The 49,903-nt window shown below is 37.5% G+C and carries 53 protein-coding genes and 1 riboswitch; of the genes, 25 read left to right on the top strand and 28 right to left on the bottom strand.

The genetic code is table 11. The annotated features are described in order from the left end of the window. Positions 1-714: 714 nt before the first annotated feature. Both rplU and rpmA read left to right on the top strand, forming a co-directional pair. Complete coding sequence (rplU, locus tag ACIR131C_RS0102510) at positions 715-1,122, top strand: 50S ribosomal protein L21 (protein ID WP_028088940.1); 408 nt, start codon at positions 715-717, stop codon at positions 1,120-1,122. A gap of 110 nt (positions 1,123-1,232) precedes the next feature. Then, on the top strand, positions 1,233-1,517 hold the full coding sequence (gene rpmA, locus ACIR131C_RS0102505) for a 50S ribosomal protein L27 (protein ID WP_028088939.1): 285 nt from the start codon (positions 1,233-1,235) through the stop codon (positions 1,515-1,517). An 85-nt stretch (positions 1,518-1,602) separates the two neighbouring features. On the opposite strand, the gene ACIR131C_RS0102500 is transcribed toward rpmA, so the two are convergent. Continuing rightward, complete coding sequence (locus tag ACIR131C_RS0102500; RefSeq protein ID WP_322745904.1) at positions 1,603-1,956, bottom strand: hypothetical protein; 354 nt, start codon at positions 1,954-1,956, stop codon at positions 1,603-1,605. Positions 1,957-2,307: 351 nt separating this feature from the next. Here ACIR131C_RS0102500 and cruF point away from each other — a divergent pair, with 351 nt between their 5' ends. Next, positions 2,308-3,216: a gamma-carotene 1'-hydroxylase CruF gene (cruF, locus tag ACIR131C_RS0102495; RefSeq protein ID WP_028088937.1), complete on the top strand. Its 909-nt coding sequence runs from the start codon at positions 2,308-2,310 to the stop codon at positions 3,214-3,216. 371 nt (positions 3,217-3,587) lie between these two features. Beyond that, positions 3,588-4,757 (top strand): 2'-O-glycosyltransferase CruG, encoded by a 1,170-nt coding sequence (cruG, locus tag ACIR131C_RS0102490; protein WP_028088936.1) that lies wholly within the window; start codon positions 3,588-3,590, stop codon positions 4,755-4,757. Between the two features lie 374 nt (positions 4,758-5,131). On the opposite strand, the gene ACIR131C_RS0102485 is transcribed toward cruG, so the two are convergent. Both ACIR131C_RS0102485 and ACIR131C_RS0102480 read right to left on the bottom strand, forming a co-directional pair. Next, positions 5,132-7,903 (bottom strand): bifunctional acetate--CoA ligase family protein/GNAT family N-acetyltransferase, encoded by a 2,772-nt coding sequence (locus ACIR131C_RS0102485; RefSeq protein ID WP_028088935.1) that lies wholly within the window; start codon positions 7,901-7,903, stop codon positions 5,132-5,134. Between the two features lie 77 nt (positions 7,904-7,980). Continuing rightward, complete coding sequence (locus tag ACIR131C_RS0102480; protein WP_028088934.1) at positions 7,981-8,448, bottom strand: hydrogenase maturation protease; 468 nt, start codon at positions 8,446-8,448, stop codon at positions 7,981-7,983. 125 nt (positions 8,449-8,573) lie between these two features. On the opposite strand from ACIR131C_RS0102480, the gene ACIR131C_RS0102475 reads away from it, so the two are divergent. Beyond that, a complete protein-coding gene (locus tag ACIR131C_RS0102475) occupies positions 8,574-8,969 on the top strand; it encodes an Alr5209 family pentapeptide repeat protein (RefSeq protein ID WP_028088933.1) in 396 nt (131 codons plus the stop codon). Positions 8,970-9,113: 144 nt separating this feature from the next. Here ACIR131C_RS0102475 and ACIR131C_RS0102470 read toward each other — a convergent pair whose 3' ends face one another. The 11 genes from ACIR131C_RS0102470 to ACIR131C_RS0102420 all read right to left on the bottom strand — a co-directional run bounded on the left by ACIR131C_RS0102470 (position 9,114) and on the right by ACIR131C_RS0102420 (position 19,282). Next, positions 9,114-9,695: a Uma2 family endonuclease gene (locus ACIR131C_RS0102470; protein WP_028088932.1), complete on the bottom strand. Its 582-nt coding sequence runs from the start codon at positions 9,693-9,695 to the stop codon at positions 9,114-9,116. A 138-nt stretch (positions 9,696-9,833) separates the two neighbouring features. Continuing rightward, positions 9,834-11,282 carry a Ni/Fe hydrogenase subunit alpha gene (locus tag ACIR131C_RS0102465; protein ID WP_028088931.1) on the bottom strand — a complete coding sequence of 483 codons (1,449 nt, stop codon included), beginning with the start codon at positions 11,280-11,282 and terminating at the stop codon, positions 9,834-9,836. A gap of 166 nt (positions 11,283-11,448) precedes the next feature. Then, positions 11,449-12,063 carry a CP12 domain-containing protein gene (locus tag ACIR131C_RS0102460; protein ID WP_028088930.1) on the bottom strand — a complete coding sequence of 205 codons (615 nt, stop codon included), beginning with the start codon at positions 12,061-12,063 and terminating at the stop codon, positions 11,449-11,451. A 51-nt stretch (positions 12,064-12,114) separates the two neighbouring features. Then, on the bottom strand, positions 12,115-12,660 hold the full coding sequence (locus ACIR131C_RS0102455; RefSeq protein WP_028088929.1) for an NADH-quinone oxidoreductase subunit B family protein: 546 nt from the start codon (positions 12,658-12,660) through the stop codon (positions 12,115-12,117). A 12-nt stretch (positions 12,661-12,672) separates the two neighbouring features. Beyond that, complete coding sequence (locus ACIR131C_RS0102450; protein ID WP_028088928.1) at positions 12,673-13,200, bottom strand: DUF3122 domain-containing protein; 528 nt, start codon at positions 13,198-13,200, stop codon at positions 12,673-12,675. A gap of 35 nt (positions 13,201-13,235) precedes the next feature. After that, positions 13,236-13,952: a bidirectional hydrogenase complex protein HoxU gene (gene hoxU, locus ACIR131C_RS0102445; RefSeq protein ID WP_028088927.1), complete on the bottom strand. Its 717-nt coding sequence runs from the start codon at positions 13,950-13,952 to the stop codon at positions 13,236-13,238. A gap of 135 nt (positions 13,953-14,087) precedes the next feature. Then, positions 14,088-15,695: a NuoF family protein gene (locus ACIR131C_RS0102440; protein WP_028088926.1), complete on the bottom strand. Its 1,608-nt coding sequence runs from the start codon at positions 15,693-15,695 to the stop codon at positions 14,088-14,090. Continuing rightward, complete coding sequence (gene hoxE, locus ACIR131C_RS0102435; protein ID WP_028088925.1) at positions 15,682-16,182, bottom strand: bidirectional hydrogenase complex protein HoxE; 501 nt, start codon at positions 16,180-16,182, stop codon at positions 15,682-15,684. The genes ACIR131C_RS0102440 and hoxE overlap by 14 nt, the downstream gene beginning before the upstream one ends. Before the next feature lie 89 nt (positions 16,183-16,271). Then, on the bottom strand, positions 16,272-17,285 hold the full coding sequence (locus ACIR131C_RS0102430) for an NAD(P)-dependent alcohol dehydrogenase (protein ID WP_035371403.1): 1,014 nt from the start codon (positions 17,283-17,285) through the stop codon (positions 16,272-16,274). Between the two features lie 34 nt (positions 17,286-17,319). Further along, a complete protein-coding gene (locus tag ACIR131C_RS0102425) occupies positions 17,320-17,841 on the bottom strand; it encodes a universal stress protein (RefSeq protein ID WP_028088923.1) in 522 nt (173 codons plus the stop codon). Positions 17,842-18,160: 319 nt separating this feature from the next. Continuing rightward, a complete protein-coding gene (locus tag ACIR131C_RS0102420; RefSeq protein WP_028088922.1) occupies positions 18,161-19,282 on the bottom strand; it encodes a sensor protein KdpD in 1,122 nt (373 codons plus the stop codon). 259 nt (positions 19,283-19,541) lie between these two features. On the opposite strand from ACIR131C_RS0102420, the gene ACIR131C_RS0102415 reads away from it, so the two are divergent. The 6 genes from ACIR131C_RS0102415 to ACIR131C_RS0102390 all read left to right on the top strand — a co-directional run bounded on the left by ACIR131C_RS0102415 (position 19,542) and on the right by ACIR131C_RS0102390 (position 25,030). Then, entirely contained in the window at positions 19,542-19,751 is a 210-nt protein-coding gene (locus ACIR131C_RS0102415; protein WP_028088921.1) for a DUF2997 domain-containing protein, read from the top strand. Positions 19,752-19,790: 39 nt separating this feature from the next. Further along, complete coding sequence (locus tag ACIR131C_RS0102410) at positions 19,791-20,177, top strand: DUF1257 domain-containing protein (protein ID WP_028085003.1); 387 nt, start codon at positions 19,791-19,793, stop codon at positions 20,175-20,177. Beyond that, on the top strand, positions 20,177-20,632 hold the full coding sequence (locus ACIR131C_RS0102405; RefSeq protein WP_028088920.1) for a ferredoxin: 456 nt from the start codon (positions 20,177-20,179) through the stop codon (positions 20,630-20,632). Before ACIR131C_RS0102410 ends, ACIR131C_RS0102405 begins: the two co-directional genes overlap by 1 nt. A gap of 1,020 nt (positions 20,633-21,652) precedes the next feature. Further along, a complete protein-coding gene (locus ACIR131C_RS0102400) occupies positions 21,653-23,467 on the top strand; it encodes a WD40 repeat domain-containing protein (RefSeq protein ID WP_231395374.1) in 1,815 nt (604 codons plus the stop codon). Between the two features lie 196 nt (positions 23,468-23,663). After that, on the top strand, positions 23,664-23,945 hold the full coding sequence (locus tag ACIR131C_RS0102395; RefSeq protein ID WP_028085000.1) for a YiaA/YiaB family inner membrane protein: 282 nt from the start codon (positions 23,664-23,666) through the stop codon (positions 23,943-23,945). 524 nt (positions 23,946-24,469) lie between these two features. After that, positions 24,470-25,030: a Uma2 family endonuclease gene (locus ACIR131C_RS0102390; RefSeq protein ID WP_028088918.1), complete on the top strand. Its 561-nt coding sequence runs from the start codon at positions 24,470-24,472 to the stop codon at positions 25,028-25,030. A 56-nt stretch (positions 25,031-25,086) separates the two neighbouring features. Here ACIR131C_RS0102390 and pheS read toward each other — a convergent pair whose 3' ends face one another. Beyond that, positions 25,087-26,079, bottom strand: a complete 993-nt coding sequence (pheS, locus tag ACIR131C_RS0102385; RefSeq protein ID WP_028084998.1) for a phenylalanine--tRNA ligase subunit alpha — start codon at positions 26,077-26,079, stop codon at positions 25,087-25,089. A 135-nt stretch (positions 26,080-26,214) separates the two neighbouring features. Here pheS and surE point away from each other — a divergent pair, with 135 nt between their 5' ends. Next, positions 26,215-27,009 carry a 5'/3'-nucleotidase SurE gene (gene surE / locus ACIR131C_RS0102380; RefSeq protein ID WP_028088917.1) on the top strand — a complete coding sequence of 265 codons (795 nt, stop codon included), beginning with the start codon at positions 26,215-26,217 and terminating at the stop codon, positions 27,007-27,009. Positions 27,010-27,166: 157 nt separating this feature from the next. Here surE and ACIR131C_RS0102375 read toward each other — a convergent pair whose 3' ends face one another. Then, a complete protein-coding gene (locus tag ACIR131C_RS0102375; protein WP_028084996.1) occupies positions 27,167-27,742 on the bottom strand; it encodes a Uma2 family endonuclease in 576 nt (191 codons plus the stop codon). A 100-nt stretch (positions 27,743-27,842) separates the two neighbouring features. Beyond that, on the bottom strand, positions 27,843-29,264 hold the full coding sequence (locus ACIR131C_RS0102370) for an NADP-dependent isocitrate dehydrogenase (protein WP_028088916.1): 1,422 nt from the start codon (positions 29,262-29,264) through the stop codon (positions 27,843-27,845). A 277-nt stretch (positions 29,265-29,541) separates the two neighbouring features. Here ACIR131C_RS0102370 and ACIR131C_RS0102365 point away from each other — a divergent pair, with 277 nt between their 5' ends. Both ACIR131C_RS0102365 and ACIR131C_RS25900 read left to right on the top strand, forming a co-directional pair. Continuing rightward, a complete protein-coding gene (locus tag ACIR131C_RS0102365) occupies positions 29,542-30,258 on the top strand; it encodes a GUN4 domain-containing protein (RefSeq protein WP_028088915.1) in 717 nt (238 codons plus the stop codon). Between the two features lie 177 nt (positions 30,259-30,435). Next, positions 30,436-30,591: a hypothetical protein gene (locus ACIR131C_RS25900; RefSeq protein ID WP_196811710.1), complete on the top strand. Its 156-nt coding sequence runs from the start codon at positions 30,436-30,438 to the stop codon at positions 30,589-30,591. A gap of 19 nt (positions 30,592-30,610) precedes the next feature. Here ACIR131C_RS25900 and ACIR131C_RS23820 read toward each other — a convergent pair whose 3' ends face one another. Then, a complete protein-coding gene (locus tag ACIR131C_RS23820; RefSeq protein WP_028088914.1) occupies positions 30,611-31,213 on the bottom strand; it encodes a PIN domain-containing protein in 603 nt (200 codons plus the stop codon). Beyond that, a complete protein-coding gene (locus tag ACIR131C_RS21695; protein ID WP_028088913.1) occupies positions 31,210-31,653 on the bottom strand; it encodes a hypothetical protein in 444 nt (147 codons plus the stop codon). Before ACIR131C_RS21695 ends, ACIR131C_RS23820 begins: the two co-directional genes overlap by 4 nt. A 295-nt stretch (positions 31,654-31,948) precedes the next feature. Then, a riboswitch (cyclic di-AMP (ydaO/yuaA leader) is annotated at positions 31,949-32,144 on the top strand. Positions 32,145-32,271: 127 nt separating this feature from the next. Here ACIR131C_RS21695 and ntrB point away from each other — a divergent pair. From ntrB to ACIR131C_RS0102335, 3 genes are all read left to right on the top strand, one after another. After that, entirely contained in the window at positions 32,272-33,117 is an 846-nt protein-coding gene (gene ntrB / locus ACIR131C_RS0102345) for a nitrate ABC transporter permease (RefSeq protein WP_028088912.1), read from the top strand. Positions 33,118-33,184: 67 nt separating this feature from the next. After that, complete coding sequence (locus tag ACIR131C_RS0102340; RefSeq protein WP_028088911.1) at positions 33,185-34,627, top strand: ABC transporter substrate-binding protein; 1,443 nt, start codon at positions 33,185-33,187, stop codon at positions 34,625-34,627. 31 nt (positions 34,628-34,658) lie between these two features. Beyond that, positions 34,659-35,492 (top strand): ABC transporter ATP-binding protein, encoded by an 834-nt coding sequence (locus ACIR131C_RS0102335; RefSeq protein ID WP_028084987.1) that lies wholly within the window; start codon positions 34,659-34,661, stop codon positions 35,490-35,492. 116 nt (positions 35,493-35,608) lie between these two features. Here ACIR131C_RS0102335 and ACIR131C_RS0102330 read toward each other — a convergent pair whose 3' ends face one another. Next, positions 35,609-36,439: a hypothetical protein gene (locus ACIR131C_RS0102330; RefSeq protein ID WP_028088910.1), complete on the bottom strand. Its 831-nt coding sequence runs from the start codon at positions 36,437-36,439 to the stop codon at positions 35,609-35,611. A 138-nt stretch (positions 36,440-36,577) separates the two neighbouring features. Between ACIR131C_RS0102330 and ACIR131C_RS0102325 the strand changes: the two genes are divergently transcribed. From ACIR131C_RS0102325 to ACIR131C_RS0102315, 3 genes are all read left to right on the top strand, one after another. After that, entirely contained in the window at positions 36,578-37,225 is a 648-nt protein-coding gene (locus ACIR131C_RS0102325; RefSeq protein ID WP_028084985.1) for a class I SAM-dependent methyltransferase, read from the top strand. Positions 37,226-37,362: 137 nt separating this feature from the next. After that, positions 37,363-37,872, top strand: a complete 510-nt coding sequence (locus ACIR131C_RS0102320; RefSeq protein ID WP_028088909.1) for a hypothetical protein — start codon at positions 37,363-37,365, stop codon at positions 37,870-37,872. A gap of 134 nt (positions 37,873-38,006) precedes the next feature. After that, positions 38,007-38,894 (top strand): hypothetical protein, encoded by an 888-nt coding sequence (locus ACIR131C_RS0102315; protein ID WP_028088908.1) that lies wholly within the window; start codon positions 38,007-38,009, stop codon positions 38,892-38,894. Between the two features lie 85 nt (positions 38,895-38,979). Here the strand turns inward: ACIR131C_RS0102315 and rpsU are convergent, their stop codons facing one another. The 3 genes from rpsU to ACIR131C_RS0102300 form a co-directional block, all read right to left on the bottom strand. Next, a complete protein-coding gene (gene rpsU, locus ACIR131C_RS0102310) occupies positions 38,980-39,177 on the bottom strand; it encodes a 30S ribosomal protein S21 (protein ID WP_015078697.1) in 198 nt (65 codons plus the stop codon). A 249-nt stretch (positions 39,178-39,426) separates the two neighbouring features. Further along, complete coding sequence (locus ACIR131C_RS0102305; protein ID WP_028088907.1) at positions 39,427-39,765, bottom strand: RNA recognition motif domain-containing protein; 339 nt, start codon at positions 39,763-39,765, stop codon at positions 39,427-39,429. A 189-nt stretch (positions 39,766-39,954) separates the two neighbouring features. Further along, a complete protein-coding gene (locus ACIR131C_RS0102300; RefSeq protein ID WP_028088906.1) occupies positions 39,955-40,809 on the bottom strand; it encodes a 3'(2'),5'-bisphosphate nucleotidase CysQ family protein in 855 nt (284 codons plus the stop codon). 379 nt (positions 40,810-41,188) lie between these two features. Here ACIR131C_RS0102300 and ACIR131C_RS0102295 point away from each other — a divergent pair, with 379 nt between their 5' ends. Together ACIR131C_RS0102295 and ACIR131C_RS0102290 are read left to right on the top strand one after the other, a co-directional pair. Next, the gene (locus tag ACIR131C_RS0102295; protein ID WP_196811709.1) at positions 41,189-41,500 is read left to right on the top strand and encodes a type II toxin-antitoxin system RelE/ParE family toxin; all 312 of its coding nucleotides are present in this window, start codon (positions 41,189-41,191) and stop codon (positions 41,498-41,500) included. Between the two features lie 26 nt (positions 41,501-41,526). Next, a complete protein-coding gene (locus tag ACIR131C_RS0102290; RefSeq protein WP_028088904.1) occupies positions 41,527-41,838 on the top strand; it encodes a HigA family addiction module antitoxin in 312 nt (103 codons plus the stop codon). Between the two features lie 252 nt (positions 41,839-42,090). Here the strand turns inward: ACIR131C_RS0102290 and ACIR131C_RS0102280 are convergent, their stop codons facing one another. Further along, positions 42,091-42,975 carry a sugar kinase gene (locus tag ACIR131C_RS0102280; protein WP_028088902.1) on the bottom strand — a complete coding sequence of 295 codons (885 nt, stop codon included), beginning with the start codon at positions 42,973-42,975 and terminating at the stop codon, positions 42,091-42,093. A 50-nt stretch (positions 42,976-43,025) separates the two neighbouring features. Between ACIR131C_RS0102280 and ACIR131C_RS0102275 the strand changes: the two genes are divergently transcribed. Both ACIR131C_RS0102275 and rsmI read left to right on the top strand, forming a co-directional pair. Then, entirely contained in the window at positions 43,026-43,469 is a 444-nt protein-coding gene (locus ACIR131C_RS0102275; RefSeq protein ID WP_028088901.1) for a DUF29 domain-containing protein, read from the top strand. A 163-nt stretch (positions 43,470-43,632) separates the two neighbouring features. Beyond that, positions 43,633-44,484: a 16S rRNA (cytidine(1402)-2'-O)-methyltransferase gene (gene rsmI / locus ACIR131C_RS0102270; protein ID WP_028088900.1), complete on the top strand. Its 852-nt coding sequence runs from the start codon at positions 43,633-43,635 to the stop codon at positions 44,482-44,484. Positions 44,485-44,505: 21 nt separating this feature from the next. Here the strand turns inward: rsmI and ACIR131C_RS0102265 are convergent, their stop codons facing one another. Beyond that, positions 44,506-45,120 carry a TIGR02466 family protein gene (locus ACIR131C_RS0102265; RefSeq protein ID WP_028088899.1) on the bottom strand — a complete coding sequence of 205 codons (615 nt, stop codon included), beginning with the start codon at positions 45,118-45,120 and terminating at the stop codon, positions 44,506-44,508. Positions 45,121-45,482: 362 nt separating this feature from the next. Beyond that, the gene (locus tag ACIR131C_RS0102260) at positions 45,483-47,510 is read right to left on the bottom strand and encodes an NAD(P)/FAD-dependent oxidoreductase (RefSeq protein ID WP_028088898.1); all 2,028 of its coding nucleotides are present in this window, start codon (positions 47,508-47,510) and stop codon (positions 45,483-45,485) included. 161 nt (positions 47,511-47,671) lie between these two features. Here ACIR131C_RS0102260 and ACIR131C_RS0102255 point away from each other — a divergent pair, with 161 nt between their 5' ends. After that, on the top strand, positions 47,672-47,905 hold the full coding sequence (locus ACIR131C_RS0102255; RefSeq protein WP_028084975.1) for a hypothetical protein: 234 nt from the start codon (positions 47,672-47,674) through the stop codon (positions 47,903-47,905). An 87-nt stretch (positions 47,906-47,992) separates the two neighbouring features. Here the strand turns inward: ACIR131C_RS0102255 and ACIR131C_RS0102250 are convergent, their stop codons facing one another. Both ACIR131C_RS0102250 and ACIR131C_RS21690 read right to left on the bottom strand, forming a co-directional pair. After that, positions 47,993-49,342, bottom strand: a complete 1,350-nt coding sequence (locus ACIR131C_RS0102250) for a TldD/PmbA family protein (RefSeq protein ID WP_028088897.1) — start codon at positions 49,340-49,342, stop codon at positions 47,993-47,995. A 3-nt stretch (positions 49,343-49,345) separates the two neighbouring features. Beyond that, a partial coding sequence (locus tag ACIR131C_RS21690) for a Uma2 family endonuclease (RefSeq protein ID WP_035371372.1) occupies positions 49,346-49,903 on the bottom strand: 558 nt, incomplete at its 5' end.

Here is a 49,903-nt window from a genome sequence, read left to right as displayed (position 1 = left end):
GCATTGGTTGATACGCCTTGGTTGAGAGACAATCTCAACTTATGTATTTGTTAGCATTAGTTAGCGAAAAAGTATCGGAATACATTTGCCGTAATTGAGAACAAACCACCGGGCTTTGCGGTTGCCTCAGATGTTGTCTTAGTCTAGATTTCTAATCTCAAGACTGATTGTGGGAAACTCAATGAAATAATATGCAATCCTAGAAAACTTGTAGAGACGTTCCATGAAACATCTCTACATTCTTTTCCACTAGATTGTTGATAACAAATATTACCAACATAAGTAAGTTGGCATCAAAAAACCAAACTCTGTAAAGAAATGTAATATCGCTAAAAACCGTTCGGCTGACGCTCACGGCGAAGCCTCTTCCCTGTCACCTGTAACCTGTCACCTGTCACCTGTAACCTAGTTAGTGAATATGTAAGAAAACCTGAGCAACCGTACAAGCCGCTCAGATTGATTGGTTTTTATTCCGTCTGTGTCAGGATTAACTACAAACCCAAAAATTACCTTTTCGGAAATCCGCTGAAAATAAATTTTTTTTCATAAAGGCTTGACTAATTAATCATCAATCAGGTATTATATTAGATTGTCTGTCTAATTCTGGCTCGGATCAGGTAGACATACTGCAAAAGCTGGCAAAAGCTGTGAATAATAGCGTCTCTATAGAAGATTAGAGCCAGCTACCTGTACGGCAACCTCAAGGACGATTTAATGACCTACGCAATTATTGAAACTGGCGGAAAACAAATTAAAGTAGAAGCAGGTCGTTTTTACGACATTGAACTACTCAACGCCGAACCAGATGAAAAAGTTACCATTAACGCTGTATTGCTGGTAAACCACGACGGCGCACTTTCCATTGGACAACCTTTAGTAGAAGGTGCAACAGTCGAAGGGACAATTATGCGACACCTGAGAGGTCGCAAAGTCCTGGTGTATAAGATGAAACCTAAAAAGAAAACCCGCAAAAAACGGGGACACCGCCAGGAAATCACCAGATTTTTGATTAATTCTATCAATCTCAACGGCGCAGTTTTAGCTTACGAAGCAGCCCCCACTGGTGCTGAAAGTCCAATTGTTGATGCTGAATTTGTAGGAGAAACCGCAGAGGAATCATAAAAATTGTCAATTGATAATTACCAATTACCAATTACCAATTAAATTTTTCTTAGCCTAAACTAGACAATTAGCAGTCCGGGCTTCATAAAGTAAATAAAAAAGAGGAAATCATGGCTCATAAGAAGGGAACAGGTAGTACGCGTAACGGTCGTGACTCAAATGCTCAACGACTAGGTGTAAAGCGTTACGGTGGACAAACTGTACGCGCAGGTAATATTTTGGTTCGTCAACGTGGTACTAAGGTTCACCCTGGTAACAATGTCGGTATTGGCAGTGATGATACCTTGTTTGCTTTAGTTGACGGTGTAGTTACCTTTGAAAGAAAGGGTAAAAGCCGGAAGAAAGTTAGCGTTTATCCAGTGGTAGTAGCAGAGGTAGAAGCGTTAGCAAGCTAGTTAGTGATTAATCATCTGGCTAAAAATTGTAGAGATGTTCCATAGAGCGTCTCTACAAGATTTAAAGTAATTAAGATGGGGTAATTCATATATAAAGCTTGATAAATGCGCCCAGTGCTAAACCTACGACTGCAAAAAAGGATATACAGCCAAAAGCGAGCGCTGGTTTTAAAGCAAGTGTTTGGAAATCTATTCTCGCTAAAATAGTCGCGCACAAAATGAGTAAAATGTCAAGAAATACCCGAAACCAGGCAACCATGAGAAAAAATAGGAAAGCTGCTAAGATAGCTACACCAAAAGCCCTAGCACTGGACTTGAACAAGGTACTGACATACTCGTTTATTTTTAACCAAGGATTGGTAAAACAGATTAGGGACAGCAGGATAGTTACCACAGTTAGCAGCCATATATACCAAGGGGCTTTTTCTTCAAATATCATCCAGCCCAATGTACTGTAACTCAGTAATACGAGTGTCAGGGAGAACCAAGGGATCTTTTTCAAGATTGACATATAGCAGCAGTCAAGAATAAAACAGAGTGAATAAATGTGAAAGTAATGTGAAAGTTCTGTACCTTACTCAGTTACAAATCGTAATATACTGGTATTTTGAATATCGGTTTCATTCATTATTTCACAGATTTACCTAACCCATCAGGTTTCTTGATGGTAAATTCCACCCCTAATTCCATTTTGAGAGAATAAAAATCAACATTTGGTTAAATATGTTGATAAATATTTGTAAACTGTTAGCAGTTGAGTAGCCAACTGGCATATCATTAAGGATTGATCATGAGACAACTTGTTATCGTCGAGCGTATAAGCCTAATTGGTCATATCGTTTCTATGGTATTTGGACTGCTGGGGATATTAATTGTGATTCCCAATGCTGAATTGCTTGTCAGCTTATCCGCAGCAGGTGAGACCGTCATGCAGTGGAGTATGGCAGGTGGTGGTGTGGTATATATGATTTTCGGGGCGTTGGGAGTGTTCCTCTATGCTTACCGAACTTTGGGTTTGGCACGCACTTTAGGATTTTTAATACCATCCTTATCAATTTCCCTAACTAGTGAATTATTAGGAACTAGTACAGGCTTTCCCTTTGGAGGCTATAGCTATTTGAGTGGCTTAGGTTATAAAATTTCTGGTTTAGTACCTTTTACAATTCCCCTTTCATGGTTTTATGTAGGATGTGTATCTTATGTATTAGCCCGTGCGGGTTTACAAGTAGATAAAAAACCTAGCTTGTTTCGTCAAATTGGTGCAATTGTTTTAGGTGCTTTACTACTCACCTCCTGGGATTTTGTCCTTGACCCAGCCATGAGTCAAACTTCCTTGCCTTTCTGGTATTGGCACGAACCAGGCGCTTTCTTTGGTATGCCTTACCAAAACTTTGTCGGTTGGATGGGTACTGGTGCTTTATTCATGACTGTAGCGGCTTTATTATGGAGTCAAAACCCGATTAAATTAGACTCTTACCAATTGAATGTACCTTTATTAGTTTATTTAGGTAACTTTGGTTTTGCCACAGTCATGAGTTTAGCCGCTGGGTTTCCTATTCCTGTATTACTAGGTGTAGCTCTGGGGGTCGCTCCGGCTGTACTGCTATGGTCTAAAGGTTCTAGCGCACCCGCAACAGTGAATATGGAAGCAGCTACTCAGGAAGTTGCTGTTACTAATGTGAAGGTTGCTTTTAAGTAGGTAAGAGAGACGAGGAAAGAGGGATAAGAAATTATTTACCTCTTTCCTAATTACACGGTCAAATTCCCATAAGTAGGTGAACTGACAAAAACCAACATAAGTAACGAAAAGTAAAGTTGCCCAAAACCTCTTCCCTGTTCCCTGTTCCCTGTTCCCTGTTCCCTATTACACGGTCAAATTCCCATAAGTAGGTGAACGGAAAAAAACCGACATAAGTAACGAAAAGTAAAGTTGCCCAAAACCTCTTCCCTGTTCCCTGTTCCCTTGTCATAACGACAATTTTTAACGCCAACCTACTTAATTTAGATTAATTTACACAAATTGCGAGAAGATGTAAACTAGCTACTTTATACAAAAAGTCAAGGTTAGAATTGCTAAATATTATTCCTCTCCTCCTGCTACTAGTCCAAGTCCCCGCTACGGCGATTTTACTTTCTCGTTTACTCAAAGGACCAGGACGTTATCCAGCTTTAAAACCACAACAACCTACACCAGAACTTTTGGGAACTGTGAGTGTGGTTGTACCGACACTTAACGAAGCATTACGAATTAGCCCGCTGTTAGCCGGTTTAAGTCGCCAAAGTTACGAAGTTAGAGAAATTATTGTTGTTGATAGTAAGTCACAAGATGGTACTCCCGACCTAGTGAAAACCGCAGCATTAACAGATCCTCGCTTTAAATTAATGACAGATGATCCCTTACCTACTGGCTGGGTTGGTCGTCCTTGGGCTTTACATAATGGCTTTTTATTTACTTCCGAGGGCAGTGAGTGGTTTTTGGGCATGGATGCAGATATTCAACCCCACCCCGGTTTAGTGGCGAGTTTGGTGAAAACTGCGATCGCTCAAGGTTATGATTTAGTATCTTTATCACCGCAATTTATTCTCAAATATCCGGGAGAATGTTTATTACAACCAGCTTTGTTGATGACATTGCTGTACAGATTTGATCCTACGGGTATTTATACTGAACAACCAGAACGGGTCATGGCTAACGGCCAATGTTTTTTGTGTCGTCGGTCTGTGTTAAAGGCTGTGAATGGTTACAGCAGCGCTAAAGGTTCTTTTTGTGATGATGTCACCTTAGCCCGGAATATTGCCTCTCATGGCTTTAAAGTGGGCTTTTTAGACGGGGCAAAGGTGCTAAAGGTGCGAATGTATGAAGGGGCTTTAGAAACCTGGAAAGAATGGGGACGTAGCCTAGATTTGAAAGACGCAACTCCCCGCGCTCAAGTTTGGGGTGATTTATGGTTATTGTCTGCGGTGCAGGGTTTACCACTATTGATTTTACTGGGTTATTTCCTGTTTCCCCCTTTGCTTCCTTCACTGCCAACACTGCTATTGTTAGAATTAAATATATTTCTGGTAGTGATTCGTTTTGCTTTATTATTAGCGATCGCTCCCTCTTATGATCGCAAAGATGCCACCGCTGGTTGGTTATTCTGGCTTTCCCCCTTGGCTGACTCCTTAGCGGTGCTACGCATCTTTTTATCTGCCCTCCGCACTCCCAAAGAATGGCGCGGGCGGAAATATGGTGATTAATGCCATTTAGGGCGCTGACTGAGGGTATCGCTCTTTATTCCAATTTATCTTAATTGGGAAGAGCGATTGTATTTATGAGAAAATACAGCACTTCCCGGTGTTATGAGGTACATATTTAGTGGGCAAGATGCCCGCACTACAAGAGTCTACTGTATGACTTTTGATCAATTATATGATGATCTATTATTCCGACTTGAAAATTATCAGTTAGCGGCGGAAGTAGACAATTAAATAGGGCTGGCTGAATAAGTACCCAAAGTGAACCTAGATGCTACACAGTTTTTAAAATGGTGGTTTGAGAGATTGGTTTCCAAATTCACCGCATGATTTGTACCTCACTCCAGTTAAATGTAATGTACCTTTTATCTGACATTTTATGTGAGTTTAATTTCTGATCTCAACACAGTTTGATCATCAGTATGTGAAATCTGAAAACCGAGTTTTTTACATACTTGCTGCATCACTGAATTATCAGCTAAGATGTCAGCATAGATACAGCAGATTTTCTCATTTTTACCAACTTCTAGTAATTTCCTGAGTAATTCAGTACCCAAACCTTGATATTGAAACTGATCACTCACAAGTATAGCAAATTCCGCGCTTTTATTTTCATGTGATTTACTTAATCTTCCTACTGCTAATATTTCCCTGTTTTTTGTTTGAGGATTTTGGTATTCTGCAACTAAGGCCATTTCTCGATCATAGTCAATAAAACACATCCTGGTTAGTCTTTCATGGGTAATGCGTTGACTCAATTTAATTAGGTGGAAATAGCGGAAATAGACACTTTCTGCTGATAGAGTTTTGTGAAATTCTACCATTAATGGTTCGTCTTCAGGACGAATAGGACGAATAATAACTGGTATACCATTTTTCAATTGCCAATTACTAATATATTGACTAGGATAGGGACGAATTGCTAATTTTGGTAATTGATTTTCTGTTAGATCAGGAGAATGTAAAACTATTCTCGCATCTAAGGCAATTAATCCTCTAGGATTTTCTGGAGTTGGAGGAAAAGCTAATAATGGATTAATATCAATTTCTTTAATGTCAGGTTGTTCTATGACTAATTGACTAAATTCTACCATTAATTGTTCAAGGGCAGAAATATTAATACTTTTGCGTCCTCTGACTCCTGACAATGCTTGATAAATTTTTGTTTGTTCCATCATCCGTCGTGCTAGGGTAGTATTAAGAGGAGGAAGTGCCAGGGAACTGTCCTGAAATATTTCTACTAATTGTCCTCCAGTACCAAATAATAATACTGGTCCAAATTGGGGATCTAAACTACTACCAATAATCAATTCATAACCGTCAGTTTTTACCATTGGTTGTACAGTAACACCAAGAAAATCTTCTGCTTTTCCTTTCTCTTTTACTGATATTTCAATATTCTCATAAGCAAGTTTTACAGCTTCCCCATTTTGTAAATTTAACTGCACACCTCCCACATCAGTTTTATGGGTAATTGTTTGAGAATATAGTTTTAAAACCACGGGATAACCAATATTTTCTGCACATTTGACGGCTTGGTCTGCACTTTTAGCAATGCAACCAACAACTACAGGAATACCATAAGCAGCTAAAATTTCTTTAGATTCAAATTCCGTGAGAATTGTTCTTTTTGCTGTTCTTGCAGCTTGCATAATATTTGTAATATTAGCACAATTGCGAGTATTAACATCACAAATTAATGTTGGTAAAACCGGAGTTTCATAAATACCGCGCAGGTTATAACTCGATTTCCACATATAACTAAATACCCGCGCGGCCGCGTCAGGATAAGCATAAGTGGGAATACCTTGACTATTGAGAATTTGTTCTCCCGCAGCCACATCATTACCTCCCATCCAACTAGCTAAAATCGGCTTATTAGACAGTTGGGCGTAAGCTTTTAATTGTACTGCAATTTCGGTAGGATCTGTCATAGATTGGGGTGTTAAAATCACTAATAAACCGTCACTATTGGCATCTTTGGTGACAATTTCTAAAGCTTTTTGATAACGTTGAGGGTCAGCATCTCCTAAAATATCAATAGGATTATTATGACTCCATTGTGGTGGTAAAATTTCATTTAAAGAGGTCATAGTTTCGGGAGAAATAGTTGCTAATTCTCCACCGTTTTCAATTAAAGTATCTGTTGCTAATACTCCTGGACCACCAGCATTAGTTAAAATCGTCAACCGTGAACCTTGGGGACGGGGTTGTTTTGCTAATACTTCCGACATATCAAATAAATCAGAAATACTATTAACTCGTAATACCCCACAACGACGAAAAGCTGCATCTAAAACAGCATCACTTCCTGTTAATGCACCCGTGTGAGAAACTGCGGCTTTAGCTGCGGCTGCGGTACGACCAGCTTTAATCACAATTATCGGTTTTGTTAAAGCCACCTCTCGCGCTGCTGACAGAAAAGAACGCGCATTTCCAATAGATTCCATATAAATTACAATACTTTTTGTCTGAGGATCATCACCCAGATAATAAATTAAATCACCCCAACCAATATCTAACATTGAACCGATAGAAATAAAGGCACTAAAACCCACATTTTCTTTTAAACTCCAGTCCAGAATTGATGTACATAAAGCCCCACTTTGGCTAATAAAACCGACATTTCCCGGACGCGCCATTTTACTAGCAAAAGTAGCATTTAGCCCAGAGATTGGATTCATTACTCCTAAACAATTAGGACCAATAATTCTAATTTTTACCCCTTGTGCTTGTTGCAGTATTTCCTGTTCTAAAACTAGACCTTTTTCTCCTGATTCCTTAAAGCCAGCAGAAATAATAATTGCACCTTTAATTCCCGCGTCAACACAATCAGAAATAATTTTGGGTACAGTTGGTGCAGGGGTAGCAATAACAGCTAAATCAATTTTTTCAGGAACATCAAATATAGTAGCATAGGCCTTAATTCCTAATACACTATGACGGTAAAGATTAATAGGGAAAACAGTCCCTCCAAAGGGATTAGTAATTAAGTTCCAAAGTAAGGTTCTTCCCACACTTCCAGGTTTTTCGGTAGCACCAATTACGGCTACAGTTTGCGGTTGAAATATAGCATCTAAGGGATTAATTCTGCTCACTTGCAAGATATCATGAGCTTTATCGCTAGGTTTTTTAGTAAATGTTTCCATTTATAACTCCGAGTGATTTGTAGTTAATTTTGTAGTTAATTTTTATATTATATCGTTTCCCAGTCTCAAGTAGGATTTTATCCTTTACCAATAATATTAATTATTTTATCTAAAGCTATATTAATTCCTATTTCTGCTATGGGAGAAAGACAATCTCCTAATTCAAAATTAACCCCTGGTACTGTGACTAACCAAGCAGTTGGACAATAACCATAGAGGTATTTAGTCAGAGATAAAAGCGATCGCGGATTACCAATATGTCCTAACATCATATTAGATAATATATGAGATATTGTATTAGATTCACTAAGCAATATAGACTCCACTTCCACATTTTCCGATTCTGAACTCATCATAGCATCTACAAAAATTGCTAAATTGACATTTGCTAAATTTGCTGCTAATTCTGGGGTAAGTTGGTGAACTGCAAGAGATTCAACATCAGATAAATGCCAAGAATTGATAATATTGGCGACTTTTTGACCAATGGCATCATCACTGCGTAATTCATTGCCATAACCAATTATAATTGTAGTTACGCTCATTTCTATTACCTCCTTTATAAACTTATGTAAATAGGGTATTTATTTTTCTGCTCATCAGTTATATAATACCTCCAGGTGTATTTATAAAACCTGTAAAAATTTTAAATAAATTGCGAGGCTGTTTTATGCCTGAAGTGAATTTTCAAAAGTCAATTAATAGTGCTGCTAAGATTGTAGAAGAATATGCAGCAGGAAAAAGAGATTTTGAGAGAGCAGAATTAAGTGACGCTAATTTGCAGGGTTTGGACTTAAAAGGCTCTAATTTCAGCTATGCTGATTTGAGCAAAGCTAACCTCAGCGACGCTAATTTGCGAGGATGTGATTTGAGTTTTAGCGATTTGAGTCAAGCTAATTTACAAAATACAGATTTGCGAGGAGCGATGTTGATTTCTGCCAACTTGCGTACAGCTAATTTGCAGGGGACGCATTTAGAAAAAGCAGACTATAACCATAACACCCATTTTCCTCCAGATTTTGACCCTATTACAGCAGGTTTAACCATGAGTCAAACATCAGTATAAATATTGATGCGGCTATATTAGCCGCTGATTATTTATACTTGTATTAATATAACATTAATATAAATTGTCAGAAATAGGCCATTATATTAATTCAAAACTAAAATAGCATATTTTCTCAATTTTTGCAAATTTTAATTTTATAACTCAATTTTTGACTGGAAATACTTTAGTTAAATCTAAAATTAGTTCCGGGAAAGATGGCAATTTGACAGACTCATTAGGGAGGATAATTGATTTATGACGATAGCCGAATTTACCTTGTAAATCTTGATATGGGTCACTGTAGCATTCTAAATAATAGGCCATTAAATTGAAGATCCAATAATCTGAAATACCGGCTTCTGCATATAGAGGTAACTTTACTTCTTGGTCATATTTTAAAGATGAATCAGCTACTTCAATAATTAGGAAAATATCAGATGGTGTAGGATGATTTAGAAAATAATCATCAGTTCTATTACGGAGGATAGCTATATCTGGTTCTGGTTCGCTATTTGGGGCTATATATATAGGATCTTGAGCCTGTAAAGTGGCAAGATTTCCTAATAATGTTGTTAATTCTCTGATTAACCGTCTATTGTATGTTGAATGTGCTTTACCTTTTGCAGCCATTTTGATAATTTCACCTTTAATTAGTTCAACTCTGTCATCTTCTGTGAAGAAGTCAAGGTCTGCTAGACGGTGATATTCAGTTATGGTAAAGCGTTTAGCAGTAGCAAGAGTCATAAAAATTAGAAATTTGGGTAATATGAGTTTGAGCTATCTTAGAGTTAGATTATATCACATTATATCATATAAATGATCTAAATGATCAAAAAAACCAATATGCCCGACTTTTTAAAGCAGTCGAGTAACTAATACATACTAATTACGAAAAATTTGATTAATTACAGTGCCATTTTTATTTACTACTTCTATTAATAAAGGCATTTGTCCCATAGCGTGAGTAGAACAACTCAAACAAGGATCAAAAGCCCTAATTCCAGCTTCAACCCGGTTTAACATTCCTTCTTTTATGTTATCACCTTGGATAAAATGACGGGCAATTTGGGCAACTGTGCGATTCATTGCTAAGTTATTTTGACCAGTAGCAATAATCAAATTTACTTTTAACATTAAACCGTTTTCATCAACTTGATAATGATGGAATAATGTCCCCCTTGGTGCTTCACTTACACCCACAGATTCCAAGCAATTAATCCCAGCTTCTGCCCGGAGACGAGTTGATAAAATATCAGGATCATCTAAGATAATTGCTATATGTTCAATGGCTGCTAAAATTTCAATTAACCGGGCATAATGATAGAAAAATGATGATTTAACAGTGCCATTTTCATAACTACGAAATTCTTTTAATTCTGCGTCCGCTAAAGGTGTACCAATATGACTACAAATATTCAATCTGGCCAGGGGTCCAACACGATACATTCCACTATCTAAACGACAATGATCACTGCTATCAGGATAACCCAAAGGAAGATAATAAGGTGATTTTAAATAGGAGTCTGTTTGCACCGCTTCACCGATAAATTCATGATAGTTATTAGGGTCAAGTTTATCAGCAACAATATTCCCGGCACTATCAACAAATCGGATATGTCCATCATAAGTTTCCCATAAACCGTCAGGACTGACTAAACCCATAAATAAACTCGGAAAATTACCAAAAGTTTTAACTTCTTTTTGATAAATTTTTAACAACTTTTTAAACAACTCAATAGCATTAATTACTGTAGATTTTGCTTCAGGAATCCGTTGCTGAATATGGGTGCGATTTTCTTGGGTTAAAGGGTGACTTACTCCACCAGGAACAGCCCAGGAAGGATGGATTTTTTTCCCTCCTAATAATTCAATGATTTCCTGTCCAAATTGCCGTAAACGAATACCACCTCTAGCTAATTCTGGTTCAGCAGCAATTAAACCAAAAATATTGCGTTTTTCTGGTGCGCTATCCATGCCTAATAATAAGTCAGGAGCGCTCAGGTGAAAGAAGTTGAGGGCATGGGATTGGACAATTTGACCTAAATTTATCAAACGACGTAATTGAGAGGCTATTTTAGGGATTTTTACCGCTAAAATGCCATCTCCTGTTTTGGCTGAAGCTAACAAGTGACTTACCGGACAAATCCCGCAAATTCTCGCAGTAATTCCTGGCATTTCTGGGAAAGGACGACCAACACAAAACTTTTCAAAACCGCGAAATTCAGTGACATGAAATCGAGCGTCATTTACTTGACCTTGATCATCTAAATAGATGCTAATTTTGGCGTGGCCTTCAATACGAGTTACGGGGTCAATAACAATTTTTTTCATAATTATGTACTTGGTAATAATAAACAATTGTAGGTTGGGTAGAACAAGGTGAAACCCAACAAAATATTCGATAATGATTATGTTGGATTTCCTTTGTAGGTTGGGTAGAACAAGGTGAAACCCGACAAAATATTCGATAATGATTATGTTGGGTTTCCTTTAGTAATTACAAATCATAAATTCTAGATTCTGCTAATTCTGGATATTCATCACAATAATCTTCAAAGGCAGTTTTTAGGGGTTTTTCGGCGCGTTGGTGAGCAATTTCGGCTTGTATTTCTTCTACCACATCCCAAGCGGCTGCACATTCTGTAGAATTAATACCTTTTTCTGCACAAACAATGCGAGCTTTTTTAATTTCATCTTGTAATTCTTGTTCTAATAAAAATGAGCGTGGTTGTTCTAAACAACTACTCCGGGCTAAAATGTCAGTGAGGGAAATAATTCCTAATAGTTTACCACTAATTACCGGCGCACGTCGCAGATGATGATTAGCAAATAATCTGGCTACATATTCTAAACCTAATTCTGGATTGACAACAATACAAGGTTTAGTCATAATTTCATAAACGCGGACTTTATTCGGGTCTTTGCTATAGGAAATTACCTTATAAACAATGTCACTTTCTGTGATAATACCATAGGCATCTTGTTCATGACGACGATCTACAATTAATGCTCTCCAATCTCTAGAACGCATTAAATCAACTGCTTCTTTTGCTGTTGCTGAACTGCGAATCATTGCTACATCTTTAGTCATAACATCAGCTGCTGTTAACATAATTTACCTCCAAAATAATTAAAAATTAAAAATCCAAAATTCAAAATTAAATTAACCAAACTTAATCATTTCTCGGCCGATAATTTCCGGCTTTTCTCCTTTTAATAAAGGTGAAATTGCGGCGCGAATACGATCTGCTGAAGGTGGACAACCGGGTAAATAAATATCTACTGCGACTACTTTATGTACGGGGACAACTTTATTTAATAACGGGGGAACAATTCCGGGAGAATTAGGGATTTGTTGATGAATATTAGCCGCTTGAATATAAGCTAATTGTAATGCAGGTTCAGCACCACCAGCAAGATTGCGTAAAGCAGTAACATTACCAGTAACAGCACAATCACCAAAGGAAAATATGGTTTTAGTGCGTTGTCTAATTTTGTAAATTAATTCCAAATGTTCTTCATTGGCTATAGCTCCTTCAACTAATACTAAATCTACATTTTCTGGATATTCTTTAATATCAGCAATGGGACTATAAACTATATCTACTTGTGCTGCTAAGTCTATTAACCATTCATCTAAATCTAAGAAGGACATATGACAACCGGAACACCCACCTAACCACACTGTTGCTAATTTCATTTTCGTCATTTTTTTACCTTTTTAACTTTCATTGGCAATTAATGATTGCCATTCTTTGACAACATGAATGGGAACTAGAATATTAATGAATTTATTACCAGGTAAAGGTATGCCCAAAGTTAGAGATTCTGGAGGTAATTGGGGTAAAATTTCTGTGAAATCATATTGACCAATTGTGGGGACTGGGGCTGTATCTAAAAATATATCATTAGCATTCAAAACTTTACCTGTATTCGTAGTAATTGTTAACGGTTGGGGGTGAATTAATTCCGCAGAATTAGGAAAGCCAACTAAGCGAAGATTGATATTAGATGGTTGATCTAAATAAACTTGTTTAAATAATACAACTTGCCAAACTTTTCCTGATTGATCATCTAATTTCACTTGGGAACGATAAATAACTTCTTCTGGTGGTTTTCCTAATTGAGTAATGGCTGCATTTGCTGTCTGGTATCTGATATTTGCTAAATTCAGAAATATAAATGTTGTCAATATTCCTACTAATATAATTCGCGTCAATGTTTTTTGAAGTTTAATATGCTGTAACATGAGATTTTATTGTAAATTATTGCTATTGCTAATTACTAAAAATTCCATTGTTTTTTAGTTCGTGCAGTGACTAAAAATTCAATTTTCCCCCGATCATGTTTCATTTCACTAACACTTGAACCTTTATCAAATAAAGCTCCTGTGGGACAAGCATTAACACATTTACCACAAGAAGTACAAGTTTGAGAAGTTCCCCAGGGTTGGTTTAAATCAGTAATCACATGAGATTTTGATCCTCTTCCCGCCATATCCCAAGTATGAGCGCCTTCAATTTCATCACATACTCGCACACAGCGAGTACAAAGCACACAACGATTATGATCAATGCCAAAAAGATGATGAGAAGTATCAACGGTTCGCTGAGGAAATTGATATTCTAACCGCAGATGATCCATACCCATTTCTATCGCTAAATCCTGTAATTCACAATTGCCATTAGCAACGCAAACTGAGCAAATATGATTACCTTCAGCGAATAACATTTCTACAATTATACGCCGATATTTCTGCAAGCGATCGCTATTTGTAGTTATCTCCATTCCTTCTATTACTTTCGTCATACAAGCAGGTTGTAATTTATTACTTCCGACAATTTCCACTAAACATAAACGACAAGCGCCCACATCTCCCACACCTGCTAAATGACATAATGTAGGAATATGAATACCTGCTTCCTGTGCTGCTGTCAATAAGGTTTCATCTTCACGAGCGCTAACTAATTCGCCATCTATTGTTAAAGTTTTTACGGACATAATGATTTTCTCACGGGTAATAAGTAATTTGTAATAAGTAATTGGTAATAGATAAAGAACGGTAAAGAATGGATTGCAAATAATTAACAATGTATTGCTAGCAATTAGCAATTGATTATTACCAATAATTAATGACTAATGACCAATAACTAATTGCAAATACTCATCACGAAAATAACGCAAAGTGCTAAAAACTGGATTTGGTGCAGACTGTCCTAAACCACATAAACTAGTATTTTTGACCATATCGCTAAGTTCCTCAAGTAAATCTAAATCAGCCAGTGAACCTTCTCCCTTGGTAATCTTCGTTAATAAACCGTATAATTGCACAGTACCAACGCGACAAGGAATACACTTACCACAGGATTCATCCATGCAAAATTCCATAAAAAAGCGAGCCACATCTACCATATTTGTGGTTTGATCCATAACAATCATCCCCCCAGAACCCATGATTGAACCCAAGGCCGTTAAGGATTCATAATCTACAGGTGTAGCAAAAGCAGAAGCTGGAATACATCCCCCTGAAGGACCACCAGTTTGTACAGCTTTAGCAATACCACCGTCTGGAACACCTCCTCCCATGTCTTCAACAATTTCCTGTAAAGATGTCCCCATTGGTACTTCTATTAAACCCGTGTTACGGATTTTTCCGGCTAAGGCAAATACTTTTGTACCCTTGCTTTTATTAATACCAATACTAGCAAACCACTCTGCACCTTTGCGGATAATGGGGGCGATATTGGCAAAGGTTTCCACATTATTAATTAAAGTGGGATAGCCCCATAAACCGGACTCAGCAGGGTAAGGAGGACGGGGATGAGGGACACCACGTTTACCCTCAATAGAAGCCATTAAAGCCGTTTCCTCACCGCAGACATAAGCCCCAGCCCCAATGCGGATTTCCACTTTAAAATCGAAGGGAGAATCAAAGATCTGTGAACCTAAAAATCCTAAGTGTTGGGCTTGACGAATGGCAATTTCTAGCCGTTTAATAGCCAGAGGATATTCGGCTCTAACATAAATATAGCCTTGATTTGCCCCAATGGCGTAGGCAGCGATCGCCATTCCTTCCAAAACTCGATGGGGATCACTTTCCAATACACTCCTATCCATAAATGCACCGGGATCACCCTCATCAGCATTACAAATAACAAACTTTTTCTCAGTATGGGATTTGGCCACGGTCCCCCATTTTAAACCAGTGGGATAACCAGCACCTCCGCGTCCCCGTAAACCACTTTTGGTGATAGTTTCTACCACCTCCGTGGGCTTCATTTCCCGCAGCACTTGGTAAAGGGCTTGATAACCCTTAGCCCCAATATAAGCCTGAATCCGTTCGGGGTCAATTTTACCACTATTTTCTAGGACTATGGGCAATTGGCGACTAAAAAACGGCTGGTGTAAATCACCTGTCTGTAAATTTGTTACTTCTCCATTCAACCCGCGAATAATTTCTGGAGCATTTACCGGTGTCACTTTTTCATACAACTTTGATTCTAGAGGATTTGCCCAATTTTCCACCTGTACCAAGGGTCCTTGACAACAAAGACGCATACAACCCACAGCCGTAACTTCTACAGTATCCTGTAAATTCTCAGCTTTGATAACTGCTGCTAAATTGTCTTTAACAGCTTGGGAATCAGAAGACAGACAAGCCGCAGCAGTACAACAGCGAATTTCCACAGATTTTCGCTCAGAAAGTTCTTTTTCGGCAATTTCTAATAATTCATTTAGTTCCATTTTGCCACCATGCTCCCACTTTTTCGCACACTGACTCTGGGGTTTGATTACCTAAAACCACACCATCCAAGACCACCGCTGGAGCAACTCCACAAGCCCCTAAACACCTAGCTGTCATTAAAGAAATTTGATCATCTATTGTAGTTTCTCCTGCGTGAATTTGCGTCAGTTTTTCCACCTGTGTTAAAATCTTTTGAGAGTTTTTAACATAACAAGCTGTACCAGTGCAAACCACACATTTATGAACTCCTTTTGGTGCGAGGGAAAACAAATGATAGAAAGTAGCTACTCCATAAACCCGACTGGGTGGTAATTTCAGGCTATGGGAAATATAAAGCAATAAATCCGCTTCTAAATAACCAAATAATTCAGAAGCACGATGTAGAATTTCAATGAGTGCATCTTGTTGATATTGATGACGTTTAATCGTAGCATCTAATATCTTTAAACGCTTATCTCCTGAAGGACATGAAACAGCAGTTCTCATATCTTCCTTTCCCTAAATTCCTCAGACTCTTCGCGCCTTTGCGCCTCTGCGTGAGAAAAAATTTATACCTTCATTCACCAACGCCAAAACTATACCAAAACAATGCGATAGCGAGCTTTATTTGCTACCACCCTATCCATGGCTGCATTAATTTGGGAAATGGGTATAGTTTCAATCATTGGTTTTATTTGGTGAATTGCAGCAAATTCCAGCATTTCTTTCATAAAACGCCTTCCACCTACCACACTCCCAGCGATCGCTTTTTGACCAAATACTAAGGGTAAAAGCGGTATATTCAAGGTAGAAACCGGCAGCCCCACCAAACATAAAACACCGTTATTTGCTAGTAAACCAAAGGCTTTGTTCCAGTCAATTTCCGAGGAAACCGTACATAGAAGTAAGTCTAAAGTGCCACTCGCTGCTTTAATTTGTTCAGTATTTTTCCAATTACAGAAATAATGCGCCCCAAATTCTTTGGCCTCAGTTTCTTTATCAGATGATGTAGAAAAAGCTGTCACTTCTGCCCCCATAGCCTCCGCAAATTTAATGGCTAGATGTCCTAACCCACCAATTCCCAGCACTCCCACCTTAGCCCCCGGATATTTGATATACGTGCGTAAGGGTGTATAAACTGTAATTCCAGCACATAATAAAGGAGCAGCGCTGGCAGAATCTAGATTATCTGGGATTTTATAGGCAAAATCGGCGCAAGCTCGTAATTTATTGGCAAAACCGCCATGATTTCCGACAATTAATCCTTTATAACCCTGACGACAAATGTTTTCTTCCCCTCGCAAACAAGCGTCACAGACTCGACAAGAATTACTAATCCAACCAAAACCCAGGCGATCGCCAATTTTTATACCAGTTACATCCGCACCAATTTGAGTAACATTTCCTACTACCTCATGACCTGCTACCAGGGGAAATTTACTCACATTCCAGTCATTATCTCTCATGTGAATATCAGTATGACACAGGCCATTATGGGTAACTGCGATTTCGACATCATTGCTACCTAAAGGCGCTGGTTCATATTCCCAGGGTTGTAGCTTTTCCCCTGGTTTTAAAGATGCGTAGGCTTGGAACTTTAATTCTACCATTTTGATCATCCTTTGGAAAGACAAATCAGAGTAATTACTGATTACTTACTACTTCTTCCTCTTGTGTTTTAGAACTTACTGGTAAATGTACAATCTGCACTGAACAGGGGGCATGATGTAAAACATAGTTACTTTGACTACCGAGAAAAAACTCCGCCAGTCCAGAACGTCCCCGTCTTCCCATCATAATTAGATCAGCATTCCAAGTTCTAGCCAATTCACAAATCATTCTTCCTGGATTACCACTATTTTGCGTAAATTCCGTATTAATACCTGCTGTATTGGCTTGGCTAGTAAATGACTGTAACATCTGCAAACCTTCATTTTTAAATTTTTCCCAATGTTCTTGGTATAATTTAAAAGTTTCCTCATTCCACCCTGGATAATAGTCAATATTTGGGAAAATCAGGGCTTCAGGACTACCATCTTCTTCATGTGATAAAACGTGCAAAAGCATCAATTCAGCGGATGTTAACTTTGCTAAACATAGTGCTTGATTGAATACTTCCGTACCCATTTCTGAACGATCTAACGCGGCTAAAATTCGTTTAAACATATTCACCTCAATATTAAATTGCTCATCAATGATAATGACTATACTCAGCTTTTTAGGTTAATTTTTAGTAAAAATCAGCTTAATTTTCACTATCAATTTTATCCCCAAAGTTAAAAAACTTCGGAGGATAGATTTTTAGGTGTTATTGAATTATTAAAGACGTGATGAAATTATGAACTGTAAAGACTTTCTCTATAAACTTCTTAAAGAAATCATGTTAGTAAAGTCTCTACAGAATTTTTTTCAGGTCTAATATTCACCTTATACAAAAAATAGCAAAATTCCATCCTATTTTAGATAGATTCACAAAAATTAAAATTTATTTCTCAGTAGCAATAATGTGTAAATCTATATGTTTGTCCCCAATTAACTCCAATAATCGTTCCGTAAAAGAGCGTTTAAAAAATCTTTTCCATCGTGGCTGCCGACTTTCACCAATAACTATCTGGGTGATATGATTAATTGTAGCAACTTCAGCGATCGCTTTAGGAACATTGTAGCTCTTAACATGAAAAAATTCACCAGCAAATTCTCGGCACATTTTCTCACAGGTATCAATATGTAAACTTTCTTCTTTACTGAGAAAACGGTCAGGATCTGCCACAAATAAAGTATAAAATCTGGCATTCATATAATTTGCCAATCGCGCTCCACGCCGTAATAATTGAATCGAATTTGGATAAGTAGATACACATACTAAAACTCGTTCATGGACATTGCGAACTTGTGGGGACGAAATAGAGGTATTTGCTTCTTCTTCAACAGTATCAGCAACTTCTCTTAATGCTAATTCCCGTAAAGCAATGAGGTTACGACGCTGAAAAAAGTTTTCTAAAGATTGCTGAATTTTATCAGCAGCATAAATTTTACCTTCCCGTAGCCGTTCTTCTAGAGTTTCTGGAGTAACATCAATCACAACAACAGCATCAGCTTCATCTAAGAGAATATCAGGGATACGTTCTCGCACTACAACACCCGTAATTCTAGCTACCAAATCATTCAAACTTTCCAAATGTTGAATATTGACAGTAGAATAAACATCTATCCCCGCAGCTAAAATCAATTCTACATCTTGATAGCGTTTTTCTCTAGGTGAACCTGGTATATTTGTATGCGCTAATTCATCAACTAAAACCAATTGGGGAGAACGGGTTAAAATTGCTTCGGTGTCCATTTCCAGAAGGTTGATATTTTTGTGAATATTCGCTTTTTTAGGAATTACCTCCAGACCTTCTGCTTTTACAGCCGTTTCTTTGCGTCCGTGAGTTTCCAAAACGCCAATAACAACATCAATACCCTCTTGTTTAAGTTGATGTCCTTCCTCTAGCATTCTGTATGTTTTCCCCACACCAGGGGCCATACCAATAAATATTTTATGTTTTCCCCGTCGAGAAGGTGAAATATTGTAACTGTGAGGAGGTAAACTAGAAAATGGATACATAAATTAAATTCAATATTGATAATTTTCCCTTTTTGTGCATTTTTACATATCTATAAAAATAATAATTTTCGTAAAGATTCCCAAGTGTGTATATTAAAATATGAGAGACTATAAAAAATTTTGATTTAAGACTTGGGTTATCAACCCCGTCTTGCTGAAGACGGCTTTTAGTATCATCATATTTTGTGGGGGATTAATCAACCACACCGGGATAAGTTCCCAAAAATTCAAGTGTAGTATCGAGGTTGGCTTTCAGAATATGGAAACATTAGAATTCATCATTTATCCAGACGGTCGAGTCCAAGAAAAAGTCACCGGTATTATCGGTGTATCTTGTGCTGAAGTCACAGCAGCTATAGAAGCCCAGCTAGGAAGAGTGTTGAGTCATGAACCAACTTCTGAGTTTTTTGCCGCCAACAACACAGAAAATACTGTGACGAATACGCAAAAACTCCACAGCCAATGGTAAATTATCCAACCAATTAATTTTTTTTGATTACAAACCACTATGTCACACTTTAGCCAAATCAAGACACAAATCCGCAATCTCGAATCCTTGCAAGATGCCCTTTCCGCCTTGGGAATAGACTGGAAACCAGGACCTAGTGAAGTGCGCGGTTATCGTGGTCAAACTCAGTCCGCAGAAGTAACAATTGAGCAGGAAAATGGTTATGATATCGGTTTTAGATGGAATGGTCAAGAATACGAATTAGTTGCAGATTTACAATATTGGCAGCAAAATCTATCTGTAGATGGGTTTTTGCGTCAAGTTACCCAAGGTTATGCTTATCAAACGGTAGTTAAAGAAACTACTAAAGTAGGCTTCCAAGTAGCTGAACAACAAAAAAATGAAGATGGTTCTATCCGTCTAGTAGTACAACGCTGGAGTACGTAATGCTTGAGTTCCTGCCGTCACCAGAAGAACAAGAAGATCACCGTTCTGGCTTAGAACCAGAACTGGGGAGTTTTTGGCAAGATATTCCTGAACGTTCTGGGTTAGAACCAGAATTAGGCGGTGTGGTTCGGCAGAAAGGCGTTTATGTAGATGAAATTACTTGTATTGGCTGTAAACATTGCGCTCATGTTGCCCGTAATACTTTCTTCATTGAAGAAGATTATGGGCGATCGCGTGTAATTCGTCAAGATGCGGACACAGAAGAGATAATTCAAGAAGCAATAGATACCTGCCCTGTTGATTGTATCCACTGGGTTGACTATACTGAACTGAAAAATCTAGAAGCAGACAGAAAATATCAAGTAATTCCTATCGCTGGTTATCCAGTACAACATGGTGTAACCACGACAGAAAAACGCCGGAGGAAACAAAAGTTACAAAAATCTAGTTCTTAAATTACCCACAATTTCCGTAATTACGCCAAACAGCAGGAAAGTAGGTGTAATTCATCAATTACTCCTACTCCAAAATAGCTTTTATCCCTAGTCCACGTCGGTGATTAGTCAAATCTGGCCTAAGTAAGTTCTATTCTTCAAATATAAGAAACATAATAAAAAAATATAAGACATAATAAGTAAAACTTATGAATCGAAAAAAATCTTTTTTTTCGGTTGAAACCCATTGACTTTTTTCTCTGGAAGTGATATTTTTATAATGGGAATATATCCCTAAATAAAAATTTTGCTTACATCCGATTATTAACAATATGAACATATTACCACAGCTAACCCCGTCCTAACACCTTTCACTCTGAAAGCGAATTTTAAAAAAATTATGAAATTCTAAAAACGAATAATTTAAACTTATCAATTATTGGAAAATATGCAGAAGAGAGGTTTAAGAGAGTAATGATACATTCTCAGTGCGGTTATAATACAGAAAGTTCAGCTTGAGTGAGGTACACTTTGTGCGGGCAAGATGCCCTCACCACAAGAGTTTTATCATTAATATCTGTACTTCATAATATCGGAAACTGCTGTATTTCTAATCTCACTTGGTTACAGGGATTAGAAATTAAACGCAGATAAACGCAGATAAACGCGGATATGTACCTCCGTGGATTAGGAAATGCTGTCAATTACAGCTGTATTTTGGCTGAGAATGACAACAAAGCGGTTGCATAGGTCTGAAAATAAAAAAAGTTTTCTCTAAAGTTGCACACTTCTAGAAGCAAGAGAACTGTTTCTAGGGAAACAGTAAATTATTAGTTAAGGTAGTTAGAATTTATGGAAATCATGGAAATTATCGAAATCTCCCCCACTACATCTTAACCAGTGCTTAATCACCTGACGAGTTGATATTTACCATTCAATGTCGCTAGTTTTTGTATTCTATTAGACTGTAATCATTTCTTAGTTCTTACTTAACTAAAGGTTATCAATTGAATAATTGTATTGTTAAAAGTTATCTTGGGTATGCAATGGCGTGCCACTATCATACAGATGAATTGGATTAGTTTACTAAAAGCGCAACAAACTGACTTCTTAAACCGTGTCAAAAAACCGAAAACTGCGGATATTTCTCTTTTAGAAAGTCAAGTTAGAGGTTATCACAGTGAAGTCATGGCATTTACGGGGGAGTCATTAACAAAGATTCTCGAATGTTCCCGTCAGCAAGCCGAAATTCTCGCCAAAAATCCGCCACCGATACCACCTGAATATCCTGAATATCCTGATTGGATAATTCCCTTTCCTACCTATTTTCAACGTCAAGCTGAGGATTATCTAGTTCGTGAACAAATTGTAGATCGGATGATGACAGAACGGTTAGGAAAATTGGTGAAAAAAGTGCCACAAGACACTTTAGAAAATATGGTTTTAGATGATGAGGGAAATTTAGATAGTCAAAGTAAATTTACTTATTTATTGACTCATAATCCAAAGGTGAGTATTCAAATTCATGTAGCAGATGGAGAGAGTTTTAACAGCATTAAAAAAGATAAAATCCGTTGGTCTGTTAGTCAAGAAGATATTAATAACCACCAGGTATTAATTTTTCTGTGTTTGTTTTATCCAGCAAATACACAATTAGGATACAAAAAACAAACTGTGATTACTGGTTTTTTACCCACAAATCAACTAGAATTTCCAGAATCAAAGACTTATTTAAATCCTAGTAGTTTGTTGTATGCTGGGGGATTAAATTGGTATTTACAATCTCTTGGTGAAAAACAAGATGATGTACCAATAACTGATGAGAAAACCGTAGTGGAGACAATTCAAACCTTACCATCAGATCATCCAAAAAAGAAAATTATTGGTGATTGGGAATACTGGCAAACATTGAAAGGACATACTAGAGGTATTAACTGTTTAGCCTATGCTATCAAAACTTTGGTAGTCAAAGAAGTAAGGTGTAAAAACGTCAAAACCATCCCGATTTTAGCTAGTGGTAGCAGGGGAGAAACAAAATTATGGGATTTAGCCAAAGGTGAATTAATTGAGACATTATCAGAATATCCTTGGGTGGTTTCTGGCTTAGTAGATGAAGTTAATGCTTTGGCCTTTAGTACCGACGGGCAAACATTAGTGACTGTAGGTGCAGATTCCACGGTGAAAATTTGGCATACTGGGGCGTTAGACCTCATTGATATCCTGCATAAACATCGAGGAGATGTGCGTTGTGTGGCGTTTACACCCGATGGTAAGATGTTAGCAACTGGTGGCCATGATCGCAAGATCCTATTTTGGAATTTGCGCGATCGCCAAGTTGAAAATACGCTATGTTTAGATGATACAGCAGCCCATTCAATGGTGTTAAGTCAAGATGGCAGAACTTTGATTACGGGTAGCTATCGTAAAATCAAAGTGTGGGAAACATCCTCAAAACAAAATCAGAAAAATTCCCAAGATCCACAACCAATATACACCCTAATGGGTCATTCTCACATTGTTAGTTCCTTAGCTATTAGTGCTGATGCTAAATTTTTAGTCAGTGGTAGTCAAGATCAAACTATTCGAGTTTGGAATTTAGCTACTGGAGAATTAGTTCATACTCTCAAAGGACATCGAGATAGTGTTAATGCAGTTGCTTTAAGTCCTGACGCACAAATTATTGCTAGTGGTAGTGCTGATAAAACCATCAAATTGTGGCATTTACAATCTGGGGAATTATTAGGGACATTTACAGGTCATACTCACACAGTGACAGCTTTATCCTTTACTGATTCTGGGGAAATGTTAGTTAGTGGAAGTTTGGATAAAACAATTAAAATTTGGCAGCGAAGTTAAGTGAAAACTATGGTTGTGTCTACAAGTTTGTGCCATTTGCAAAACTGGTACAAATTTTGTACCAATAACTACTGTATTTGCTGCCCTTTTCGTAATTTTAATTGAGTACAGTTACCGAACTGGTAGGTTACTCTCACCAGATTTTTTACTAATAAATATAATTATGTTATTAGCGAATAATTAAAAGGTGAGCAAGATGCAAACATTTAATCAACAAAAAGATAGTCCTGCTTGGATTTTTCAAACATGGGCAGCTTTTATTATGTCTATTTCCATAACTACTTCTGGTATTATCAATTTACCCACAGACAACTGGATAAAAGCATTTATGGGCATGGGTTTAGCTTTTTCTGTTGGTTCTACATTTACTTTAGCAAAAACTACCAGAGATTTATATGAAAATAAAAAGTTAATTTCCCGTATTGAAGAAGCAAAAGTAGAAAAGTTGCTTTCTCAACATGATGCGATTATAAAATGAGAACTTTTTCTCATAACTGGTTTGATAAAATAGTAAAAATCAGGGGTTTAGCATTACTAAGCCCCTACTTAATTAATGATGAATAATTATCGCAAATTACATAGAATCTTTAAATATTTGGAAGTACCATAACCTAGCTATATTTCCACAATTCCCCCCCAACAACATTGAATAGAATTGAGGTAATTGAGAATAGACTTAGATCCCATAAAAGCGGAATATATAGGATTCCTATTTGATTTTTGATAGCTTGCGTGGTGTAGCCATACAGAACTCGGTACATACTGAAATCCTTCTTCCTTGTTCCCTGTTTCCTAACTCAACCGAAAATTCACAGAATCAAACCGGATTCCTATAGCTACCAATGATAGAACCGAAAAACATTCCGATACTGATAAGTAATTTATTTACGCTTTCTTTGCTAGTGATCACACACCCAATGTACTTGATTTTACAGATATTTTCTTAAAACTAATTTTGAACATTATCGTTGATAATATAACTATGCTTTCTAGTTACCAATTATGACTATAGCCACTGAACGCCAGATTACACTAGAAGATTTTGTCAAGTTACCAGAAACTAAACCAGCATCAGAATTTATTAACGGGGAAATCCTACAAAAACCTATGCCACAAGGTGAACACAGCTTAATTCAGACTACTTTTATTGAAGTTGTCAATGGACTCACTAGAAGTCAAAAAATTGCCATAGCCTTTCCAGAACTACGTTGTACTTTTGGTGGTAGTACCATTGTGCCTGATATTGCGGTGTTCCGGTGGGAGAGAATTCCCAAAACTGAATCTGGGAGAATTGCTAACCGTTTTGAAATTCATCCTGACTGGGTAATAGAGATTCTTTCTCCTGAACAACCACAGAAAAAAGTCTTAACTAAATTATTGCATTGTTCCCGCCATGGAACTGAATTAGGTTGGTTATTAAACCCAGAAGAAGAAAGTGTATTGGCTGTCTTTCCTGGACAAAAAATAGAAATATATGAAGGTGACGATAAATTACCAGTTCTAGAAAATATAAATTTAGAATTAACGGTTCAAGAGATTTTTGGTTGGTTGAGTTTTGGTTGAGTTTTGGTTGAGTTTTAATTCATAATTATCAAAGGCGGGATTTTCCCGCCTGAATATTAAAACTGTTGTAAAAAGCGTAAATCGCTATTATACAAACGACGAATATCATCAATTTGATGTAACACCATTGCAAAACGTTCTACACCAAAACCCGCTGCAAATCCACTATAAACTTCAGGATCATAACCTACAGATTTCAAAACATTGGGGTCAACCATACCGCAACCCATAACTTCTAACCAACGTCCTTTCCATTGTAAATCTACTTCGGCTGAAGGTTCAGTAAAAGGGAAATAACTGGCGCGAAAACGAATTGGTAAATCGCCAAATATTGATTGTAAAAATATCTTGACAGTTCCTTTCAGGTCTGTAAAAGTCAGTCCTTCATCTATGGCTAAAAGTTCAATTTGATGGAAAACTGCTGAGTGGGTCGCATCTACATCATCTCTGCGATATACTCGACCTGGGGCAACAACTCGAATGGGTGGTTCTTCCTTTTCCATGTAGCGAATTTGCACCGATGAAGTATGAGTTCGCAGTAAATTACCATCTGGTAAATAAAAGGTATCCTGCATATCACGGGCTGGATGATCTGGGGGGGTGTTAAGAGCTTCAAAATTGTAGTAATCTGTTTCCATTTCTGATCCTTGGGCAACAGTGTAACCCATGCCGACAAAGATATCTAGGGTTTGGTCAATAATGCCATTGAGGGGATGAATCCGACCTTGGGGACGGTAAATACCGGGCATGGTGACATCTATGGTTTCAGCCTCTAGCTGTGCCTGAATTTGCGCCGCTTCTAAAAATGTGCGTTGTTGGTCAAGACTGTTTTGAATAGCTTCTTTAACAATATTAGCGATCGCCCCAATCTTAGGACGTTCTTCTGCACTCATTTGCCCCATACTTCGCAATAACGCCCCCAATTGCCCCTTTTTACCCAAATAGTTAACTCTGAGTTCTTCTAGGCGTTCTAGGGTATTAGCAGAAGCGATCGCTGTTTCTCCTTCCTGGCGTAATGCTAAAAGTTGATCCTCTAAATTGTTAGTCATTAGTTATTAGTCATTGGTGATTAGTCATTAGTCTATAGTAGGGAACAGGGAATAGGGAACAGGGGACAGGGGACAGGGGACAGGTAATATTATTTTCTAATGACAACTGACAACTAACAACTAACAACGGACATAATGAAATTACTAATTAGCAACGATGATGGAATTTCTGCTTTGGGTATTCGTACCTTAGCCAACACCTTAGCAGCAGCGGGTCATGAAGTGACAGTAGTTTGTCCAGATCGAGAAAGATCGGCAACAGGACATGGATTAACCTTACTGCAACCAATCCGCGCCGAAATAGTAGAATCTGTTTTTGATCCTGATATTAAAGCTTGGGCTTGTGATGGTACACCTTCCGATTGTGTCAAATTGGCATTATGGGCTTTATTAGATTCTGCACCGGACTTAGTGCTATCTGGAATTAACCAAGGTGCAAATTTAGGGACAGAAATTCTCTACTCTGGGACTGTTTCGGCAGCAATGGAAGGGGTAATTGAAGGTATTCCTAGTGTTGCGTTTAGTTTAACCAGTCATACTCATAAAGACTTTCAACCAGCGGCTAAATTTGCGGAAGTCTTAGTTGCCAAAATTGCCGCCCAACCACTGCCAGAATCAATGTTACTTAATGTTAATGTTCCTCCTATATCCTGGGAAGAAATTGCTGGTGTTACCTTGACAAGACAATGTGTCAGACGCTACGTGGATGTTTTTAATAAGCGAACTGATCCCAGAGGTAAAACTTACTACTGGTTAACTGGAGAGGTGATAGAAAATCTAGAACCACCCCTAGAGTTAAATTTACCAAAGGACATCCCTCTTGATATTCATGCTATTGAAAAGAATTATATCAGCATTACGCCTTTACAGTATAATCTGACCTATGGCTATGGACTGAATCAGCTATCTACATGGGAATTTAACCCCTAAGTTTACACATATTTGATATTTGTCAGAAACATATTTTCAAAAATTAAATGTGTATTTTCTAGAACCTTTGTAGAGACTTGACCCTAAAATGTCATTTTTACCCATTTCAGGTTTATTTTAGCGCAAAGATTGGCATGGGGATAAAGTATTGGGTATTTTAATAACAATCTAAATTCAAACTAAATCCCGGTAAGATATCTTCTCCTAATAATTTTGTAGGTAGATTTCGCAATTCTACATCTTTTCCTAAACGATAAATTTCTACTTCTTGTTGTTGAGGATTTATTAACCATGCCAGTTTTACTCCTGCATCCATATATTCTTGCATTTTCTGATGCAGAGTTTTTAAATCGTCTGTTGCTGACCTTAATTCAATGACAAAATCTGGTGCAATGGGGGGGAATTTGCGTTTTTGTTCAGGAGTGAGTGTTTCCCAACGTTCTTTTTTAATCCAAGCTGCATCTGGAGAGCGATCGCCACCATTTGGTAATTTAAATATAGTAGAAGAACTAAAAGTGTAACCGAGTCCTGTTTGCCGATTCCAAACACCTAAATCAATAATCAAATCTGCCTCTCGATTACCGCTTTCTCCTCCCACTGGTGGCATAATAATTAATTCTCCCGTAGATGTGCGTTCAAGTTTTAAATCGCCGTTTTTTTGACATAGTTGATAAAACTGTTCATCGCTAAAATTAACTGTGTTTAAATTTAGTTTGAAAGCACTGATTACCATACAAATAACCTAGTTAGTGATTGTAATCCTCATATTTTCTAGTTCCCCGACTTTATCAGGAAGTCGGGGAACTCAACACTTGATTTCAGGATAACAGAAATTAACCGAAATGTTTGATAATTGCGTCGGCAAATTCAGAACATTTTAAAGGTTGTACAGGTGGTTCAATTAACCGCGCTAAGTCATAAGTAACTTGACCATTGGCGATCGCATCACCTAATCCTTTTTTAATCAAATCTGCGGCTTCTTGCCAACCCATATATTCTAACATCATCACACCGGAAAGAATCACAGAACCGGGGTTAATTTTATCTAACCCAGCGTGTTTTGGTGCTGTACCATGAGTGGCTTCAAAAATCGCGCAGGAATCGCCAATATTTGCCCCTGGACCCATGCCTAAACCGCCAACAATAGCAGCAGCAGCATCAGATAAATAATCACCGTTCAGGTTCATTGTAGCCAGAATAGAATACTCATCTGGACGAGTTTGAATTTGTTGAAAGATACTATCAGCAATGCGGTCATTGACCATGATTTTCTCTTGCCATTTGCCATTGCCGTGGCTGTCCCAAATTCTATTGAGAACTGTTTCTACTTCTTTGACAATTTGGGCTTTTTTCTCTGGTGTTAAAGCATCAAAACCAGGATCAATTTGACGGGCGTTTTCTTCTGAGGAAATATTGGGATTTTTCTCTTTATTTCCTAATATCCAAGATTCCCGTTCTGTAACAGTTTCTTGACGAAATTCCGTAGTGGCCAGTTCATAACCCCAGTCACGAAAAGCACCTTCGGTATATTTCATAATATTGCCCTTATGTACCAAGGTGACTTGTTGCTTATCTTTGGGCAATAACAAAGCGTGTTTAATCGCCCGTCTAACCAAACGCTGAGAACCAGTTTTACTGATGGGTTTGATGCCTATACCAGCATCTAAGGGAATTTGCTTTTTACCGTGTTCAGATGTAGCAGGTATTAGCTCTTCGTTAAGGATCTTGATGAGGCGATTCCCTATTTCACTACCTTGTTTCCACTCAATTCCCAAATAAATATCTTCCGTATTTTCCCGATAAACAATTACATCCAACTTTTCAGGAGTTTTGTGGGGAGAAGGAGTACCCGCGTAATAACGACAAGGACGCACACAAGTATACAAGTCAAAGATTTGGCGTAATGCAACATTTAAAGAACGAATCCCTCCACCAACGGGAGTAGTCAAAGGTCCTTTAATTGCTACGCCATATTCTTTAATAGCCGTCAATGTATCCTGGGGTAAATATTGATATGTACCGTATAAATCACAAGCTTCATCACCAGCATAAACCTTAAACCAGCTAATTTTTCTTGTGCCATTATATGCTTTGGCGACTGCGGCATCCAGCACTTTTTCCGTTGCAGGCCAAATATCTATACCCGTACCATCACCGCGAATAAATGGGATAATGGGATTTTCAGGAACAACCGGTTCACCGTTTTTGAAGGTAATTTTTGCGCCGGTGGTGGGAGGAGTAATCTTTTCGTACATAGTTAACACATTCCAAATAGAAGAAGTTCACCAACTTAGAAGTCAGGAGTATTTATGCTGTCACTCCTGGATCATGTAACTCCTTAGCTGATAAAGTATTGTGGACTAGGATTTCACTAAAGCCACCGGAGGTGATTTTTTCAGATACACATTCCGGGGTTTTCCAACTTTCCCCAAGATTTGGAGTAAACTACTTTTCGCTATTTGTGCTTCATTTTGTAGAATAACCGATAGCAATAGATAGTTTATTCACGCTCACGCTAACACGAGTAATGGCATGACAGACCCAATGATTGTATCAGGCACTACAAATGATCTTGACTCCCTCCGCCAAAAGTTAATCGCTGGGTCCGAAAAAGTCCAACAACAAATCATCCCGCAGTTAGCTGACTTGGGTAATGATGGGTTAGAGGTATTGAAGGAATTTTTGCTGAAACGTCGTGACCACCCAGCAACTTGGATTGATGGCCAAGTCTACCAAGTCATTTACAATACTGATGCACCGACAAGTCAGGAATTTCTACAAACTAACTTTCCTGAAGGAATTGTACCTCTAAAATCGGACTGTGGGATCAGTTACAATTCTTTGCAAAAGCTACTTGTAAATCAAGATTTTCAAGCAGCAGACCTCTTGACAATTCAGAAGATGTGTGAAGCAGCAGGTTCTCAAGCAGTAAAAAGAAAATGGCTATACTTCACAGAAGTCGAAAGTTTACCAATTCAAGACCTACGCACCATTAATCAACTTTGGGTAGTTCACTCACAAGGTAAATTCGGCTTTTCCGTACAACGAGAAATTTGGTTAGGTTTAAATAAAAATTGGGTTAACCTCTGGCCGAAAATCGGCTGGAAGAATGGTAATAACTGGACAAGATACCCCCACGGGTTCACCTGGGATTTAACCGCCCCTAGAGGTCATCTACCCCTCTCTAATCAATTGCGTGGGGTGCGGGTGATGTCTTCCTTATTGTGTCATCCGGCTTGGAATAAGTAGGTGTTTTACTATACTGAATATTTTTTTCACGCACAAGACGCAGAGGCGCGAAGATAAGAAGGGTGTATTATTGGTATAATTAATGATGATTAATTCTGAAATATTCTCTCAATATGGGAGATATATTCAATAATTTTTCATCATTTTCTAATTTGGTTAATAAAAATCTTCTTGTTAATGATTGTAACCCGTTTATTATATCCATTGATGACAATGATAAAAGCTGTTAAAGTTCACTATCTAAAGAAATCATTTCTTTTATTTGGTACAGACAAAGATATTATTTCTATTGCTGATAATTTTGATGCTCCATTAGAAGAATTTGAAGATTAATTATGCAATCTAGCATTTTTTATTGTTTATTTAACCATCCTTCTAAATTAGAGATTCTACTAAAATAATTAATTCCCGAATTAGCTAATACTTGTTGAATATTAGTATTACCAAATTCCTTAGTATTCTCACTAAAAAAAACTTTATCCGTTGATAAATTATTTTCAGCATGAGCTAAAATAACCTGTAAAATAAAATCATCTCTTCTTTGATTTTTCCCAGGTAGCAAAGGATTATTTAAAGTAGCTTCTAACATTTTAATGCTTGGTTCAATTAATTCACCATGATTTTTTAAATATTCGATAATATTCAAAAAACGCTTTCTAAAATCCCGTAATACTTTTCCATAATCAATCAAACAAAGTTCTAAATAATTGGCAAAAGATTGAGAATTAGTTAATTCTTTATTTCGTTTAGCTTCATTCATTTCTATTTGAATAGTTTGAGAAAAAGATTGACTACGTTTTTCTTCTCTTTCTATCGCTACCAGAGTTTCCATTAAACAAATACTAGGAATAACAAACTTTAAATTTTCTGAGGAGTCATAGACAAAATTTTCTAATTCCTTATTTCTCCCTTTCGCAATTGCCATAATTGAATTAGTTTCTAAATAAATAATCATAATAATTCTAACTCCTCTGTTGTACCATCAAACAAAAGAGTAAATAAGCCAATTTCCTTCATTTCCTTAATGTAAGGGGGGGTTTCACTTTTCCAATGATAAGCTAAATCTCTTAACCATGATTGAGTTAGAGTAATTAAAGTAGATTGATAGATGATGCCTTCAATACTGCCTGGATCATAATGTTCTAAAACCTTTTTCGTGTCCAATCTTGCTACTTCTGTAAAAGTCGGACTCTTAAAGATTCTCATGACATTAGAATTAACAAACATTAAAAAAGGAATATGCTGGTATTGTTCCATTTTTAAGATATTAAGATCCGGGGAAGAATACATAGCGGAAAATCTCACATCTATCATTAAAATAGATTTATCATCCTTATCTTTAGCAGTAATTGCTGGTTGAAAATCAATTACAGTTGGAGGTTGTATTTTTAGCATGGTATTTTACCTCTTAATTAGAGTTTATATTTTTTTATTATAAATCAAATTCTTATGATCTTATTTGAATTTTGATTACATCGAATTATAACAAAAAACATCTCATTATATATTATATATCGTTTACCGATCTAATGAAGTACACACCTACAGCACTTCCCAATGTTATGAGGTACAAGAACCCCACCCCCAAACCCTCCCCGCAAGCGATAAATTCAGTGGTTAAGTAACTAATATTTATGATTAATACTGATGTTATCACTAGATATCAATGTTATAGTCATAATATTAATTTCAAGTAAGTCAGCCTAGTCCAGTACATGACAACAGTAGCACTGGAACGGAGGAACCAGATTGTGGGGCGTATTTTTGTCTTGATGAGTTGATTAATTTGCGCTTTCTAGTTCAAAATCATTCTAAAATCAAGTAAAAAGGGGTATCTCTCAACCCTAGCCCGTCAGCTAACTTCGTAGGCATTGAGAAAAGACTGAAGAGACAGAATCATAATCATTAATTATAATTAATTATAATGTTGTTCTGATCTCATCAGTGTCCAAGGTTGGTACTATCTAATTTAATTTCCTTGTACCCACGCTTAACTCTGCTGAGGTAAAATAAATGATATTGCAACTAAATTTAGCAGCCATTATAGCAGTTGCTAGTCAAACTGTGTGGAGAAAAGCCAAAACGATAATTTTTCAAGACACTTTTTTATTCCCGGCTTTAGGCTGTTTAGGAATTATTTTATTATGGTGGGTGGTAGCATTAGCTAATCATGAATTAATGCCTACACCACCAGAAGCTTTAATTGCTAATTGGGACTATATTTTACATCCATTTTATGAAAGAGGTCCGGGTGATTTAGGAGTTGGTTGGTTATTATTAGCCAGTTTACGCCGGGTAATATTGGGATTTGGTTTGGGTGCATTAGTCGCAATTCCTTTAGGTTTTTTAATCGGAATGTCTAGACCGGCAATGCTGGCTTTTAATCCCATTATTCAGATTTTTAAACCAGTATCTCCATTGGCTTGGTTGCCCATTTCTTTATCTCTTTTTAATTTAGCAGATCCTTCCGCTATTTTCGTGATTTTCATTACGTCGCTATGGCCAACAATTATTAATACTGCTTTGGGAGTTTCTAGCGTCCCCAAAGATTATTTAGATGTAGCGCAAGTCCTAGAAATGCCCCGCTGGCGACAAATTACTAAAATCATTTTACCTGCTAGTTTACCTTATATTTTTACTGGTTTGCGAATTAGTTTAGGCATTGCTTGGCTAGTAATTGTAGCTGTAGAAATGCTCACCGGAGGTATAGGAATTGGCTTTTTTGTTTGGGACGAATGGAGTCGTTTAAATCTGAGTTCTGTGTTTTTAGCAGTGTTTATAATTGGTTTAACTGGGTTGATTTTAGATTATGCTGTGGGGAAAATTCAAGAGTTAGTTACTCACCGTCCAGGAGGTTAATGATTTTTGATCACGCAGAGGCGCAGAGAGATTTAAGAGAATTTTTCAATTATTAATGATTAATATGATGAGTGAAAGTCATTTAAATCGTCGAGAGTTTATTAAAGGAATGGGTGCGACAACTGCGGGAATTATATTATCTTCCTGTGCTGTTTCTGGAGATAGGTCTGCTAACGGACTAACAGAGGAAGCTTTAGCGGTGACACCAGTAGTTAGACCCCAAGATTTAGAGAAACCTAATATTACGGTTGGTTATGTCCCTGTTAATGATTGTGCGCCATTTGCGATCGCTTGGAAAAAAGGATTTTTCCGTAAATATGGTTTAAATGTCACACTCAACCGGGAAGCTAGTTGGGCTACCTCCCGCGACGGCTTGATTTTTGGTCGTCTCGACGCTTCTCCTGTCGTCTCCGGTGCTGTCACTAATGCTAGAATTGGCGCAGAGGGTGCCCGTCATGCTCCCCTATGTGCTGCAATGACTATCCACCGACATGGTAACGCTATGACCATGAATAAGGAAATGTGGGACTATGGTATCCGTCCCTGGTACGAATATCAACAAAAATACGCTGAGGGGGCTTTAGAAGCCTTTGGAAGAGACTTTCGCGGTTATTTTGACAAACAACCCCCAGAAAAGAAAATCTGGGCTGTAGTCCTCAGTTCTGCCATTTATGAATATTTTGCTCGCTATCTTTCCGCTGCTGCGGGTGTTGATCCTCTTAAAGAATTTCGGGTGATCATTGTTCCTCCACCACAAATGGTGACAAATATGAGAATTGGCGCAATGCAAGCCTATATGGTGGCTGAACCTTGGAATACTAGAGCAATTACTGGTAATGAAGGTATTGGTTTTACTTTTGCCCAAGGTAAGGAAATATGGCACGGACACCCAGACAGACTATTAGGGGTAATGGAATCTTTTATTATTAATTACCCTAAAACTTACCGTTCTTTAGTAAAAGCCATGATAGAAGCTTGTCAATATTGTAGCCAACCTGAAAATCGTCAACAAATAGCTGAATTACTCACAGAACGTGCTTTTACTGGTGCAAAACCCAAAAAATCAGGTGTTCCTATTACTAAGTTTACCGGACCGGGAATTATTGGCAATTACAACTATGGTGGTTTTGATGGTCAAGACCGCACTATCAAAGCAGATGATACCACAATCTTTTATGATCTTCCTAACACTATTCCCCGTGAAATAGGAGAACATTCAACATTTTTATGGCGTTCTCGCAGTCTTTGGTTAATGACTCAAGCAGCCCGTTGGGGACAAATTCAAGAAATTCCTAAAAACGCTGAACAAATAGCCGCAAAAGGTTGGAGAACAGATTTATATCGGGAAATAGCCACAGAAATGGGTATTCAATGTCCCACAAATGATTACAAGGTTGAACCCCCAGAGGCATTTATAGATAAAAAGGGATTTGATCCTAGTGATCCTGTAGGATATCTTCATAGTTTTGATATCCGCGCTCATGCTCCGGCTCGATTTTTTATGTCTTAAAAAAAGTTAATTAGATCAAGGGTGATTAATCATGGCATATCCAATTTTAACAGATAATAATACCACAGAAAGACAACGAAACGGATTTTTAGAAATTGAGAACTTGGTTAAATCTTATCCCACCCCAGATAAAGGCAAATTTGTCGTCTTAAATAATATTAATTTAACTATTGGTGAAGATGAATATATTTCTGTAATTGGTCATTCTGGCTGCGGTAAATCGACATTATTAAAAATAATTGGCGGTTTTGAAAAAGCTACTTCTGGTTCTGTGCGTTTAGAAGGAAAAGAGATTCGTAAACCAGGAGCAGAGAGAATGATGGTATTTCAAAATTACTCATTATTACCCTGGTTAACTGTCCGCGAAAATATCCGTTTAGCTGTAGATGAAGTATTAAAAAATGCCAATCGCGCCGAAAAAATTAGCATTGTCAATGAACACTTAGCTATGGTAAACTTAACAGCAGCGGCTGACAAATATCCTGATGAAATTTCTGGAGGTATGAAACAAAGGGTAGGTATTGCTAGAGCTTTAGCAATTCGTCCCAAAATGTTATTAATGGATGAACCTTTTGGTGCTTTAGATGCTTTAACTCGTGGTAAATTACAACGTCAAGTATTAGATATTTGGGAACATCATCGTCAAGCAGTTATGATGATTACCCATGATGTGGACGAAGCAATTTATATGTCAGATAGGATCATTTTAATGACTAATGGACCATCTGCAAACATTGGAGAAATTTTAACAGTTCCTTTTGCACATCCTAGAGATAGAATGGCCATGCGGAACTCAACGGAATATTTTGAACTCCGCAACCACGCTCTTAATTTTCTTGACCAAAATTTTACCCCAGAAGAGTAATAATTGGCGTTGCTGATTTCAGGAGAAAAACACAATTCATACCGCTATTATGCAACAACTAATAATCAATTAACATTGAATAATTCAGTAAAAATAAACTGGGGTGTTTTTTTTGATTATCTATCAAGTATAGCTTTCAAACCTGTAACTTTCAAAACCTCAGTTTTACCTTTTCTGACTGTCAAAGTAGAATCAGCATTACCATTTTCAGTAATGGGTTGTTCTAAAATGTAAGTGTAATTTCCACCTTTCCAAACTGTACGACATACACCGTCTCGACAAACAACTTTACCTCCTGTTAAACTCACACATTTACCATTAGCATTACATCCTTGATAACTTACATTTCCTGTACCATTCACCCCATTCCAAGAGTTGCTATTACTAATAGCAATTTTCCATTTCCCATTACTCAAGGTGTATGAATCTTTTTGGGAAACTTTATTCACAACTTCCATTTTAGTAATGATTGATTGTTTACGAGTTTTTCCACAGGGTTCTGCACTCTGACAATCATTAACTGATTCTACTTTGTAAGTAACGCGGACTTTTTTATTCAAAAACTTCTTCTCGTCACAAATTTCAAAACTCGCGCCAACATTGTGTTGTATTCCTTTATTATCTACTAAGGTGACATAACACATTAAATCACCATTGACTATTTCTTTTACTCTTCCCTCCTTTGGTTGTTGATTTGCACCTTTTTTAGTATTCTTATTTTTGTCTAGGTTTTTACCTACAGGTTCTTTCTTCTGTTCTGTTTCTGATTGTAGAGAATATGCTTGTTTATTCTGTCGTTGAGTTGCTACTAATAGAGTAATTTTCGTTTGATTTTGTGTTACAGTGGCAGCAGCCTCTTCTTTAAATGTATCCTTTAGTCCACTAGCGCAAGCTATCAAAGATACACAGCTAAGAATTACAGCAATTGGGGAAATTGATTTTTTCATTGTGAAATTGCACTATTTGAGAATATTTATGTATTTTAACATACTCCTAATTATGCTTTGCTTTGATATTGATCTAAAATTTTTATATGTCAATTAAGACACTAGTCAAAATTATCCAATCTATCAAATAAGAAATTTATGCTACTGCAACCAAATCAACGAATTAAATTAGATGACTCAGATGATCAGTTATTCTATAGTTACCCCCGCTTTGTCACTCATGTAGATGAGGGTTTTATTCAGCAATTAACGGATTTATATCGTCAGCGAATCCCAGCTAATACGCGGATTCTTGATATGATGAGTAGTTGGGTATCCCATTTACCCACAGATAGAGATTTTGCTCATGTAGAAGGCCATGGACTCAATGCTGAGGAATTAGCCCGAAATCCTCAATTAAATCATTATTTTGTCCAGAATCTCAACATAAATCCTCAGTTACCTTGCTTGGATCAAGAGTTCGATGCTGTTATTAACTGTGTTTCTGTGCAGTATCTTCAATACCCAGAGGCTGTATGTTCCGAAATACACCGGATTCTTAAACCTGGTGGGATAGCAATTATTAGTTTTTCTAACCGGATGTTTTTTCAAAAAGCTATTCAAGTTTGGCGAGACGGTTCGGAAGCTTTTAGGGTAGAATTGGTCAAGGGTTACTTTAGGTCAGTACCAGGATTCTCAACCCCAGAAGTAATTTGCTCAAAGTCAACAACGCCAAATTTTTTACAGTGGTTGGGAGTACCCGGAGGAGATCCTTTTTATGCGGTGATAGCTCATCGTTTAATCTAGTGTATCATTCAAAAGTATCAAAATTGTTGTGATTCCCAATACATTCAATAATTATTTAAAAGTTAATTTTCTGGTTTATGGGTGACAATAAAGTTGATAATTACCTCGTAAGCTTAACTATCAAGGAGAAGCCAAAAATGGTAACAAATCCTGGACGGAGAATTTTAGCTGCTCTATTACTATCATTTGTCTTGCTGACTACGGCTTGTTCACCAAAACCACCTAGTCGTTTTGATCAGGTACAACAGGAAAGTACCCGACAAAAAAGCGGACAGGCTGTAGTTAAAAATGCGACTCAGGGTAGCAAATTAAATCAATTCTTCCCTAGTAGTGGTGATGGTTATGATCGAGTTTATACCCAGGAGAAAAAAGGCTTTTCGGAGGCCAACCTGAAAAAAGATGGTAAAGTGGTTGCTCAATTGGCAATTTCTGATACTAGCAGTATACCAGGAGCAGCAGCGAAATTTGCTAATAGCACTGAGAAAATAGGCGGTTATCCCTCCGTACAATTGGGAAAAACTCAAACTTCGGTTTTGGTGAATAAGTACCAAGTCAAGGTTATTTCTAAAGATCCATTATTCACAGCTAATGATCGCGCAATATGGATAGAGAAGTTTAATCTTGATGGTTTAGCTAATTTGAAATAGGTAGCTAACTAATATTCCCGGTTATCTAGTTTAGCTTAGTGATTAGTAATTGGTAATTAAGAAAATTTTTGGCTATTTCCCAACTAGCAATTGACGTGAATACAAAACCATGAATACAAAATAAGGAGATTTTTGTGAGTAAACCAATTTTCCAATTAGTTGATGAACTTCCTACCAATAATTTGACAGTTTCTCTATTAAATGCTTTGGATTTCGTTGCTCCTGGTGAATGGCACAATACGGTTGGTTTTGTAAATACCATTAAAACTGTTACCGGTGAAACAGACGAGGCTTTAATTCAACAAATTGGCGAAAGAGCGATTTATCTATTTAACGACAAGTCCCAAGGATATCAAACCGCGCTCTGGCTGTATCAAACTGTTGACGGTACAGATAAGGCTTTAGGTGCAGTTGCTTTAGCTAATAAAGTTGGGGAAAAAATTCCTCTTTTCGGTTTTTTAAATTCTATTACTCCAAAACCAGACCAAGCCCAAACTATTGATCTCACTTTGAAAATAGTTGCTGAATTAGTGGCTTTTTGTCAAATTAATGGCATTCCTGGAGATAGTATTGGTGATTTTGTTGGTTCTTTGGGTGAGTATGCTGGAGAGTCCCTAATTCGTATGGTGGCATTAGTTTGTGTTGATGGTTTAATACCCCTTGGACCTGATTTTATTAACAAAGCCCTCTCTTGGATTAGTCAAACGAGTCCCCAAGATATCAACCAAAACCAGACTTTCCAAAGCATCAAAAATACTATTCCTGGTGGTAGCGATGCTGGTAAACTCGACTTTATCGGTAACAGTCTTCAATCAGTTAGCGGTTGGATGAGTGGGCTGGTAACAAGCCATAATTTAACCCCACAAAAAGTAATTGGTAATTTGCAATCTTTCATGGAAATGTCTGATGACAAACTAGACTATGTAGCAGCATTTCTAGATGTGGCTACAAATTACTATGAACACACAGGAACACAAACTTTAGCCCGCCGTTTAATTGAGCGAGCAGTAGCGGAAATCTAGTAGTTAATTGCACAAAAAAAATAACTTAGCGGGATCATCCTCAATCCTAGCAAGGGTTTGGGATGATCTCAATGGGACTAAAAATTTACCGTTTGAAGCGAGAACGTTGTTGACGACGTTGCTTGTGTCTAGCTATAGCTTTACGCTTTTCTTTTTCTAAAGGTGTTTCAAAGTGACGCTTTTTCCGCATATCTTGGAAAATTCCTGCCTTGGAAACTTCCCGTTTAAATCTTCGCAATGCTGACTCAATACCTTCATTTTCACCTAAAACTACTTGTGTCATTCCCATTCCTCCTAATTCTAAATTAAATACTTGACAGCCAGAATTGACATACTCCACATTGATCAAAAAAAATGTGGGTTTCTCAGTGACTCTTTTTTGAAGATGTTAACTGAGCTTTAGGACCATGTGTTCCACAGTTCTTTAATTAATCAAACTAAAATAAAACATTCCAGCAGCATTGAGCCTGGGGCTGTATCTGCTGGATACTCTAGATGTTAATTTTTTTTTAAACAGATTTACTAGCGACGATTACCGCTGACGATTACCGCTACCGCTACGATCACGATCTCCGCCCCCACCGCGATTACTCCAACTTCCGCCGCCACTGTTACGAGGGCCTCTGTCTTCCTTGGGTTTAGCTTTGTTGACCTTTAAATCACGACCCATCCATTCAGCACCATCAAGTTCTTCAATGGCTGCCGCTTCTTCCGCTTCTTTTTCCATCTCCACAAAGGCGAAACCCCGTGGACGACCAGTTTCCCGGTCTGTAGGTACTTGGACACGGCTAACTTTTCCGTAATCCGCAAAAGCCCGTTTCAGGTCTTCCTCTGTTACCTGATAGGACAAATTACCAACGTAAATCGTCATAGAATAGAGTCTCCCAAATCAGAGAGTGTAGAGAGTTAGATTCGGAGAGACGTATTTAAAAAATCTTAAACCGACTTACTCAACCGAAAATAATCCTTATTTCCTCAAGTATAGCACTACATGAGAATATTAACCCAGAATGGGCAAAATTTCCCAAGAAAATTTCTAGCATTGTTAATCAACACTGCCTTAGGTTGAAGTAAACCGTGCGAGAATGTTTTGTGCTTCTTGACACAGTACCTCGTGATTTTGATAATTACTCGCTAGTAACTCTCCCCATTGATGAATGTCGCCGGTATTATATTTTAATGGCGTGCAGTCAAAATGGGTAAACTTGCCACCTGCTTCCGTGAGAATGAGTTCGGGGGCTGCCATATCCCAGTCTTTAGGTGCGGACTTACCGGAAAGGGAAATGTAAACATCTGCTTGCTGTTCAACTATTGCGGCAATTTTGCAACCGACGCTACCAATTGCCTTTTGATGTTGACAGGGCAGATGCTGTAACAGATATTCTAACCTATTGTTGCGATGGGAACGACTAACAACTAAAATTAGATCTTGAATATTTTTGGTTGCGTCCAGCCGCACGGGTAGAGAACCGCTGGCAGTTTCGATAAAAGTCCCACCGCCTCTAATGGCATAATACAACTTTTGTGTTTCTGGAACTGCTACCACAGCTAACATTGTCTGTGTTCCTTGGACTAGGGCAATATGAATTGCATATTCTCCAGTTTTGTTAATAAAGTCCTTTGTCCCATCTAAAGGGTCAATAATCCATACCCACTCAGAGGGATTTTTTCCCTGTTGTGATTTATAAGTTTCTTCGCTGATATAACCAAAGTCCTCATGACCTAAAGCGGCTTGTAATTGTGACAAGATATATTCACTTACAGCCAGGTCTGCAACTGTAACGGGTTCATTGTCCTTATACTTGACATCTAAATTGGCTTTTTCGCCAGTACCATGATAATAAGAACTAAGTAAACTGGCAGCACCCCAGCCCACTTGTCGGGTAATTGTTAATATTTCTGATAGGTCTTTCATTTGGGGATAAATTTGAGTGTGATTACACAATTAAACAGCAAAAATACACAAATAGGGTTTTTAATTCAGCGTGCTACTCATTCGCACACACAGCTTCTCTGATTTCCAAACTTAAACAAATCAAAGCCTGACTCCTGCTTTTTAACCGCACCTTGACATTTATCAGTCCTTAGCGTACAATTGTACTATAAATCCCCTAAAAAAACAGATAAAAGCTGCTAAAAGCAGTATCACACCTGCATTACAGGAACTTTAGATAAAATTCTTCAAACTCTTAAAACACCAGTTACCAGGAGATTTACAATAAAATAACAGCCATTCACCCCAAAGCTGAATTTGTCCATAGTATAATGCTTAATTCAGTGCATTTTACTAGGGGGTGAGTAACTCTGTGCGTTTTTATTTCCAGACAAAAAAACTTGAAGCACTTTACACAGAAGAAAAAAATGCTCACAAATACCCAGGAGTGGTTGACGACTTCTTTGAAGTCATGGCAATTATTGACGCTGCTGTAGACGAACGAGACTTGTATGCCCAAAAAGGATTGAGATTTGAAAAACTACAAGGAAAACGTGGCAAGGAGGGACAACGTTCTCTGCGTTTAAATGCCCAGTGGCGTTTAATTGTCACCTTGGCTGAAGATGAACAAGGAAACTACCTGACAATTATTGATATCGAAGACTACCACTAACACCACGCAGCAGGGGAAACAGAAATATGAACCAAAAACTAGCACCAGCAAGAGTACCAACCCCAGGCAGAATTTTAAGTCGAGAACTAGAAGCGCGGGGGTGGACACAGAAAGACCTAGCGGAAATCATGGGTTGGCCAGTGCAAACCATCAACGAAATTATTCGCGGTAACAAGCAAATTACTCCAGAAACAGCCCTAGAACTTTCCCAAGCCTTTGGGACATCACCAGAATTTTGGACAAACTTAGAAGCCAAATATCGCTTGCATTTAGCAAGTAAACAAAAAACAGAGCCAGATATAGCGGTTTCTGCTCTTATGAGGTACAAAGTTGAATGATGAAACTCTTGTAGTGCGGGCATACTATGGCTAACGCCACGCTACGCGAACTGCTCAGTACAAGTCTTGCCCGCTAGATATGTACCTCATAACACCGGGAAGTGCTGTATAGCCCGTAAAAGCCGTTTATATACCCTTGCTCCCATCCCAGAACTGATTAAAAATAATTGGATTCCTAAAACCAATTCTTTAGATGAATTAGAGCAGCAAGTTTGTAATTTTTTAGGCATATTTTCTTTAACAGAATTGCTTCTATCTTAACTTGTGACCAATAGCATTTAGCCAATTCCTTGTACCAAAATATTGACAAGCTTTAGCAGCAGTATTAGCAGCTAGTTCTAATGCTTGGACAAAACTATTTTCTAGGATGTAGTGACAGAAAGCACCATGAAAAATATCTCCTGCCCCTAGTGTATCTACTGGCTGAATTTTTGGTACATTGACTGAATCACGGACACTATTAGTTAGGTATTGTATGGGGTTTTCTCCTTGAGTAATGGCAATATGAGGAATGTTAAATTTTCGTAAATAGTTAAAAACATCTTGTTGATTTTGACAGTGAGGAGGATAAAAATTAGCAGAACAAATAGCATAGTCTACAAAAGGTAATATTTCTGCAAATCCTGGTTTCCAACTACCACCATCAATGACAATGGGAATATTCTGAATTTTAGCATTTTGGGCGATAATTTTACTAATGTCCATTTGATGCCCGTCAATTAGAACAATATCAATATTTTCTAAATTTTCTAAAATGCTGGCTGGGATAGAGTTAATATTTGCCTGAGTTTTCATGGCATTAATAGAAATTACCGCTCTTTCACCTGTACCTTGGGTGACAATAATAGAAGATACGGGTGGTGGTGTGTCCTTGTGAGATTCTAAGTCAATAATGGCAACTTGGCAATTTTCTAAATCCCTAGAAATTAGCTGTGTGATCTGGTGAGAACCCAATACACCTAATACTGTAGCTTGGTTGCCTAAATGACTGAAAGTGACAGCGGCGTTTGTTGCAGGTCCTCCGGCTGCTACAGTATAATCAGTAGCGACTAACTTTTGATTATTTTGGGGAGGAGAGTCTGCGAGATAAATGAAATCTAAGGTAATTAAACCGACAAATAAGCCTAAATTGGTCATTGGTTAATTTCTGAACTATTATAAATTATAAGTAGATTATAGGAGAATTTATGAATTTAACTGGCCATGATCATGATTTTTATGCTTGGACTCAAGAACAAGCACAACTATTAAGAAAGGGACAATTTAATCAAATTGATTTTCGTAATATTGCTGAAGAAATTGCAGATATGGGACGTTGGGAAAAACGAGAATTAGAAAGTAGATTAGAATTACTACTTATGCACTTACTGAAATGGCAGTTTCAATCTAACTTGCGTTCTCGCAGTTGGCAATTAACTATTAAGGAACAACGTTTACGTTTAGAAAAACTTTTGGCAGAAAATCCTAGTCTTAAATCTTTTTTAGCTGATTGTTTAGAAAAAATCTACCAACTGGCTATTATTAGCGCAGAACGAGAAACCGGACTGTCTTCATTTCCTGAAAGTTGTCCTTATAGTTTAACAGAAATTTTTACATCTGAATTTTTACCTGACGATATCATGTATAGTTAAAGATGTATTATACCATTTACCACTCTAGCAAATTACAGCCTGATCTGCGTTTACCTGCTTTTATCTGCGGTTAATTCTCTATTAAGGTTTTATCATTTGGTAAGGTAAATAAAATTAATCAACCTAGAAATTTTTTAATCTCTTGAATTAGTGTGAAATTGATATGCAAACTGAACCAAAACCAGGAACACTTTATATTGTGGCTACACCCATTGGCAACTTAGAAGATATGACTTTTAGGGCGGTGCGAATTTTGCAAGCAGTAGATATGATTGCAGCAGAAGATACAAGACATACAGGAAAATTATTGCAACATTTTCAAGTGAGAACTCCCCAAATCAGTTATTATGAACATAATAGTAATAGTCGCATTCCTGAATTATTAGAGTATTTGCAATATGGAAAAGCGATCGCATTAGTAAGTGATGCGGGAATGCCAGGAATTTCTGACCCCGGATATGAGTTAATTAAGGCTTGTATTGATAATAATATCACTGTTGTCCCTATTCCTGGTGCAAGTGCTGTAATTACGGCTTTAAGTGCGGCTGGATTACCAACTGATAGATTTATTTTTGATGGGTTTTTGCCGGCTAAAAGTCAAAAAAGAAAGGAATATTTAACATCTTTACAAGGGGAATCTCGAACTTTAGTTTTTTATGAATCACCCCACAGATTACGAGAGACTTTAGCAGATTTGGCAGAGATTTTAGGCAGCGATCGCTATGCAGTTATAGCACGAGAACTGACTAAATTATATGAAGAATTTTGGCGAGGGACTATTGGAGAAGGAATTGCTAATTATCAAGAAAAAGAACCCCAAGGGGAATATACTCTTTTAATAGCAGGAACTCCATCTAATCAACCTCAACCCACAGAAACCGAATTAAAAAATGAGTTATTATCAATGATCAAACAAGGTATTTCTCGTTCTCAAGCTAGTCGAGAGATAGCCAAGAATACAGGTTTACCTCGTCGCTATCTCTATCAACTAGCTTTGACAATTGATCAGCACTGAATTATGGTAAAGTTAAGAAGATCAAGGGTTTGATTTTTTGATAGGTACGATGCCAATATTAAAACTAATACAAACTCGATCTTCTTTGCTCATATTCATTTCTACACCATGTAAAAGCCAACTGGGAAAGATTAACATTGTCCCCGCATAGGCTTTGTAAGTTATTCTCGGTAGAGTCCATAGGTTAAACTCTAGAGATGGTGGTATGATCATCTGTGATCCTGGTCGAGGATCGCAAAAAAATATGCCACCACAATTTTCAGGAGTTTTCAAATAATAAACTCCGCTTAAAATAGAATTGGGGTGATTATGTACAGAATTAGCAGCAAATTTACGATTAATAATTGCCCAACAAGTTGTGATTTTCGGGCTAAATTTTTCTAAATCCCATTGTAGAAATGTGGCAACTTCTAAAACATTTTTATTGATAATTTGTGTGAAGTTGTGAAAGGATTCTCGTTGGTGTAAATCATCTACACTATGCCATCCTAGCATATTTGACCATTGCTCACCTTTACTATCTTGCTGTTGTTCTGTATAGATAGTTTGCAATAAGATGGGATTTAATTGTTGATGATTTTCTACTGGAAAGTGCCAAATAGATGTGGGAAACCAATCATTTCTAGAACCAGACATAATTTTGATTTTTGACTTATTTTTAACTTATTTTTTTACTTAGGTCTTGCTGATAGCGTAGCGTGGCGTTAGCCATATAAACCTAAAACCATTTATTAACAAACGGTTTCGCGGATTTTTACCACAAAAAAGTGCAAGATATTGGCTAATCGTGTCTCAAAATGAATTGCATTTTTCTTTGTCGGATTTGGAAAATTGAGGATATCCAGACAGTTAAAACTGTTCCCTGTTCCCTGTTCCCTGTTCCCTCACAGACAACTTATTCAGCAAGCCCTACTTATATAGAAGATAAGTATCATGGAACTAAGGATTTTAGGAGCGTGAAGACTCCAAAATCCTCAATTATTTGATAATAGCTAAAACTAGCGCAATGCTGGTGGTAATCGTGGTCTACCTGTGGAAATTGCATAGTTAATGACTAACAGTTGCAACCATAATCCAGGAAAACGAGTTTCTAACCAAGACTGACTCCATTTTAAAAACTGTGGTAACCATGCTCCCAAAATAACACTAATTAAAGCATGACGGGCAAAGTTGAAATAATTGCCAAGCCAACGCAATAAATCCTGCCAACCTGCTAGTTGCCAAATCCACAATAGCAATGGTGGATTTTTACTCGCTGCTTTCAATGCTAGACGGTTAAAGGTAAACCAATCACAGCGATCTTTAATGAAATTATCTGTCACTTCTGGGGTTTCATCTACTAATAATCCAAAGAAAGTATTCAACATGGAATTTATCAGTTGGGGAGGGATAAATTTCCCAGTGGGAACCATCATTCCCTTAGAAAATAACCACATTACAGCAACATTACTTTGATAAGCACGAATTTTATTTAAGTAATCAGAACTCAATAAATCATGCTTGAGAGCGGTATTTAATAGGGTGGTCAATCGTTCTAAATTACGGACCAAAGAACCAAAACCAGTAAATACTAGAGGAGATTGAAGAGAAGCAGCATCACCAATAGCAATTAATCTATCTACAGCAATTTTGCGATCGCTACCACTTATACTAAAATGTCCTGGTATATAGCCAAAGGTTGGTTTTTTCCAAACCAATTTATCTAAATCACAACGCCGATATTCTGGCAAAATTGTGAAAAAGTCCTCATACATTTCCAACAAAGAACCGGGATTTTTGGCATTTACTTCATGATAGTGAAATAGATAAATTGTTAGTTCTTCCCCAACTCCAGGAAACAACTCCCAAATTAATTGTCTTCCCCTAGAAATGTCCCCATGACTATAAAGAACATCCCCATAGTCAGAATCCCACACTCCAGGTTCAAAGCCTTTTTCAATTACTGCTCCCACGGTAGGACACACACTATCAAAGGCTCTACCACCATTTAATTGCCAAGCAATGGGTGAAGCAGTTCCCATGGCATCTATCAATAAACGTCCAGTGACTTGCTTTTGATTGCCGGTGGGCAAATGCTTGACATTAATACTCACTTGTGTAACACTGATATCAACTCGCAAAAACTCGGTTTCGTCGGAAATATCGCCACCGGCAGCTTTAAGTTTTTCTCCACATAATGCCAATAACTTTTCTGAATCTAAAGCTATATTTAGAACGGTGGGCGTGTGGAGGACAGGTGCTTTTAACTTAGAGGGGTTATTAGCATCAAAAAACTTATTAAACCCGTCTTTATACTCTCTAGAAATAATTGTTTCTAGTTCAGCATTTGTTAACAAACCCAAATTGATTAAACTTTGGATTTCATCACGGGAAATATTCCATTCTCGGTTCATTCTCCCAAAGGGTAATCGTTCCACCAACAGCACCTTATAGCCCAATTTAGCCATGACTGCTGCATGAATTGACCCCAAAGCCCCCCCAATGTAAATGATGTCATATTCAGGACTAGTTTTCTCTTTTTCCTGGCTGTTTCCTTGATAAAATACGACTTGACGGGGCTTTTGAGGATTTTTCACCCCTTCTCTCCACTGTTGCTCCCACCAGTAAACCCGCTGGAGGTGATATTCCCCATTAGTCATTTTTTGGAAATATTTGACAGTTAGGGGATAATATGGTTCTAGCTGTGAAAAAATTGACTTTTGGGCATCAATCACAGGTGGTTCTGGATAGCAGTTGGGAAAGCGGTTTCTAATTTCCTGGGTGAGATGTTTGAGAATGAGTCTCTCACGGGGAAAGGGTTGTTCTCCCCAACGGAATACTTTCAAATAAGTCGTCCGCTGTACCGACCAAACAAATACAGACAGTTCTACGTCTCTAGAAGCGGTATTTTGAATCGCTATTTTTACACGAAAGCCGTTTGGGGTGATGTATTTTTCCCCATGTTCTAGAATAAAATCTCTTTGTAGCCACTGAAGTACGGATATTGTATCAGGGGTAGGAATTTCTAAATAAAGAAGTTCTTGCATTTTGTCCTCGTATTCCTCGTAAATCTACTCACCTAGACAGAGTTAAAAAAGGCAGAAACTAGGTTAAACTCTGCCCTAATTAGTTTCATAAAGATTCCATGAAGAATTTTAATGATTAATCAAGTTTATTGTTCATATTGTAAATTTTGTAAACATAAGCCATGAATTATCCTATCCCAGACAGTCCCCAAGAAATTTCTGCACTGAGAAAACAGCCAGTTGATGAAGAATTAGTAGCTGCGGTAATCGCTGGTGTAGTTAAAGTTGTTCGTTCTCAGGGTCAGTCTTTAGACCAATTAACCGCTCAGGTGTTGGAAGATGACCCGATGTTAGATCAACAACAAAGACGCTGGTTAAGTAAGTTGGTTGCCCAAGCATGGGAGAATTTTCCCTAAGAGGATCAATACAATTAAACTGGCGGTTAGAAACCGCATCTACACATACAAAACCCACCTGAGTGGGTTTAGAACCCTTATCATAAACTATAAGGTATATGTGAAATTTTCCACTAACATACCAGGAACTAAACTACCTCCTAATTGCCGATTTTCGTAAGTTCCGACTTCGGGAATAAATTCTTGGAAGTTGGTGAAATCAACTAAATTTTCTGCTCCCCAAAAACGATAGAGACTTTCATCAAAGCGGAGATTAGCAATGGGGGCAATTATTTCGCCATTTTCTACCCAAAAGCAAGCATAACGAGTCATACCTGTAATTCTGCCAGATGGGCGATCGCTCCAATTCAAATAATGTAAATTAGAAACATATAATCCTGTATCTAAACTGGGTAAAATCTGCTCAAAACTCAAATTACCGGGGCTGATTTCTGGAGAACGTAAAGTTTCTGAAATATTCGCCCCATTAGCTGGTTTATTGTATTCCTTTGCTGTGCGAGAATTAACTAAACTATTAATTAAAATACCTTTTTCAATTAAAGTTAATTCTGGTGCAGCCATTTCTCCCAAATTATTAAAGCGAGGAACTAAACCACTTTGAAAATTTTCTTTTAAAGTGAATTTTGGGGAAAGTTGTTTTTCTTGACGGGATAAAGCAGCTAAAGCACTATTACCTTGTTGAATATCAGCTTCACTGATAGCACCCCAGGAAAGCATACCTAATAAATCGGCCACCGCAGCGGGAGCAAAATAGGTTTTGTATTGTCCTTTTGGTAATTCTTTAACTGGACGAGATAGGATTTCTAATTGCTGTTTCCCATCATTTATTTTAGCCAAATAAGCAGATTGATTCCATTCACTACTAGCAAAAGTTCCCTTTACAGCTTGTCTTGATGCCATAAATAAGGAATAATTTAAATTAAATGAATCAGTTGTAAACCAGTGTTTTTGTCGAGTAGAATCACCATAACCTCTGATGACAATTCCTCCCGCATACATACCAGTAAAATCTAAATTATTCACAGTTTCCAAAATCCTGGGAACTAATATTTCTGGAGTTAATAATTTACCAACATTAACCTCTCGACTGGTATTATTTCCTGATGGTAAGACCAAATAAGGATCAATTGGTAATAATGGTAATTCATCACGTAATTCTTGTAAAGCTGTATCAGCTAATTCCCAATCTATTTCCCAATTATTTGTCCAGGGAAACTGACGAAAACTACTACGTTGATTAGCCATTAATGTCAATTGAATCGAACCATCATCAACATGGCCTGTCTGTCTAACTTTAGCAGAATTAAACCGGGTAAATTGACTGCTTTCGCTGCTAAGTCTGATGGTAAAATGTTCATGCTCTGCTTTTTTAAGCAGTAGAGTTTCCAGAAGTTGATTAAAGGTTTTTTCTAAAGTTGATAATTCTTCAAGTTTCATGGTTTAAATTGTATCTGGATCAATATTTAATTCTCGCAATTTTGCTGCTAAACGTTCGGCTCTTCTAGCTTCCCATTCTGCTCTTTGGGATTCTTTTTCGGCTCTTTGGGCTTGTATTGCTGTTTTTCTAGTTTCTTCTTGGGCGGTTTCTTCTGGTGTAGGGACTAACTCTCCTGCTGGGGTAAAATACCTTAACAGACCTTGGTTAATTCCTAAGTATAAACCTAACTGCTCACTCCATAAATGTCCTTTTTCATTGGGTTCTAAAGGTTGATATTTTCCATTTGTTAAATAAAAACCTGCAAATTCTAATGTATAAGGGTCAAACCAAAAATAATCTGGTGTGCGGAAAGTATTTTGATAAATTTCTTTTTTATATTCTTTATCAGTATTGGCCGTACTGGGTGAAAGAATTTCTAAAATGAAATTAGGATATTTACCGTCTTCTTCCCAAACTACCCAACTTTTACGGGTTTTGCGTTCAGTTCCCAAGACAACAAAAAAATCTGGACCGCGGAAAAATTGTGATTTTTTTTGGTGAGGACTATAGTAAATAGTCAA

This window comes from Dolichospermum circinale AWQC131C (genome assembly GCF_000426905.1).
Classification (GTDB): Bacteria; Cyanobacteriota; Cyanobacteriia; order Cyanobacteriales; family Nostocaceae; genus Dolichospermum; species Dolichospermum circinale.
Note: the sequence above shows the minus strand (reverse complement) of the source record. Positions and strands in the feature narration are given on the sequence as shown.

Excerpts from the sequence above, each read along its gene's own strand:
- rplU (WP_028088940.1), top strand. The coding sequence starts at position 715 with ATGACCTACGCAATTATTGAAACTGGCGGAAAACAAATTAAAGTAGAA.
- rpmA (WP_028088939.1), top strand. The coding sequence starts at position 1,233 with ATGGCTCATAAGAAGGGAACAGGTAGTACGCGTAACGGTCGTGACTCA.
- ACIR131C_RS0102500 (WP_322745904.1), bottom strand. The coding sequence starts at position 1,956 with ATGATATTTGAAGAAAAAGCCCCTTGGTATATATGGCTGCTAACTGTG.
- cruF (WP_028088937.1), top strand. The coding sequence starts at position 2,308 with ATGAGACAACTTGTTATCGTCGAGCGTATAAGCCTAATTGGTCATATC.
- ACIR131C_RS0102485 (WP_028088935.1), bottom strand. The coding sequence starts at position 7,903 with ATGGAAACATTTACTAAAAAACCTAGCGATAAAGCTCATGATATCTTG.
- ACIR131C_RS0102480 (WP_028088934.1), bottom strand. The coding sequence starts at position 8,448 with ATGAGCGTAACTACAATTATAATTGGTTATGGCAATGAATTACGCAGT.
- ACIR131C_RS0102475 (WP_028088933.1), top strand. The coding sequence starts at position 8,574 with ATGCCTGAAGTGAATTTTCAAAAGTCAATTAATAGTGCTGCTAAGATT.
- ACIR131C_RS0102470 (WP_028088932.1), bottom strand. The coding sequence starts at position 9,695 with ATGACTCTTGCTACTGCTAAACGCTTTACCATAACTGAATATCACCGT.
- ACIR131C_RS0102465 (WP_028088931.1), bottom strand. The coding sequence starts at position 11,282 with ATGAAAAAAATTGTTATTGACCCCGTAACTCGTATTGAAGGCCACGCC.
- ACIR131C_RS0102460 (WP_028088930.1), bottom strand. The coding sequence starts at position 12,063 with ATGTTAACAGCAGCTGATGTTATGACTAAAGATGTAGCAATGATTCGC.
- ACIR131C_RS0102455 (WP_028088929.1), bottom strand. The coding sequence starts at position 12,660 with ATGACGAAAATGAAATTAGCAACAGTGTGGTTAGGTGGGTGTTCCGGT.
- ACIR131C_RS0102450 (WP_028088928.1), bottom strand. The coding sequence starts at position 13,200 with ATGTTACAGCATATTAAACTTCAAAAAACATTGACGCGAATTATATTA.
- hoxU (WP_028088927.1), bottom strand. The coding sequence starts at position 13,952 with ATGTCCGTAAAAACTTTAACAATAGATGGCGAATTAGTTAGCGCTCGT.
- ACIR131C_RS0102440 (WP_028088926.1), bottom strand. The coding sequence starts at position 15,695 with ATGGAACTAAATGAATTATTAGAAATTGCCGAAAAAGAACTTTCTGAG.
- hoxE (WP_028088925.1), bottom strand. The coding sequence starts at position 16,182 with ATGAGAACTGCTGTTTCATGTCCTTCAGGAGATAAGCGTTTAAAGATA.
- ACIR131C_RS0102430 (WP_035371403.1), bottom strand. The coding sequence starts at position 17,285 with ATGGTAGAATTAAAGTTCCAAGCCTACGCATCTTTAAAACCAGGGGAA.
- ACIR131C_RS0102425 (WP_028088923.1), bottom strand. The coding sequence starts at position 17,841 with ATGTTTAAACGAATTTTAGCCGCGTTAGATCGTTCAGAAATGGGTACG.
- ACIR131C_RS0102420 (WP_028088922.1), bottom strand. The coding sequence starts at position 19,282 with ATGTATCCATTTTCTAGTTTACCTCCTCACAGTTACAATATTTCACCT.
- ACIR131C_RS0102415 (WP_028088921.1), top strand. The coding sequence starts at position 19,542 with ATGGAAACATTAGAATTCATCATTTATCCAGACGGTCGAGTCCAAGAA.
- ACIR131C_RS0102410 (WP_028085003.1), top strand. The coding sequence starts at position 19,791 with ATGTCACACTTTAGCCAAATCAAGACACAAATCCGCAATCTCGAATCC.
- ACIR131C_RS0102405 (WP_028088920.1), top strand. The coding sequence starts at position 20,177 with ATGCTTGAGTTCCTGCCGTCACCAGAAGAACAAGAAGATCACCGTTCT.
- ACIR131C_RS0102400 (WP_231395374.1), top strand. The coding sequence starts at position 21,653 with ATGCAATGGCGTGCCACTATCATACAGATGAATTGGATTAGTTTACTA.
- ACIR131C_RS0102395 (WP_028085000.1), top strand. The coding sequence starts at position 23,664 with ATGCAAACATTTAATCAACAAAAAGATAGTCCTGCTTGGATTTTTCAA.
- ACIR131C_RS0102390 (WP_028088918.1), top strand. The coding sequence starts at position 24,470 with ATGACTATAGCCACTGAACGCCAGATTACACTAGAAGATTTTGTCAAG.
- pheS (WP_028084998.1), bottom strand. The coding sequence starts at position 26,079 with ATGACTAACAATTTAGAGGATCAACTTTTAGCATTACGCCAGGAAGGA.
- surE (WP_028088917.1), top strand. The coding sequence starts at position 26,215 with ATGAAATTACTAATTAGCAACGATGATGGAATTTCTGCTTTGGGTATT.
- ACIR131C_RS0102375 (WP_028084996.1), bottom strand. The coding sequence starts at position 27,742 with ATGGTAATCAGTGCTTTCAAACTAAATTTAAACACAGTTAATTTTAGC.
- ACIR131C_RS0102370 (WP_028088916.1), bottom strand. The coding sequence starts at position 29,264 with ATGTACGAAAAGATTACTCCTCCCACCACCGGCGCAAAAATTACCTTC.
- ACIR131C_RS0102365 (WP_028088915.1), top strand. The coding sequence starts at position 29,542 with ATGACAGACCCAATGATTGTATCAGGCACTACAAATGATCTTGACTCC.
- ACIR131C_RS25900 (WP_196811710.1), top strand. The coding sequence starts at position 30,436 with ATGATTGTAACCCGTTTATTATATCCATTGATGACAATGATAAAAGCT.
- ACIR131C_RS23820 (WP_028088914.1), bottom strand. The coding sequence starts at position 31,213 with ATGATTATTTATTTAGAAACTAATTCAATTATGGCAATTGCGAAAGGG.
- ACIR131C_RS21695 (WP_028088913.1), bottom strand. The coding sequence starts at position 31,653 with ATGCTAAAAATACAACCTCCAACTGTAATTGATTTTCAACCAGCAATT.
- ntrB (WP_028088912.1), top strand. The coding sequence starts at position 32,272 with ATGATATTGCAACTAAATTTAGCAGCCATTATAGCAGTTGCTAGTCAA.
- ACIR131C_RS0102340 (WP_028088911.1), top strand. The coding sequence starts at position 33,185 with ATGAGTGAAAGTCATTTAAATCGTCGAGAGTTTATTAAAGGAATGGGT.
- ACIR131C_RS0102335 (WP_028084987.1), top strand. The coding sequence starts at position 34,659 with ATGGCATATCCAATTTTAACAGATAATAATACCACAGAAAGACAACGA.
- ACIR131C_RS0102330 (WP_028088910.1), bottom strand. The coding sequence starts at position 36,439 with ATGAAAAAATCAATTTCCCCAATTGCTGTAATTCTTAGCTGTGTATCT.
- ACIR131C_RS0102325 (WP_028084985.1), top strand. The coding sequence starts at position 36,578 with ATGCTACTGCAACCAAATCAACGAATTAAATTAGATGACTCAGATGAT.
- ACIR131C_RS0102320 (WP_028088909.1), top strand. The coding sequence starts at position 37,363 with ATGGTAACAAATCCTGGACGGAGAATTTTAGCTGCTCTATTACTATCA.
- rpsU (WP_015078697.1), bottom strand. The coding sequence starts at position 39,177 with ATGACACAAGTAGTTTTAGGTGAAAATGAAGGTATTGAGTCAGCATTG.
- ACIR131C_RS0102305 (WP_028088907.1), bottom strand. The coding sequence starts at position 39,765 with ATGACGATTTACGTTGGTAATTTGTCCTATCAGGTAACAGAGGAAGAC.
- ACIR131C_RS0102300 (WP_028088906.1), bottom strand. The coding sequence starts at position 40,809 with ATGAAAGACCTATCAGAAATATTAACAATTACCCGACAAGTGGGCTGG.
- ACIR131C_RS0102290 (WP_028088904.1), top strand. The coding sequence starts at position 41,527 with ATGAACCAAAAACTAGCACCAGCAAGAGTACCAACCCCAGGCAGAATT.
- ACIR131C_RS0102280 (WP_028088902.1), bottom strand. The coding sequence starts at position 42,975 with ATGACCAATTTAGGCTTATTTGTCGGTTTAATTACCTTAGATTTCATT.
- ACIR131C_RS0102275 (WP_028088901.1), top strand. The coding sequence starts at position 43,026 with ATGAATTTAACTGGCCATGATCATGATTTTTATGCTTGGACTCAAGAA.
- rsmI (WP_028088900.1), top strand. The coding sequence starts at position 43,633 with ATGCAAACTGAACCAAAACCAGGAACACTTTATATTGTGGCTACACCC.
- ACIR131C_RS0102265 (WP_028088899.1), bottom strand. The coding sequence starts at position 45,120 with ATGTCTGGTTCTAGAAATGATTGGTTTCCCACATCTATTTGGCACTTT.
- ACIR131C_RS0102260 (WP_028088898.1), bottom strand. The coding sequence starts at position 47,510 with ATGCAAGAACTTCTTTATTTAGAAATTCCTACCCCTGATACAATATCC.
- ACIR131C_RS0102255 (WP_028084975.1), top strand. The coding sequence starts at position 47,672 with ATGAATTATCCTATCCCAGACAGTCCCCAAGAAATTTCTGCACTGAGA.
- ACIR131C_RS0102250 (WP_028088897.1), bottom strand. The coding sequence starts at position 49,342 with ATGAAACTTGAAGAATTATCAACTTTAGAAAAAACCTTTAATCAACTT.